General features: G+C 38.0%; 51 protein-coding genes (2 of these 51 only partly in view). 41 read left to right on the top strand and 10 right to left on the bottom strand.

Features of this window, described 5'->3' with window-relative positions; translation table 11 throughout:
• From pyc to BHF68_RS10690, 9 genes are all read left to right on the top strand, one after another.
• Window positions 1–3,097 carry the 3' portion of a pyruvate carboxylase gene (gene pyc / locus BHF68_RS10730; protein WP_069643643.1) on the top strand. 353 nt of this gene lie to the left of the window's left edge, so the window shows 3,097 of its 3,450 coding nt (coding positions 354–3,450); its start codon lies beyond the left edge, outside the window; the stop codon is at window positions 3,095–3,097.
• A 209-nt stretch (window positions 3,098–3,306) separates the two neighbouring features.
• The gene (locus tag BHF68_RS10725; RefSeq protein WP_069643642.1) at window positions 3,307–4,176 is read left to right on the top strand and encodes a DegV family protein; all 870 of its coding nucleotides are present in this window, start codon (window positions 3,307–3,309) and stop codon (window positions 4,174–4,176) included.
• A gap of 48 nt (window positions 4,177–4,224) precedes the next feature.
• Window positions 4,225–4,797, top strand: coding sequence for a TetR/AcrR family transcriptional regulator (locus tag BHF68_RS10720; protein ID WP_069643641.1), 573 nt, complete (start codon window positions 4,225–4,227; stop codon window positions 4,795–4,797).
• Between the two features lie 169 nt (window positions 4,798–4,966).
• Window positions 4,967–6,886, top strand: coding sequence for a molecular chaperone HtpG (gene htpG, locus BHF68_RS10715; RefSeq protein WP_069643640.1), 1,920 nt, complete (start codon window positions 4,967–4,969; stop codon window positions 6,884–6,886).
• 227 nt (window positions 6,887–7,113) lie between these two features.
• Complete coding sequence (locus BHF68_RS10710; protein WP_069643639.1) at window positions 7,114–9,999, top strand: FAD-binding and (Fe-S)-binding domain-containing protein; 2,886 nt, start codon at window positions 7,114–7,116, stop codon at window positions 9,997–9,999.
• Window positions 10,000–10,100: 101 nt separating this feature from the next.
• Complete coding sequence (locus tag BHF68_RS10705; RefSeq protein ID WP_069643638.1) at window positions 10,101–10,658, top strand: nitroreductase family protein; 558 nt, start codon at window positions 10,101–10,103, stop codon at window positions 10,656–10,658.
• Entirely contained in the window at window positions 10,648–11,262 is a 615-nt protein-coding gene (locus tag BHF68_RS10700) for a class I SAM-dependent methyltransferase (protein WP_069643637.1), read from the top strand. The genes BHF68_RS10705 and BHF68_RS10700 overlap by 11 nt, the downstream gene beginning before the upstream one ends.
• Window positions 11,263–11,428: 166 nt before the next feature.
• Window positions 11,429–12,706, top strand: coding sequence for a copper amine oxidase N-terminal domain-containing protein (locus BHF68_RS10695; RefSeq protein WP_069643636.1), 1,278 nt, complete (start codon window positions 11,429–11,431; stop codon window positions 12,704–12,706).
• Between the two features lie 98 nt (window positions 12,707–12,804).
• The gene (locus tag BHF68_RS10690; RefSeq protein WP_069643635.1) at window positions 12,805–13,020 is read left to right on the top strand and encodes a spore germination YkwD domain-containing protein; all 216 of its coding nucleotides are present in this window, start codon (window positions 12,805–12,807) and stop codon (window positions 13,018–13,020) included.
• A gap of 289 nt (window positions 13,021–13,309) precedes the next feature.
• Here the strand turns inward: BHF68_RS10690 and BHF68_RS10685 are convergent, their stop codons facing one another.
• The 3 genes from BHF68_RS10685 to BHF68_RS10675 all read right to left on the bottom strand — a co-directional run bounded on the left by BHF68_RS10685 (window position 13,310) and on the right by BHF68_RS10675 (window position 16,545).
• Window positions 13,310–13,864, bottom strand: a complete 555-nt coding sequence (locus BHF68_RS10685; RefSeq protein WP_069643634.1) for a LysM peptidoglycan-binding domain-containing protein — start codon at window positions 13,862–13,864, stop codon at window positions 13,310–13,312.
• Window positions 13,865–13,958: 94 nt separating this feature from the next.
• The gene (locus BHF68_RS10680; protein WP_084019376.1) at window positions 13,959–16,136 is read right to left on the bottom strand and encodes a heavy metal translocating P-type ATPase; all 2,178 of its coding nucleotides are present in this window, start codon (window positions 16,134–16,136) and stop codon (window positions 13,959–13,961) included.
• A 43-nt stretch (window positions 16,137–16,179) separates the two neighbouring features.
• The gene (locus BHF68_RS10675) at window positions 16,180–16,545 is read right to left on the bottom strand and encodes an ArsR/SmtB family transcription factor (protein ID WP_069643633.1); all 366 of its coding nucleotides are present in this window, start codon (window positions 16,543–16,545) and stop codon (window positions 16,180–16,182) included.
• 205 nt (window positions 16,546–16,750) lie between these two features.
• On the opposite strand from BHF68_RS10675, the gene BHF68_RS10670 reads away from it, so the two are divergent.
• The 3 genes from BHF68_RS10670 to BHF68_RS10660 all read left to right on the top strand — a co-directional run bounded on the left by BHF68_RS10670 (window position 16,751) and on the right by BHF68_RS10660 (window position 20,056).
• A complete protein-coding gene (locus tag BHF68_RS10670; protein WP_069643632.1) occupies window positions 16,751–17,365 on the top strand; it encodes a DUF3793 family protein in 615 nt (204 codons plus the stop codon).
• 178 nt (window positions 17,366–17,543) lie between these two features.
• Window positions 17,544–18,821 (top strand): metallophosphoesterase, encoded by a 1,278-nt coding sequence (locus tag BHF68_RS10665; protein WP_069643631.1) that lies wholly within the window; start codon window positions 17,544–17,546, stop codon window positions 18,819–18,821.
• 35 nt (window positions 18,822–18,856) lie between these two features.
• Window positions 18,857–20,056 carry an EAL and HDOD domain-containing protein gene (locus BHF68_RS10660; protein WP_069643630.1) on the top strand — a complete coding sequence of 400 codons (1,200 nt, stop codon included), beginning with the start codon at window positions 18,857–18,859 and terminating at the stop codon, window positions 20,054–20,056.
• Here the strand turns inward: BHF68_RS10660 and glpK are convergent.
• On the bottom strand, window positions 20,053–21,537 hold the full coding sequence (glpK, locus tag BHF68_RS10655) for a glycerol kinase GlpK (protein WP_069643629.1): 1,485 nt from the start codon (window positions 21,535–21,537) through the stop codon (window positions 20,053–20,055). The two genes, BHF68_RS10660 and glpK, sit on opposite strands and share 4 nt — an antisense overlap.
• A gap of 204 nt (window positions 21,538–21,741) precedes the next feature.
• Between glpK and BHF68_RS10650 the strand changes: the two genes are divergently transcribed.
• Window positions 21,742–25,113 (top strand): response regulator, encoded by a 3,372-nt coding sequence (locus tag BHF68_RS10650; RefSeq protein WP_069643628.1) that lies wholly within the window; start codon window positions 21,742–21,744, stop codon window positions 25,111–25,113.
• A 207-nt stretch (window positions 25,114–25,320) separates the two neighbouring features.
• Window positions 25,321–27,429 (top strand): glutamine synthetase III family protein, encoded by a 2,109-nt coding sequence (locus BHF68_RS10645; RefSeq protein ID WP_069643627.1) that lies wholly within the window; start codon window positions 25,321–25,323, stop codon window positions 27,427–27,429.
• 144 nt (window positions 27,430–27,573) lie between these two features.
• On the opposite strand, the gene BHF68_RS10640 is transcribed toward BHF68_RS10645, so the two are convergent.
• Window positions 27,574–27,777: a CsbD family protein gene (locus BHF68_RS10640; protein ID WP_069643626.1), complete on the bottom strand. Its 204-nt coding sequence runs from the start codon at window positions 27,775–27,777 to the stop codon at window positions 27,574–27,576.
• A 192-nt stretch (window positions 27,778–27,969) separates the two neighbouring features.
• Here BHF68_RS10640 and BHF68_RS10635 point away from each other — a divergent pair, with 192 nt between their 5' ends.
• The 5 genes from BHF68_RS10635 (at window position 27,970) to BHF68_RS10615 (ending at window position 32,449) form a co-directional block, all read left to right on the top strand.
• Window positions 27,970–28,347, top strand: a complete 378-nt coding sequence (locus tag BHF68_RS10635) for a GntR family transcriptional regulator (protein ID WP_069643625.1) — start codon at window positions 27,970–27,972, stop codon at window positions 28,345–28,347.
• A 3-nt stretch (window positions 28,348–28,350) separates the two neighbouring features.
• Window positions 28,351–29,253: an ABC transporter ATP-binding protein gene (locus tag BHF68_RS10630; protein WP_069643624.1), complete on the top strand. Its 903-nt coding sequence runs from the start codon at window positions 28,351–28,353 to the stop codon at window positions 29,251–29,253.
• Window positions 29,231–29,989: a hypothetical protein gene (locus tag BHF68_RS10625; RefSeq protein ID WP_141706269.1), complete on the top strand. Its 759-nt coding sequence runs from the start codon at window positions 29,231–29,233 to the stop codon at window positions 29,987–29,989. The genes BHF68_RS10630 and BHF68_RS10625 overlap by 23 nt, the downstream gene beginning before the upstream one ends.
• Window positions 29,989–30,705 carry a hypothetical protein gene (locus BHF68_RS10620; protein ID WP_069643622.1) on the top strand — a complete coding sequence of 239 codons (717 nt, stop codon included), beginning with the start codon at window positions 29,989–29,991 and terminating at the stop codon, window positions 30,703–30,705. The genes BHF68_RS10625 and BHF68_RS10620 overlap by 1 nt, the downstream gene beginning before the upstream one ends.
• 127 nt (window positions 30,706–30,832) lie before the next feature.
• Entirely contained in the window at window positions 30,833–32,449 is a 1,617-nt protein-coding gene (locus BHF68_RS10615) for an HD domain-containing phosphohydrolase (protein WP_069643621.1), read from the top strand.
• Between the two features lie 99 nt (window positions 32,450–32,548).
• Here the strand turns inward: BHF68_RS10615 and BHF68_RS10610 are convergent, their stop codons facing one another.
• Window positions 32,549–32,920 (bottom strand): RidA family protein, encoded by a 372-nt coding sequence (locus BHF68_RS10610; RefSeq protein ID WP_069643620.1) that lies wholly within the window; start codon window positions 32,918–32,920, stop codon window positions 32,549–32,551.
• Between the two features lie 104 nt (window positions 32,921–33,024).
• The gene (locus tag BHF68_RS10605; RefSeq protein WP_069643619.1) at window positions 33,025–34,413 is read right to left on the bottom strand and encodes a tryptophanase; all 1,389 of its coding nucleotides are present in this window, start codon (window positions 34,411–34,413) and stop codon (window positions 33,025–33,027) included.
• Window positions 34,414–34,684: 271 nt separating this feature from the next.
• On the opposite strand from BHF68_RS10605, the gene BHF68_RS10600 reads away from it, so the two are divergent.
• The 11 genes from BHF68_RS10600 to BHF68_RS10550 all read left to right on the top strand — a co-directional run bounded on the left by BHF68_RS10600 (window position 34,685) and on the right by BHF68_RS10550 (window position 46,021).
• On the top strand, window positions 34,685–35,659 hold the full coding sequence (locus BHF68_RS10600; RefSeq protein WP_069643618.1) for a D-2-hydroxyacid dehydrogenase: 975 nt from the start codon (window positions 34,685–34,687) through the stop codon (window positions 35,657–35,659).
• Between the two features lie 81 nt (window positions 35,660–35,740).
• Window positions 35,741–36,436 (top strand): response regulator transcription factor, encoded by a 696-nt coding sequence (locus BHF68_RS10595; RefSeq protein WP_069643617.1) that lies wholly within the window; start codon window positions 35,741–35,743, stop codon window positions 36,434–36,436.
• Complete coding sequence (locus BHF68_RS10590; protein WP_069643616.1) at window positions 36,436–37,842, top strand: sensor histidine kinase; 1,407 nt, start codon at window positions 36,436–36,438, stop codon at window positions 37,840–37,842. Before BHF68_RS10595 ends, BHF68_RS10590 begins: the two co-directional genes overlap by 1 nt.
• Window positions 37,843–37,901: 59 nt before the next feature.
• Window positions 37,902–38,546 carry a GerMN domain-containing protein gene (locus BHF68_RS10585; RefSeq protein ID WP_069643615.1) on the top strand — a complete coding sequence of 215 codons (645 nt, stop codon included), beginning with the start codon at window positions 37,902–37,904 and terminating at the stop codon, window positions 38,544–38,546.
• Window positions 38,547–38,867: 321 nt separating this feature from the next.
• Window positions 38,868–39,638 (top strand): ABC transporter substrate-binding protein, encoded by a 771-nt coding sequence (locus BHF68_RS10580; RefSeq protein ID WP_069643614.1) that lies wholly within the window; start codon window positions 38,868–38,870, stop codon window positions 39,636–39,638.
• A 234-nt stretch (window positions 39,639–39,872) separates the two neighbouring features.
• On the top strand, window positions 39,873–40,547 hold the full coding sequence (locus tag BHF68_RS10575; protein WP_069643667.1) for an amino acid ABC transporter permease: 675 nt from the start codon (window positions 39,873–39,875) through the stop codon (window positions 40,545–40,547).
• Between the two features lie 25 nt (window positions 40,548–40,572).
• On the top strand, window positions 40,573–41,295 hold the full coding sequence (locus BHF68_RS10570) for an amino acid ABC transporter ATP-binding protein (protein ID WP_069643666.1): 723 nt from the start codon (window positions 40,573–40,575) through the stop codon (window positions 41,293–41,295).
• A 139-nt stretch (window positions 41,296–41,434) separates the two neighbouring features.
• Window positions 41,435–42,004: a LemA family protein gene (locus BHF68_RS10565; protein WP_069643613.1), complete on the top strand. Its 570-nt coding sequence runs from the start codon at window positions 41,435–41,437 to the stop codon at window positions 42,002–42,004.
• A 20-nt stretch (window positions 42,005–42,024) separates the two neighbouring features.
• Window positions 42,025–43,908 (top strand): DUF2207 domain-containing protein, encoded by a 1,884-nt coding sequence (locus BHF68_RS15390; RefSeq protein ID WP_069643612.1) that lies wholly within the window; start codon window positions 42,025–42,027, stop codon window positions 43,906–43,908.
• A 27-nt stretch (window positions 43,909–43,935) separates the two neighbouring features.
• On the top strand, window positions 43,936–44,835 hold the full coding sequence (locus tag BHF68_RS10555; RefSeq protein ID WP_069643611.1) for a pirin family protein: 900 nt from the start codon (window positions 43,936–43,938) through the stop codon (window positions 44,833–44,835).
• The gene (locus BHF68_RS10550; protein ID WP_069643610.1) at window positions 44,813–46,021 is read left to right on the top strand and encodes a MalY/PatB family protein; all 1,209 of its coding nucleotides are present in this window, start codon (window positions 44,813–44,815) and stop codon (window positions 46,019–46,021) included. The genes BHF68_RS10555 and BHF68_RS10550 overlap by 23 nt, the downstream gene beginning before the upstream one ends.
• A 147-nt stretch (window positions 46,022–46,168) precedes the next feature.
• Here the strand turns inward: BHF68_RS10550 and cls are convergent, their stop codons facing one another.
• Together cls and BHF68_RS10540 are read right to left on the bottom strand one after the other, a co-directional pair.
• Window positions 46,169–47,605, bottom strand: a complete 1,437-nt coding sequence (gene cls, locus BHF68_RS10545; RefSeq protein ID WP_069643609.1) for a cardiolipin synthase — start codon at window positions 47,603–47,605, stop codon at window positions 46,169–46,171.
• Window positions 47,606–47,782: 177 nt separating this feature from the next.
• A complete protein-coding gene (locus tag BHF68_RS10540) occupies window positions 47,783–48,121 on the bottom strand; it encodes a YckD family protein (RefSeq protein WP_069643608.1) in 339 nt (112 codons plus the stop codon).
• 229 nt (window positions 48,122–48,350) lie between these two features.
• Here BHF68_RS10540 and speD point away from each other — a divergent pair, with 229 nt between their 5' ends.
• The 6 genes from speD (at window position 48,351) to BHF68_RS10510 (ending at window position 52,097) form a co-directional block, all read left to right on the top strand.
• Window positions 48,351–49,226 (top strand): adenosylmethionine decarboxylase, encoded by an 876-nt coding sequence (gene speD, locus BHF68_RS10535; protein ID WP_069643607.1) that lies wholly within the window; start codon window positions 48,351–48,353, stop codon window positions 49,224–49,226.
• Between the two features lie 218 nt (window positions 49,227–49,444).
• Window positions 49,445–49,876, top strand: a complete 432-nt coding sequence (locus tag BHF68_RS10530; protein ID WP_069643606.1) for a cell wall hydrolase — start codon at window positions 49,445–49,447, stop codon at window positions 49,874–49,876.
• Between the two features lie 94 nt (window positions 49,877–49,970).
• Window positions 49,971–50,399 (top strand): spore coat protein GerQ, encoded by a 429-nt coding sequence (gene gerQ, locus BHF68_RS10525; protein WP_069643665.1) that lies wholly within the window; start codon window positions 49,971–49,973, stop codon window positions 50,397–50,399.
• A 67-nt stretch (window positions 50,400–50,466) separates the two neighbouring features.
• A complete protein-coding gene (locus BHF68_RS10520) occupies window positions 50,467–51,156 on the top strand; it encodes a peptidoglycan recognition protein family protein (protein ID WP_069643605.1) in 690 nt (229 codons plus the stop codon).
• 5 nt (window positions 51,157–51,161) lie between these two features.
• Window positions 51,162–51,521: a hypothetical protein gene (locus BHF68_RS10515; RefSeq protein ID WP_069643604.1), complete on the top strand. Its 360-nt coding sequence runs from the start codon at window positions 51,162–51,164 to the stop codon at window positions 51,519–51,521.
• 144 nt (window positions 51,522–51,665) lie between these two features.
• Window positions 51,666–52,097: an NUDIX hydrolase gene (locus BHF68_RS10510; protein ID WP_069643603.1), complete on the top strand. Its 432-nt coding sequence runs from the start codon at window positions 51,666–51,668 to the stop codon at window positions 52,095–52,097.
• A gap of 72 nt (window positions 52,098–52,169) precedes the next feature.
• Here BHF68_RS10510 and ytvI read toward each other — a convergent pair whose 3' ends face one another.
• Window positions 52,170–53,231, bottom strand: coding sequence for a sporulation integral membrane protein YtvI (ytvI, locus tag BHF68_RS10505; protein WP_069643602.1), 1,062 nt, complete (start codon window positions 53,229–53,231; stop codon window positions 52,170–52,172).
• Window positions 53,232–53,354: 123 nt separating this feature from the next.
• Here ytvI and BHF68_RS10500 point away from each other — a divergent pair, with 123 nt between their 5' ends.
• From BHF68_RS10500 to BHF68_RS10480, 5 genes are all read left to right on the top strand, one after another.
• Window positions 53,355–54,041: a heparan-alpha-glucosaminide N-acetyltransferase gene (locus BHF68_RS10500; RefSeq protein ID WP_069643601.1), complete on the top strand. Its 687-nt coding sequence runs from the start codon at window positions 53,355–53,357 to the stop codon at window positions 54,039–54,041.
• Between the two features lie 121 nt (window positions 54,042–54,162).
• Window positions 54,163–54,582 carry a bacteriohemerythrin gene (locus BHF68_RS10495; RefSeq protein ID WP_069643600.1) on the top strand — a complete coding sequence of 140 codons (420 nt, stop codon included), beginning with the start codon at window positions 54,163–54,165 and terminating at the stop codon, window positions 54,580–54,582.
• Window positions 54,582–55,043, top strand: a complete 462-nt coding sequence (locus BHF68_RS10490; RefSeq protein WP_069643599.1) for a chemotaxis protein CheX — start codon at window positions 54,582–54,584, stop codon at window positions 55,041–55,043. The genes BHF68_RS10495 and BHF68_RS10490 overlap by 1 nt, the downstream gene beginning before the upstream one ends.
• Before the next feature lie 193 nt (window positions 55,044–55,236).
• A complete protein-coding gene (locus BHF68_RS10485) occupies window positions 55,237–55,842 on the top strand; it encodes a TetR/AcrR family transcriptional regulator (protein WP_084019373.1) in 606 nt (201 codons plus the stop codon).
• Between the two features lie 3 nt (window positions 55,843–55,845).
• On the top strand, window positions 55,846–57,671 hold the 5' portion of the coding sequence (locus BHF68_RS10480) for a chemotaxis protein CheA (protein WP_069643598.1). Its footprint extends 286 nt past the window's final position; only the first 1,826 of its 2,112 coding nucleotides appear in the window; it begins with the start codon at window positions 55,846–55,848; its stop codon lies off the right edge, out of view.

The following is a 57,671-nucleotide window of genomic DNA, read 5'->3' as shown; positions in this document are numbered from 1 at the left end:
GTTTGGCGACAAGGTTCGTGCCAGGGAGCAAGCAATCCTAGCAGGAATCCCAGTTATTCCAGGAAGTGATGGGCCTGTTGAATCGATTGAAGCAGTTCAGGAATTTGCCGATAAACACGGGTTTCCACTTATCATTAAAGCTTCCCTAGGTGGTGGCGGTCGTGGAATGCGGATTGTGCGTGTACAATCAGAGCTGGAAGAAGCCTATAATAGGGCGAAATCAGAGGCAAAATCAGCCTTTGGAAACGATGAAATTTATGTAGAAAAATTCGTAGAAAACCCAAAACATATTGAAGTACAAATCTTAGCAGACAAGCATGGCAACATGGTTCATCTCTATGAACGTGATTGCTCCGTGCAAAGACGTCATCAAAAGGTTGTAGAAGTTGCACCAAGTGTAGGTTTAGACAAGAAGCTACGTATAGATATATGTGATGCAGCCGTAAAGCTAAGTAAGAATGTTGGTTACGTTAACGCTGGTACGGTAGAGTTTCTCGTTACAGCAAATGGTGATTTTTTCTTTATCGAGGTTAATCCACGTATTCAGGTAGAGCACACAATTACAGAGATGATTACTGGTGTAGATATTGTTCAGTCTCAGATTATGATATCCGATGGTGAGCAGCTACATGGAGACAAGCTAGGCATTCCTAAGCAGGAGAATATTATTCTCAATGGCTATGCTATTCAGTCCCGTGTTACAACAGAGGATCCGAGTAATAATTTCCTTCCAGATACAGGAAAGATTACAGCTTACCGAACGAGTGGTGGCTTTGGCGTGCGTCTTGATGGAGGTAATGGATTCCAAGGAGCAGTAATTACTCCACACTATGACTCATTGCTTGTAAAAGTCTCAACCTGGGCTTTAACATTCGAGCAAGCATCTGCGAAAATGGTGCGTAATTTGCGTGAGTTCCGTATTAGAGGTTTAAAAACTAACATTTTATTCCTAGAAAATGTCGTAGCCCATGAGAATTTCCTATCTGGTGAATATAACACATCATTTATCGATACGACACCAGAACTATTCGATTTTCCAATTATCAGAGATAGGGGTACAAAGCTTCTTTCTTTCATAGGGGAAACGATTGTAAATGGATACCCAGGATTAGATAAAAAGAAGAAGCCAGTGTTCGACAAACCAGTTATTCCAAAAGTAAAGCTGACAGAGCCGTTTCCATCAGGGACGAAGCAAATACTAGAACAGCAAGGGGCAAAGGGTTTAACTGATTGGGTAAAGGCACAGAAGCAAGTACTTTTAACAGATACGACCTTTAGAGATGCCCATCAATCGTTATTAGCGACACGTGTTAGAACCCATGATTTATCGCTGATTGCTGAGCCAACAGCTCGCATGCTGCCGAACCTATTTTCTACGGAAATGTGGGGTGGGGCAACATATGACGTAGCCATGCGTTTTTTACATGAAGACCCATGGGAAAGGCTGATTGAGCTTAGGGAAAAGATGCCGAACCTGTTATTCCAGATGCTCCTGAGAGCATCAAATGCCGTTGGTTATACGAACTATCCAGATAACTTAATTCGCGAGTTTGTTAAAGAGTCCGCGGATGCTGGAATTGACGTATTTAGAATCTTTGACAGCTTGAACTGGATTGAAGGTATGCGCCTAGCGATTGAGGCTACCTGCGATACGGGTAAAATAGCGGAAGCGGCGATTTGCTATACAGGAGATATCTTAGACCCTACGCGAAGCAAATACGACTTGAAATACTATAAGAATATGGCGATTGAGTTAGAGAAGTCTGGGGCACATATTCTAGGTATTAAAGACATGGCTGGCTTATTAAAGCCAGAGGCTGCATACCAATTGGTATCGACATTGAAGGAAGCGGTAGATATTCCAATCCACCTGCACACCCACGATACTAGCGGCAATGGTATTTTCACATACGCGAAGGCAATAGATGCGGGTGTAGATATCGTAGATGTTGCTGTCGGGGCAATGGCTGGACTTACTTCGCAACCAAGTGGAAACAGTTTGTATTATGCCTTGGCTAATACAGAACGACAACCAGATTTAGATATCCAGGCACTTGAGAAAATAGGACTATATTGGGAAGAAGTGCGCAAATATTACAGTGGCTTTGAAAGCGGCATGATGGCTCCACATACAGAAGTCTATGAGCATGAAATGCCAGGTGGTCAATACAGTAATCTACAGCAGCAGGCCAAGGCCGTTGGCTTGTATAACCGTTGGGATGAAGTCAAGAAAATGTATCGTACTGTTAATGACATGTGCGGGGATGTTGTGAAGGTTACGCCGTCATCTAAGGTCGTTGGTGATATGGCATTATATATGGTGCAGAACAACTTAACGGAAAAGGATATCTACGAGCGTGGAGACTCTTTAGACTTCCCTGACTCTGTAATTGAATTCTTCCAAGGACAGCTAGGGCAGCCGTATCAAGGATTCCCTGAAGCGCTGCAGAAAATTATCTTAAAAGGTAAGGAACCACTATCAGTACGTCCTGGAGAATTAATGGAGCCGGTTGATTTCGATAAGATTAGAGAAAAGCTTCAAGAGATGTTCGAAAAAGAAGTTACGACTCATGATGTCTTATCGTATGCTTTATATCCGAAGGTATATGAAGAGTTCGAGCGTTTCCGTCAACGCTTTGGCGATGTAGCTGCTTTAGATACACCAACATTCTTCTACGGATTACGCTTGGGTGAAGAAATTGAAGTAGAAATCGAACGTGGAAAGACGTTAATAATCCAGCTTGTATCTGTTTCTAAACCGAGAGACGATGGTACGAGGCTTGTTTACTTTGAATTAAATGGTGTACTTCGTGAGGTAATTATTAAAGATCAGGAAGTAAAGATTGCAGACACCTGCAAACAAAAGGCAGATAAATCGAATCCTGGTCACATAGGTGCATCGATGCCTGGAACTGTCCTCAAGACCTTAGTTGAAAAGGGCGACAAAGTAAGAAAAGGCGATCACTTAATCCTCACGGAAGCCATGAAGATGGAGACTACAGTACAGGCACCGTTTGATGGAGAAGTACTAGAGGTACATGTTACGAGTGGCGAATCCATTCAAACAGGAGATCTGCTGATTGAATTAACACGGTAAGAAAGATTAATAACATTCTAAATCGAACCCTACAACAAAAAGGCAATGGTCAATTATCATTTTGGCTCAAGCCATTTGTTGTCGGGTTTTCTGTGTGAAAAATAGTTATTTACTAAATTAGGGGTTATATGATAGCATAAATTTGGACGAACGTCCGAATTAAAAAGGTGTTAAAAATATAATAAAACATAATTATTAGGAGGACAACAATGGCGACAACTATTCTGATTGATTCTTGCTGTGATTTACCACATACATATATTACTGAAAATGAGCTGACAGTAGCTAAATTCCCTTTTGTCTTTAAAGGAAAAACCTACGAAGATGATTTTGGTAATACCATTTCTTACAAAGATTTTTATGACGGTGTACGTAATGGTGAGATGCCTACAACGGCGCAGATAAACATTTATCAGTATGAAGAAACCTTTAGGAGTATCCTTGAGAAAGGGCACGATATCATTTACATCAGCTTCTCATTTGCTCTTAGTGGTAGTTACAAGAACGCGCATACAGCAAAAAATAATTTACTAGAAGAATTTTCAGATGCATCAATAGATATAATCGATAGTCGATGTGCTTCGATTGGGGAAGGTCTTTTATGTTATCATGCAATAGAGCTTCTTAAAAGTGGAGCATCGAAGGATGAACTAATTAATTGGCTAGAAAACAATAGAAATAGACTAAATCACTTTTTTACTGTAAGTGATCTGAATCATCTAAAACGCGGGGGCAGAATATCAGGAGCCGCCGCAGCGATTGGAACTGTTTTAAATATAAATCCAATGCTTACAGTCGATAAAGAAGGTAAACTAAAGGTCGTTTCTAAAATAAGAGGAAGGAAGAAGTCCCTTAAAGCTTTAGTAGAAATGTTCGAGGAAAGGGTCGAAAATCCTGAAAACCAGACGATTGCTATTTGCCATGGAGATTGCGAAGAAGATGCACGTAAAGTGGAAGAACTTATCCGCTCCTCTTATAATATTAAGGATGTAATAATCAATAATGTAGGACCTGTAATTGGCGCTCATACTGGCCCCAATATAGTTGGTTTATGTTTTCTAGGTAAAGAGCGGGCTTAGATTTACCGTTAGACGGCAATATTCCAGGCTATTCAGGAGGATGAAATCATGGGTAATGAATTAGACAATATAAAACAAGCTGAGAAGATATTAAATGCTGCCTTTAAATGCATAGAAGAAAGAGGATATGCCAATGTGTCGTTAAGAAATATTGCTGATGAAGCGGGAGTCGTGTTAAGTCAATTAAACTATTACTATAAGAATAAAGAAGGTTTATTTACGGAAGTAATCAATACATTGGCTAAACAATTTGTTGGTGAAATAGAAGCAAACTTAAAAAAAGGTGCTTCCAAGAAAGAGAGAATAATGTATTTAACTGAATACTTTCAAGAAATGTTACGAAAAAAACCTGAGTTTTTTAAAATGTTTTATGATATTACCAGCATGTCACTATGGTCAACATCCCTTAAGGATATCATCAATGACTTATTTAGCAACTTAGCTAATTTAATAGAAAAATACATTCTTACCGATTCTAACAATAATCCATCGTCTATCGCCATAGCAAGAATTATGCTAGGCACTATATTAGGAACTTCAATACAAGTTTTGCTAGCCCATGAACAGGAAGAGATAATCAATACATTACCAGCGTTAGAGCTTTTGTTTGACCGCATCTAAACCTGCTTATGTGCAAATATTGACAGAGAAAAATTGATATGATATAAAATTAATAGAAATTAGCACTCGCGGGGCTAGAGTGCTAACGAAAGCTAACTGCAATCTGCCCCGCCCGTGTGCGTTCCTACATATATAATATAAACATAAATCAAAGTATAGGAGAGATACAATGGCAAAGAGACAATTTAAGGCAGAATCTAAGCGGCTCCTAGAGCTAATGATCAACTCCATTTACACACACAAGGAAATATTCCTTCGTGAGCTTATTTCTAACGCAAGTGATGCAATCGATAAAATCTATTATCGTGCACTAACAGATGAAAATATTAGCTTCAACAAAGATGACTACTACATTAAAATAACCCCTGACAAAGAATCTAGAACCTTAACAATATCCGATACGGGAATCGGTATGACTAAGGAAGAGCTTGAGAAAAACCTTGGCGTCATCGCTAAAAGCGGCTCATTGGCCTTTAAGAAGGAAAACGAATTAAAAGACGGACATGATATCATTGGTCAATTTGGAGTCGGTTTTTATTCGGCGTTTATGGTGGCAGATGTCGTAACTGTAATAACAAAGTCAATAGACAGTGACGAAGCTTTTAAATGGGAATCTAAGGGTGCAGACGGCTATACCATCAAAGCAGTAGAAAAGGACACTGTCGGCACAGATATCATCTTAAAGATTAAAGATAATACTGAAGACGAAAACTATGATGAATTTGTCGATGAATACCGTCTGCAAAATATCATTAAAAAATACTCTGACTTTATCCGTTACCCAATTAAAATGGATATTGCAGAGCGCAAGCTAAAAGAACAACCTGAGACACCTGCTGCAGAAGACAACAAGGACGAACAGCAGGACAAGCAGCCAGAATACGAGTATGTTGTAGAAGAGAAGACAATCAATAGTATGGTGCCAATCTGGCGTAAGAACAAGAACGAATTAACTGATGAAGATTATCATAATTTCTATGCTGAAAAGCATTACGGCTTTGATAAACCGATTAAGCATATCCACATAAGCGTTGATGGAGCTGTGCGTTATAATGCGATTTTATTCATTCCAGAAACGATTCCATTCGATTATTATACGAAGGAATATGAAAAGGGTCTAGAGCTTTACTCAAGTGGTGTGCTTATTATGGAGAAATGCTCCGACCTACTACCTGATTATTTCAGCTTTGTAAAAGGTATGGTTGACTCCGAGGACTTATCTCTTAATATTTCCAGGGAAATGCTACAGCATGACCGTCAGCTTAAACTAATTGCTAAGAACATTAAAAATAAAATTAAAAAAGAGCTTCAAACTATCATGAAGGACGATCGTGAAAAATATGAGGAGTTCTTTAAGTCCTTTGGTAGACAGTTAAAGTTTGGTGTTTATAACGAATTCGGTAGACATAAAGAAGACTTGCAAGACCTAGTAATGTTCTATTCCTCAACTGAGAAAAAACTTGTATCACTGGATGAGTATATTGAGCGCATGCCAGAAGAACAAAAGTATATCTATTATGCTACAGGTGAAAGTAACGAGCGTATTGAGAAGTCTCCGCAAACTGAGCTAGTAGCAGATAAAGGCTTTGAAATCCTGTACTTCACTGAGGACATTGATGAGTTTGCAATCAAGGTATTAAGAACATATAAAGACAAGGAATTTAAGTCTGTTACGGCAGGCGACTTAGGAATTGAACAGGAGCAGGATAAGGACGACAAGGCTAAAGAAGAGTATAAAGAGTTATTTGAGCAAATGAACTCCATATTATCTGACAAGGTAAAAGAAGTTCGTGCTTCTAAGCGTCTAAAAACACACCCAGTATGCTTCTCAACAGACGGCGAAGTTACAATTGAAATGGAAAAAATTCTGAACCAAATGCCAGACAATCAAAAAGTAAAAGCGGCTAAGGTGTTGGAAATCAATACTAACCATGAAGTCTTTAAATCCTTGCAGAACGCTTTTGAAAATGATAAAGATAAGCTAGAGCTTTACACAAATATCCTTTATAACCAGGCTCTTTTAATTGAAGGATTACCTGTTGAAGACCCAGTCGAATTCACTAATAACATGTGTAAGGTTATGGTGTAAATAGCAAATAAACGAGAGTATTGTTACCTATAGATATTATATAGGGAAGCGATACTCTTTTTTTAATACGTTTAAAGTGAGTAGTCCACAGCGTGCATACAATGCTAATGACTTCGAATACTAACAATATTAGTGTAAATTTAGCACATGGATAATTGCCTAAATACTTGTGTATTCTCTAATATAAAGATAACTACAAAATTAATATGATTGGAGGCTTATATTAAATGAAGAAACTACAGTTGCGAATCGAAGACATTAAAGCATTACCTTCCGTATATCAGCAATTTTACAATGAAATATCCCATGACATTCCAGACGACAGAATTATCGCAGACCCATTAAGAAGAATAGCCTATGGAACAGACGGGAGTTTTTATCGATTAATTCCTAAGCTAGTTATTAAAGCAAAGACATGCAAGGAAATTACGAAGCTGATGGAAGTAGCTGCAAAATTAAAGGTACCTGTAACATTCAGAGCAGCAGGAACGAGTTTATCAGGTCAGGCAATATCCGATTCTATTCTCATCTATTTGTATGGGAATTGGTCGAACTGTGCTGTGCAAGAAGATGGCGATATAATTAAGCTTGAACCTGGTGTAATAGGTGCTGAAGCAAATCGTAAGTTAATTAAGTATAGTAAGAAAATTGGGCCAGATCCAGCATCTATAAACCATGCCATGATAGGTGGTATTGCTGCTAACAATGCCAGTGGTATGTGCTGTGGTATTGCCGATAATAGTTATAAAACAGTCGTACATATGAAGATTATATTCTGGGATGGTACTATCTTAGACACTTCAAGTCAGGAATCTATTCAAGCGTTCCAATCGAAACATGCTGATTTAATAAAAGAAATAGAAAGAATCCGTGACGAGATACTAGCAGACATAGCATTGAAGGAACAGATTACTCACAAATTCAAAATCAAAAATACAACGGGCTATAGCATAAACGCATTTGTCGATTTCTACGATCCAATAGATATCATAAAGCACCTAATGATTGGCTCTGAAGGAACACTTGGTTTTATTGCGGAAATCTCCTACCGTACGGTTAGGGAGTTTGAGCATCGGGCATCTGCCTTAGTTGTGTTTCCTGACATTGAGCAAGCCTGCAAAGGTGTTATGCGCTTAGAGCGCGACTTCGTATCAGCGGCTGAACTTATGGATAGAAGCTCCTTGCGCTCTGTTGAAAACGTTGAAGGTATGCCGCCTTATCTTAAGGACTTGAATCCTAAAGCCAGTGCACTGCTAATTGAAGTAACAGGCGACAGTCACCAAGAGCTACAACAGCGAATTGACCAAGTCAAACAAGCGCTATCAGAAATAAAAACAGAACTGCCAATCGAATTCACAGATAAAAAACCTGAATACCAAAAACTCTGGAATATTCGTAAAGGACTATTTCCTGCCGTAGGTGCGATGAGGAAAATCGGCACAACGGTCATAATTGAAGATGTAGCTTTCCCTATGGAAAATTTAGCGGAATCGATTCTAGCCCTACAGGATTTATTTGAGAAACATGGTTATCATGAAGCAATAATATTCGGTCATGCCTTAGATAGTAACGTGCACTTTGTGTTTACACAGGATTTTGGAATCGACGCTGAAGTAGAGCGATATGATCTTTTCATGCAGGAAGTCTGTGACCTAGTAGCAGACAAATATGGTGGATCATTAAAGGCGGAACACGGAACAGGTAGAAATATGGCACCATTCGTTGAAAAAGAGTGGGGTAAGAAAGCCTATGAGATGATGGTTAGAATTAAAAGCGCATTCGACCCGCTGGCAATCATCAATCCAGGTGTTATCATCAACGACAATCCTAATGCCCATCTTGAACATCTAAAGCCATTACCAGCGGTCCATGAAATCATAGATAAGTGTATAGAATGTGGATTCTGTGAAGTCAACTGTCCATCACAAAACCTTACAACAACGCCACGACAGCGCATTACCACACGACGGATGATTGCTCGACTAAAGTCTAGGGAAGGCAAATTATCGGATAGTGACAAACAAATGCTTGAGCGTTTACAAGCCGATTATACATACATGGGAAATCAGACGTGTGCTGTTGATGGTTTATGCTCAACAACCTGCCCAGTAGGAATCAATACAGGTAGCCATACGAAGGTGCTACGCTCCTATACCGTGGGTCGACTTGGAAATCGCACCTCGAAGCTTACCGCCAACAATTTCAAGAAGACGACATCTATGATTGGGGTAGGGCTTGCGACAGTTAATCGTATACACTCATTAGTAGGAACAACAACCATGGGTGGTATCACGCGGGCGACTCGCAGGGTTTCTGGAGATCGCATCCCGTTATGGAGTCCGTGGATGCCTCAGAAAGCTAAAAGCATAGACTCATCAATACAAAAATTAGATATCAAGCAAAGTAGCAAGAAGGTCGTATATTACCCGTCCTGTATAAGTAGAACAATGGGTCCAGCAAAGGGAGACATTGATCAACGCTCTATCCCTGAAGTCACATTATCTGTACTAAATAAAGCTGGCTTTGAAGTGATTATACCTGAAGACAGAGACAATCTTTGCTGTGGAGTTCCGTATGAGAGTAAAGGATTCTTTGAAGAAGCAGATGCGAAAAGCTCGGAACTAGAGAAACATTTACTTAAATACTCTAATAATGGAGAAATACCAGTACTTTGCGATACGAGTCCATGCACCTTTAGGATGCAGCGCGTGATGGGCGATAATTTAAAAATATATGAGCCAGTTGAGTTTATCCATGATCATTTACTGGAGCATCTTGACATCGAACCAGTTGATGAAACAATCGCCGTTCATGTTACCTGTAGCTCGATTAAAATGAATTTGGGTCCTAAATTTTCTGCAATAGCTAAAGCTTGCGCTAAAGAAGCGATTTTCCCTGAGAAAGTAAGATGCTGTGGATTCTCGGGTGACAAAGGGTTTACGACACCAGAACTTAACGCATCAGCCTTAGCGACGCTAAAAGACTCGCTAGAAGGTCGCTGTACATCAGGCTACTCTAACAGTAGAACCTGTGAAATCGGCTTATCACACCACGGAGAAATTAGCTATCAATCAATACTGTATCTAATAGATCGCTGCGCTAAAGCAAAATAGAACACAAGGGGACGGTTCTGCTGTGTTGCACCGTCCCTGTGTTTTGGGATACTAAGTTTGTTAATGTTCTATCTGAAATTTAGAGAAATGGGAGGATATAAATGAACGAATGTAGTACAAGTGATGCAAATCAAATTGTGGAATTGTTAAAAAGAAGGCGAAGTATTAGGAAATTCAAGCAGCAACCAGTGGATGAAGAAAAAAAATATCAATTACTCAAAGCGGCGCTCTACTCACCAACGTCTCGGAATCGCCGCCCTTGGGAATTTGTTGTTATCACTGATGCGGCCATTCTCGAAGAGTTATCCCAAGCAAGACCACACGGCTCGGCTTTCTTAAAAGGTGCACCATTAGGGATTGTCGTACTAGGCGACGAGGAGAAGTGTGACGTATGGACAGAAGACACCTCTATAGCAGCAATTAATATTCAACTAGCTGCTGAAGCGATGGGTTTAGGCTCATGTTGGATTCAGATACGTAAACGTGACCACAATGAGCTACTAACGGCAGAGAAATATGTGCAAAAGCTGCTGGCCATCCCTGATACATTACGGGTGCTATCTATCATAGCTATTGGACATCCAGAGGAACAGAGACCTCCTTATGATGAAGATGTATTGCAATTTGAGAAGGTGCACAGAAATCAATATGGAAAGTAATCAAGTAAAAGAAAAATATAATAAGAAAGCCAAAAGCTTTGACACTATGATGGCACCGATGGAATTGATGGGTATGAAAAAATGGAGAAAAGCACTTGTTGCTAAAGCGCAGGGATTAGTGCTGGAAGCTGGAGTAGGTACAGGTGCTAATTTACCTTATTACCCAGCGGGGATAAAAGTAGTAGCCGTCGATTTCAGTTCGAAAATGCTAGATATAGCTGAAGTTAAAGTAGCAAGTAGTAAAGCAGAAATTGAACTTAAGCTTGCAGATATTCAGGAATTACCCTTTGAAGATGATACTTTTGATACCGTTATTACAGCTTGTGTATTTTGCTCTGTGCCAGATGCATTACAGGGATTTAAAGAGCTACGTCGAGTAACCAAAGCAACAGGAAACCTGTATCTATTAGAACATGTACGTAGTGAAAACGCTGCTTTGGGTAAGATGATGGATTGGCTTAATCCACTTACGGTTAAACATAGTGGGGTAAATATCAATAGGCGCACAGAAGCTACAATGGAAACTGCAGGCTTAGAAATTAAGCAGATTGATAAGTTATTTGGCGATATAGTAAAGCTGATTCATGCAACACCAGGAAAATAAGTACTCATACGTTAATGTGTATAATATTGTTGAACATATTCTCGGAAGTAATTCTGTATATTGCAGATTTACTTCGGAGATTTTTGCTTTTTTATGGTAAGCTATAATTATGAAGCATGTTTTCATTTATAAGAGAGTAATTATAAAAAGTGAGGGGAGAAATATAATGTCAAAAGTCAAAATGCGAATAGCAATATACATATTATGCATTAGTCTAGTATTTTCATTGACGGTTACTTCGGTTAGCGCAACTACTGGAGCTGTTGAAATGGAAATAACAATTAACGGCGAGCTAGTAGTTTTTGAAGATGCTCACCCGTACATTAATGAAGATGATCGAACAATGGTGCCGATTCGCTTTATTTCAGAAAACCTAGGTGCTGAAGTTTGTTGGGATGGAGCAACACAGACAGTTACAGTGCAGAAAGGTGAAAACACTATCACACTACAGGTCGATAGCGATATTATTACCGTCAACGGCGAATCTCAGCAGATGGATACGCGCATGACTTTTAATGAAGAGCAGGGCCGTAATTATGTTCCACTCTTTTTTGTATCAGAGAATTTAGACTCAAATCTTTATTGGGACATGATTGATGGCGTACACTTTATTGACATAGAAGAACATAGTTGGATCGAAGAGTTCTTTGATTGGGAAGAGAATTTTGATTTGGGCTCACTGTTAGAACCTTTAGACGAAGAAATAGCAGAGCAAATTGCAAATAATATATTAGTAGATTTCCAGGAAGCATTACGCAATCAGGATTTCACTGCCTTAGACAGTATGCACTCTTTCTATCTAGAATTTATTGACGAATATGGTGCTATGTTCTTCCCAGACAGCGCATTCGATATTACATTCCATGATGTTGTTATTTTAGAGAGCTATGGGAATTATATTGTTGCTGAAGTAGAGTTTGATTACTTGAATTACTATCGCCTAAATTTACGTGCCCTTAATATATATTTTGCGATGCTAGGGGATGGTATAGATCCAGATGAAGTTAGTAGTCAGGAAATTAGAGACTATGTAATAGCCAACAAATATATGAAACAGTTAGAAGAGGTTGAACAACAGCGGTATGTGCGAAATTTAGAAATAGAAAAAATAAATGAACAATGGAAAATAAATGATTTCCGCATTCAGACAGGCTATGAATGGCATGATGACTTAGACATTATGGCTGAACAATTGACCCTTGAAGAAATTTTTGAGTTTGCTTTTCTTGAAATGCGTGCTGCGTTTTTATTCTTTGGTGAGTTTGCTGGAGAGTTCGGTGCTGACTCTGGAATTAGCGTACAAGAAGCAATGGAAACTTTTGAAGCAAAGTTAGAAGAGATTAAAGCCGAAATAGCAGAGCATTTAGGTTATGATTCCTTTGAAGAGTTAATTAAAGTAGAACAAAGTACAGAAGAGTTCTACAGAATTATTGAGCAGTTATAAAGCTAGAAGTTTTTCGATTCGATATTCATGATAACAACAGAATTACGGCTATACGCATAAGTAAACCATATCTTATATTAAAGCAAGGCAACTATACTATGAGATGGTCCTTCCCTGCTGGCCAACCACCAGATTTTCAAGCTCAGTCGCTATCTAGATTAGAACAAGCTTCTGTAGATTGTGCTCGAGCAGCAAATATTCCGTTCGCCTATTTACTAGAGAATATTGCATACGGTCAAAGCGACGCGATTGAAGCTCATGAGGGGTTAATGATAGTCATGGGCATCGTGTCAACATTCTTAACGATAGAGTGACAGCCCTCGGAACAGGTCCCTATTACATGCATTACACGCAAAAATTCATAGAACCAAGGTGATATACTACAAAAAAACTATTCCCGCCACTACTAAACCACTACTAGTAAGATAATCGCCAAAAATTAAAGGGAGGTATTGGTTATGGTGGCAGAGAAAAAAACAAAGTGTGAGACATGTGGTTATAAAGGTGAGCCGTTTGAGGTTTGTCCTAATTGTGGAACATAAGGGCTAAAAGAAGCTGTTTTCACTGAACTAAGGTGTTCAATGAAAACAGCTTCAATTATTATTAAAAGCTAGCAGATAGGATTATTGAACCAGAGATACCCGTTATCGAATTAGCAGGACGGATAACAGCAAGTGATTCAGGTAAAATCTCTGCAACTAAAGGGATTTCTACTCTTCCAGACCAAGTAGGTGGATCTTCAGGTGTTGCAAATATTTCGGTGCCAAATCCATTGATGCTAGGTATATATATTTCCCCAATATAGATGTCGTAATTGCCAAATGTTTGCGGTTCAGGTAACGTTGCCATAAAACTTACAGACTGCCCACCTCTTGGTGCTAGGCCGATGAAAGCGATACCAGTAGTTCTAAAAGGTAGACCTACACGGGGTCTCAATATTTTACAGGCGGGGTAAGGAACGCGACCAGGTACACATAAAACGTCACCTGGGTATATTAGATTCGGGTCTGTTATGTGCGGATTATTTGCCACGAGGGCTTCCAAGCGCACTCTAAACATTTGTGAAATAATATACATTGATTCACCAGCACTAACTGTATATCGTCCGAGAAAACCAGGCGGACATTGCGTTGGGATACGAGGTTGCAGTGTAGACATGATAATACCTCCAAGTGTGCCTAATGTTAGGCTTATATAGTTGTTATCTATAATATGCCTTAGAGGATAAAATGGTTAAAAGCACAAGACCTCATTACTTAGAACGTATAAGCCTTAGACTGTTAAGTGTAACAAGAAGTGTTGCCCCCATATCTGCAAAGATTGCAATCCAAAGAGTTAACCAACCAGGGATAACTAATAGTAAAGCGATGACTTTAAGCCCAAGCGCTAGTGTGATATTTTGTTTTATAATAGATAATGCTCTCTTACTTAAGGATATAGTATATGCTAGCTTATCTAAGTCATCTGACATGAGCGCAATATCTGCTGTCTCCAAAGCCGTATCTGTTCCTGCTCCGCCCATGGCAAAACCTACACTAGCAGCCGCTAGGGCAGGGGCATCATTGACCCCGTCTCCAATCATGCCAACTCGGTTATTTTCTTTAGTTAATGATTTTATAAATTGCAACTTATTTTCAGGAAGAAGCTCAGCTTTATAGTCAGCGATACCAGCCTTCTTAGCAATTGCTGCCGCTGTTTGCTGGTTATCTCCAGTTAGCATAATAAGTTTATTGATGCCTATTTGTTTAAGCTTCTGAATTGCGGATATAGTTGTTTCTCTTATTTCATCCGCAAGGGCAATAATTAATAAAGGGCTCTGTTCGGTCCCTAGGATTATGACAGTTTTACCTTGATTCTGTAGGCTAGTAATTCTATTATCTAGTTTTTCTAGATGTTTGTGATTTAGATTCATTAAATACTCTTTGTAGTAAGCAGGGCTACCGATGTGATAGACTACTCCAGCTATTTTAGCCTTTAAGCCCTTGCCAGTAATAGATTGAAAATCTTCTATGTTATGTTTATTGTAAGGCAGGTTTAATTGTTTAGCTTTGGTAACTATAGCAACTGCTAATGGGTGCTGTGAACCCTTTTCGATTGAGGCTGCGATGGTTAACAAGTGCTCTTGAGTTTGTGTAATATCTAAGGCTCCTGTAACTCCTGTAGATTCTATAGCTCCATCGGAGATAATCAAATCTGTTACTATAGGCTTTCCCTTAGTAAGTGTCCCAGTCTTATCAAAAGCGATGGTATCTAACGTGCCAGCCGCTTCGAGGTGTACTCCGCCCTTAATCAAAACACCATGCTTTGCAGCATTACCAATTGCTGTAACAATCGCTACGGGTGTTGATATGACTAAAGCACAAGGGCACCCTACAACTAAGACAGCAAGGCCCTGGTAAATCCACTTCGCCCACTCACCTCCAAAGAATAAAGGTGGAATAATTATAATTAAAAATGCCACTAGTATAATAGCGGGCGTATAGAATTTAGCAAAGCGATCAACGAATTGCTGGGCAGGAGCACGTTCTGCCTGCGCTTCTTCCACTAAGTGAATAATTCTAGCAAGTGTTGTATCCTCTACACGCTTTGATACTATAACCTCTAGAAGACCTTCTTCGTTAAGGGTTCCAGCATAGACTTCATCTCCAGGCGTTTTAGTTACTGGCACAGATTCGCCTGTAATTGCAGCCTGATTGAGACTCGATGTGCCTTTCATGACGACTCCATCCATTGCTAGCTTTTGCCCAGGCTTAATAACCATAATATCGCCTATTTGTATTTTATCAACGGGTAGTAGCACTTCTTGGTTTTTTCTAAGGATGTAAGCTTCCTTTGGCGCGATTTCCATTAACGAGGCAATGGAATTACGAGCTTTATCCATGGAATAACGTTCTAAAGCTTCACTTATAGCAAACAAGATAACTACAAGAGCTCCTTCGGCCCACTCTCCAATAGCAGCAGCACCAAGGATGGCGACTGTCATTAAAGTTGACATATCAAAATTGAGGTTAGATAAATTTCGAAAACCTTTAATAAATAGCGAATATCCACCTATTAGAATGGCGGCTGCATATCCAAGTGTAGGTAAGGTATGGTCTTCTCCATAGTATAAACGCATAAGAAAACTGCCTATCAATATAAGGGTAGCAATGTAAACCTTGTAGTTAGAACGTTGCTTCCAAAAAGGTGCTGGTTGTTGTTTTTGCTGTGTTAACCATGCATTTTCATCATGGAAAACAAGATTTTCAAAGTCGGCTTTTTTTATTTGTTCAAGAGAAACATCTCCGTATACGGTGATTTTTGAAGCAGCAAAGTTTACCTTCGCATCTACCACGCCATCCAGGCGCTTTACGTTCGCTTCGAACTTTTCTGCACAGCTAGCTCAACTGAAGCCTTCAACCCTATATGTTGTAACTGATGATTCGAGCATGTTAATACCTTCCTTCTATCTATTAAATTCAATAGATTCCTTTTTATTTACAGTTTTCATGTTCGCTATGCTCCATCGCCACAAGCATTAATTGCTTGATATGTTCATCATCAAGGGAGTAGAAAGCTAGCTTTCCATCCTTGCGAAATTTTACAAGTCTTTGTTTATATAGAGTGCGTAAATGGTGTGATGTTGTAGCTATAGACGCACCTATAATATTAGAAATATCACATACACAAAGCTCATTTTCTGTACATAAAGCATAGATGATTTTAGCTCTATTTTCATCGGCGAGGGCTTTGAACATGAGGGCAGTAGTTAGTAAATCTTTACTTTCGATAAGCTTTTGTAATGATTGAACTTTTTGTTCGTTATAGCAATAGATGTCGCAGTTATGTGTGTTAGTCATGTATTAGTCTCCCTTTGTTTAATATTCAAGTATTCGTTTGAGTGAAATATAACACAATCAAAACTATTATTCAAGTATTTGTTTGAATGAAAGTTTTAATAGGAGAAAATGTTGACTAGTTGATATTTTCATGCTATTATTATATGAAAGTGATAATCGTTATCATTATTGTTATCGTTATCCATAAAAAAAGGTGGCGGTTTTTATGTATATACAGGCTAATTACCAGAAGGGTACAACTGAACAGTTAGATAGAATCGTCAATGCCTTTCAAGAACAATCATACTGTACTGGATATGCTATAGATTTAGTGGAACGGATTGGTGCTACTATTATGGGTGTAAAACCAGCTGAGTTATTAAACGTACCACTAGTAAAGATTGATGATAATTTTCAATGGGAACAATGTAAACATTGCTTGCTGCTACATAAAGAGTTAAGGTATAGAGAAATTACAAGTAACAGTAAGCGAATGAAGGTATTCTTTTACCATAGGGAACAATTGGATCAAACACTAAGACAGAAGACTAGCTTAAAGTTTCTACAAAGCTTAGGTTACCCTGACGATTATTCCCTTGAAGCATATTTAGACATACTAGTAGAACGGATTAAAGGAGAAGAATTTCCAGATGAAATTGGCTTGTTTCTAGGATACCCACTTAAGGATGTATTGGGGTTTACAGGGAGATTTCCATTGAAGCTAATTAAAACACAGGGCTGGAAGTACTATGGAACAGAAAAGATTTCTAAGATGCGTTATGAGAGCTTTCATGCGGCTAGGGCTATAGTTAAACAACAAATTAAATCAATACCGAGTTAAAATAAACCTAAGTAAGACTGATTATGCATTGATGACAAATGCGCTAATCAGTCTTTTCTGTTTATCAATATTTGAAAAACAAAATACCATTGAAATTTGTATTTGTTCGATATCATAAGCTATAATCTATTTATCAATTACAAATTAATACATCAAAGAATACGAATGGGTGGTAAGGTTGTTTATAATTATACTTCTTATAGTTTTAGGAATTAATATAGCATGGTATTTGTTAAGCGATAAATGGTTACGCACAGACTTAGAGAAATTCCCAAAAGCAAGAAGGTACACACGTATAGCCTTGTCTATTTGGATCGGAATTATTTTTATTCCTTTGCTGTCAGCTAGCTTGGGTTTAGGTAATCCACTTGAAAGTGGCCCGTGGGCATGGATTTCAATTCTATATTTGTGGATTGGAACTATTTTATTTTGGATGATCGGGTTGGCTGTAGTTGGGATACCAATCTGGGGAGTAGAACAATTACTAATATATTTTAGGAATAGAGAAGCTAAAGGCACTCATGACGAAAAAGAGCATGACAAAAAGGAGCATAATGCTAGCAAGCAGGAAGATGAATCTGTAGATAGCCCACGACTGAACAGAAGACAGCTTGTGAAACTAGGATTGGTGGCGACACCGCCTTTGTTGGTCAGTGGTGGCACTGTTGCAGCAGTAATAGGTAAAAGGAACCTAAACGTACGCACCATCGACCTGCCTGTTAGAAATTTACCACAGAATCTTGAAGGATTTACGATTACTCAACTATCTGATACCCACATTGGCATGCTAACTGGCAGAGAACGTGTTGAAAATATAGTAGAAACAGCTAACAGTTTTAACAGCAATATCACAGTTGTAACAGGTGACATATTAGATAATAACTTTGATTATATGCCTGACTTAGTGGATACCATGAGCCAATTAAAAGCAGAGCAAGGAGTATATCTATGTATTGGTAACCATGATAAAATGTATGATCCTTCAAATTGGGTACGTACAGTTCGCAAATCTGGTCTAAACCTACTATTAGATGAATCTACAATTATCGATACTGGGGGAACACCGATTAAGCTTCTTGGAATCGATTTCTCAAATCAATTATCCCAAGACATTAGGAATATTAGAACAGCTGATGAGGATACAAGAACACCTGAAAACAGTATGAAAATTCTTTTAGCGCATCATCCCCATGCCTTCGATGCAGCTGTGCAGGCTGATATTCCAACAACTTTAGCAGGACACACCCATGGCGGACAGATTGTACTTAAAATAGGGGAAAAGTACGAGTTATTCAACCCAGGCAACTATTTGTTCCGTTATGTAGATGGTATATATAGAAAAGAAGATGGTAGTAGTCTTTTTGTACACCGAGGGTCAGGTGATTGGTTCCCGCTGCGTACTGGTGTGCCAGCGGAAGTAGTTCAGCTTAGGCTTGTGACTGAAAATATAGGCTAACGATTAGGAATATTCAAGGTGACGGGGGAATTTTGGTGGAAGTTTATCTTGCACGACAACCAATTTTTAATCGCAATATGTCTGTTTACGGCTATGAATTACTTTATCGGCGCAGTATGAACAATTTCTATGAAGGTATTAATGGCAATATGGCGACTGCAGAAGTTATCAATAACGCTTTCTTAACGATGAAAATAAAAGAAATATCCAACGGCACTAAAGCATTTATTAACTTTTCGGCAGATCTTTTGATCAATGAAATACCTTTTTTGATGCCTAAAGAACAAGTCGTAATAGAAATATTAGAGCAGGTGGAACCAACACAAATAATCATCGATGTATGCAAAAGGCTTAAAGAGCATGGTTATTTAATCGCCTTAGATGATTTCGCATTCAAACCTAATTATCAGGCACTCGTTGAACTTGCAGATATAATTAAAGTGGAATTCAAAGTAGATTCTCTCTCACAGCAAAAAATCTTTATTAATCAACACCGTAATAAAATCAAATTTTTAGCAGAAAAAGTGGAAACTCGGACAGATTATGAAATTGCACATAAACTAGGATACGATTATTTCCAAGGCTATTTCTTTAGCAAACCAATAATTATGAAAGCGACTCAAACACCATCTATCAATCAGACGCTTGTACAGGTTGCTAAAGAGATAATGGACGATGAATTTGACTATCAAAAACTAGCAATATTAATAGAAAAAGATGTTGGTTTATCATATAAACTATTAAAGCTTGTTAATACAGTAGGATTTGGTAGCCGCTATCAAATCTATTCTATCAAACAGGCACTTGCGAGATTAGGAATAAAAGAAATTAGAAAATGGATATACATCATGATGTTACAAGGCATGCATTCTGTAGAAATATCTGAACTAGTCAATCTCTGTGTAATACGTGCTAAATTCATGGAGTCGCTTGCGAAAAGTCTAGGTCTTGCTGGTCGTCATTTGGAATTATTTCTAGTAGGTTTATTCTCTTGCATAGATATCATCATGAACAGACCTATGCAAGAGATGGTTGATGATTTAGCATTAACTGAAGAAGTTAGAGACGCATTACTGGGAAAACCTAATGAATTACATAAAATATTAGTACAAGTTATTAGCTTTGAACGTGGCCAACAAGTTAACAATGGTTCAGAATCAGTAAATATCAAAGTGTCAGAATGGACGGAATTGTATGTTGACGCCATTGGATGGGCTGGCAATTTAATTGACTAAAAGTGTTGAGTGAAGCTGACAGCCTTCTTCCAGCCTTTATACAACCTATTACGTGTCTGTTCATCCATAGAAGGTCTGAATTGGGAATCTATTAGTCGATTATCTGAAATTTGCTCTTTAGTCCAAAAATCTACGGCAATCCCAGCTAAATATGCAGCCCCGAGCGCCGTAATTTCAGTGACAACAGGTCGCTCTATAGGCACATTAAGCATGTCGGCTTGAAATTGCATAAGAAAATTATTATTAGCAGCACCACCATCAACTCGAAGTGATTGGAGCGTAATTCCAGAATCAGCTTCCATTGAATCAAGTATGTCCTTAGTTTGATAAGCGATTGACTCTAGAGTGGCACGAATGATATGCTCTCTTTTTGAACCTCGGGTTATGCCAACGATAGTTCCGCGTGCATCCATTTTCCAGTAAGGTGCACCAAGGCCAGTGAATGCTGGAACGACATAAACTCCTCCGCTATCTTCAACTTTATTAGCATAGTATTCAGAATCCACTGCTTTCTCCAGTAATTTCATCTCATCACGTAGCCACTGAATAGCAGCACCCGCTACAAAAATACTGCCTTCAAGTGCGTATGTAACTGTATCGTCTATGCCCCAAGCAATCGTAGTCAAAAGTCCATGCTCAGATATTACAGCTTTATCCCCTGTATTCATCAGCATAAAACAGCCCGTTCCATAGGTGTTCTTAACCATCCCTTCTTGGAAACAAGCTTGCCCGAATAGAGCTGCTTGTTGATCGCCAGCAATTCCTGCTATTGGGATAGCGGCACCGCCAAATGTTTGCTTATCAGTATAACCGTAGATTGTGCTAGAGGATTTGACCTCGGGTAACATACATCTAGGTATCTCTAGCTTATCGAGTAAGGGTTGCTCCCATGTAAGTGTGTGTATGTTAAAGAGCATAGTTCTTGATGCGTTGGAATAGTCAGTAGCATGGACCTGCCCCCTAGTTAAATTCCATACTAGCCAAGTATCGATGGTGCCAAATAAAAGCTCTCCGTTCTTGGCTCGCTCCTTTGCGCCTGGAACATTATCAAGAATCCACTTAACCTTCGTAGCTGAAAAGTAGGCGTCGATTACAAGTCCAGTTGTTTCTCTTACATATGGTTCTATCCCGTCAGCTTTTAATTGATTACAAATATCAGAGGTTCTTCTGCATTGCCACACAATGGCATTATGTATAGGTTTGCCTGTTTGTCTGTCCCAAATCACAGTGGTTTCCCTTTGATTGGTAATGCCGAAAGCGGCAATCTCTTGTGGGCGCACACCAGCTTTTTCTAGAACTTCTCGTGCAACACCGCTTTGCGTACCCCATATCTCCATCGGGTCATGCTCGACCCACCCAGGCTTAGGATAAATCTGTCTGAATTCCTTTTGAGCCTGCGCAACAATATTTCCCTGCTGGTCAAACAAAATGGCACGGGAGCTTGTAGTGCTTTGATCTAATGAAATTATATATTTTTTCAATTTTTTTCACCTCGCTAGAAATGGTTCTTCGATAATGATATATATATCCATAGTATTTGTTTCTATAAAAAAAAGCTAGCCATGAACAAAAGGCGACTGATAAAAAATAAAAATTTAGGATAGGAAAAAGAAGGGAATCAACTATTCGTATAGAATAATTTAAAAAAGAAAAAGGTTAAAAGAGTAAATTACGGGGTGAAAGCTATGATTAAATCCTCTGATCAAACATTGCACTCTAATGAACTTTCAGAGCTAAAAGAAGAAAACAAGATACTTCGGGAAGAACTGCAAAAAAAAGATATGATATTAAGAGAAGCTCACTCTATAGCGCGGATGGGCCGCTGGGAGCTAAATCTTAGTGATAATAAGCTGTATTGGTCAGAAGGTATATATGAAATATTTGACGTAGATCCAGAAAATTTTGGTGCGTCTTATGAAGCGTTTTTGGACTTTGTTCATCCAGAAGATCGAGATTTGTTGAATGACGCCTATGTGCAATCAGTAAAGAATAAAGTACCATATGAGCTAGTACATCGCCTACTTATGAAAGATCAATCTATTAAATGGGTATATGAGGTCGGACGCACTTATTATGATGAGGAAGGAAAAGCAACTAGATCTGTGGGAACGGTACAAGATATTACAAAACTAAAGCAGGCTGAAATGGACTTAGCCCAAGAAAAGGAACAATATAAAGTCGCGGAAGAACTGCTAAGGAATACATTTGATGCTATTCAAGACGGTGTAATGATCTTAAATGCAGAAATGGTAATTATTAGGACAAACGAGACGATACAAAAATGGTTTGGGCGGGAGGGTTCAGTCGGAACTAAGTGTTACATCTATTTAAGGGGATATAGGAAGGTATGTCCAACATGCCCTGCCGTAAAAGCCAAAGAAATGCAATCGATGAATGCGGAAGTAATTCAATTAGAAACAACCGATGGAGCACTAGGCACATTCGAGTCTTACTCATACCCTATGTATGATGAACATGGCGAGTTGACAGGATTTGTAATTCATCTTCGTGATATATCAAAACAAAAACTGGCAGAGGATTGGTTACATAAACAGCTTGAGTTTGAAAAAGTAATAAGCGAAATTTCCACTAGCTTTATAAATGCTACTAGACATGATTTGGATGAAAAGATAGAAAGTATGCTGGAGTTATGTGGGAATTACTTTGAAGTGGATCGGATGTATCTATTCCAGTTCTCTTGTAATCAACAATTAATGAGTAATACCCATGAATGGATAGTGGAAAATATAGTAGCGGAAACAAGGCAATTAACGAATTTTCCTTCTGAGAACCTTCCGTGGTTGAAAGAGCAAATTTGTAAGCTACAGCACTTAGCTATAGATGATATCGAAAAGTTGCCACCTGCAGCCTGTGCAGAGAAGCTAGAACTACAGAGAAAGGGTGTTCAGTCTGCTTTATACATTCCTGTAGTTAGAAATAAAAATGTTTACGGATTCCTTGGATTTAATTATATTAAAACAAAAAAACCATGGACATCAGAACAAATAGCGCTAATGAAGCTTGTTGCTAATATTATCTCGGAGGCGCTAGCGAAGCATTATATGGAGCTTGAAATGGAGAAGGCGAAGGAGGCTGCTGAAGCAGCAAGTGTGGCAAAAAGTCAGTTTTTAGCAAATATGTCCCACGAGATTCGCACACCGATGAATGGAGTTGTAGGTTTTTTAGATTTGTTACAAAATACAAAACTTACAAAAGAGCAAACAGAGTTTGTCAATAACATAAAGACCTCAACAGAAACATTGATGACCGTAATCAATGATATATTAGATATTTCAAAAATTGAAGCTGGTAAGTTTGAGGTAGAAGAAATACCGTTTGATTTATGTTCAGTTGTGGAGTCAACAGTTATTCAATTCTCTTTGAAGGCAAAGGAGAAGGATTTAGAACTCAATTTACTTGTGAACTCTGACGTGCCTAACAATGTGAAGGGTGATCCAATTCGTCTGCGCCAGGTGATTAATAATCTTGTGAGCAACGCTGTGAAATTTACAGACCAAGGTCAGGTTTATCTGGAAGTCAATCTGTTGGTGGAGGACCAGGAGCATGCGACCATAGAATTTAAAATACACGATACGGGTATTGGCATGACGAAGGAGACGATAGCTAAATTATTTAGTCCCTTTATGCAAGGAGATACGTCTTCTACGCGGAAATACGGAGGTACTGGACTTGGACTAGCCATATCTAAACGAATTGTAGAAATGATGAACGGCGAAATCCAAATAACTAGCCAAATAGGAAAAGGCTCTACGGTAAGCTTTACTATAGATGTTATAAAATCTAACGATGAAGACGTTACTGTTGTAACAGACTACAAAGCATTAGTCGGAAAAAGAATTTTAGTTGTAGACGATCATGCTATGAACAGAGATATAGCTAAAGTTTATCTAGAAGAAGCTGGTGCGGTTGTAGAACTAGTAGAAAGCGCCGCTGAGGCCCTAAATCACATAGTTAAGGGGAACTTTACCAATCCCCAATATGATGCTTTACTAATCGACTTTCATATGCCAGGGATGAATGGACTGGATTTAGCAGCTGCTCTTAAAGCTATTCCTAATACCAGCAGTATACCATTAGTGTTGCTGACCTCTGTGGCGGGTTATGAAGAAGCAAAGCTTGCAAAAAAACAAGGATTTTCAGGGTATTTGACTAAGCCGTATAAGCGGAATGATTTATTAAAAACTGTAGTTGCAAATATTATCGGTAGCCATGGTGGCGAGTCTTACGGCGAAATGTTAGATTTGGATAACGCTACTGACAAATCACTATTACTTAGCAACAGTGAGGAGGGTGAAGCAATTGCAAAAGCAATTGACTTAGACCTTCGCATACTAGTGGTTGATGATAATGATATAAACAGCAAGCTACTTGTTAAACTACTCGCAAGCAAAGGATTAGGTTGCGACGTCGTAGAAAATGGTGAACGGGCTGTAAAGGCTTGTCGCGTCAGAGAATATGACATAATATTCATGGATTGCCAGATGCCTGTTATGGATGGTTACGAAGCTACAAGAAAAATTCGTGAATTAGAAATAGATAAGCAACCAATTATTGTTGCGATGACCGCTTATGCAATGTCGGGTGATTCTGACAAGTGTTATGACGCTGGTATGGATGATTATATAAGTAAACCTATAAATACAAAAAAAGTTGTTAGTATTTTAGTGAAACATGCATGTAAATTAGCTAGTGCAAAAGCTTCTATAAGTCTGCAAACATTAGTTAAGCGCTTTGTTGTAGAAGTAGGTTTTACTAAAACAGAAGCTGAAGAATTCCTTAAAGAATGGTTGCCTTCCCTGGATGATTTATTATCAGATATTAAGGAAAACATAGAGTTGAAAAACCATAAACAAGTTAAAGGGCTATTACATCAACTTAAGGGAGAAGCAGGTAATATGCGTTTGCGTGAGGTTACTGAGTTAGTAACTATTGCTGAAAAAGCCCATGATGGTAATGACGAAAAAGCAGTTAAGCAGCTAATCGATGAGATGACTATTATAATGCGAGAATCGCTACGAGAATGTAAGGATAAATAATAACAAAATGTCATATATTAAATAGGCAAAACGCAGGTATATTAAATATACTTGCGTTTTTTCAAAAAAAATATATTTATTTTTGAAAAAGTTATTTACATTTCGCGTCACATAAGCTAACATATAAAGAAAGAAACACACAATAATTATACTTACAAGCTAATGAAATATGAACATTGCGAAACAAAATATAAGGAGAGATGAAAAATGAGTGTAAACCCTATTGAGTTGTATGGTACAAACGTGTTTAATGAAGCGGAAATGAAGAAAAGACTACCAAAGGCAGTTTTTAAGGAAGTTAAGAAAACGATGGAAAGCGGTCAAGCATTAAGTGATTCAATTGCTGACATCGTTGCAAATGCTATGAAAGAATGGGCAGTGGAAAGAGGTGCTACGCACTTTACGCACTGGTTCCAACCAATGACTGGTTTTACTGCAGAAAAACATGATTCATTTATTTCTCCTACAGGTGACGGCAAAGCAATTATGGAGTTCTCAGGTAAAGAACTCATAAAAGGAGAACCGGATGCATCGTCTTTCCCATCAGGTGGTTTACGTGTTACCTTTGAAGCTCGAGGTTATACTGCTTGGGATAGTACATCACCTGCATTTTTAAAAGAAGATTCTACAGGCTTGACACTATGTATCCCGACTGCGTTCGTTTCTTATAATGGAGAAGCTTTAGATAAAAAGACTCCACTGCTTCGTTCTATGGAGGCGTTAAATAAACAAGCATTAAGGGTTTTAAAAACTTTTGGAAGCTCAGCTAAGCGAGTAAACAGCACAGTCGGAGCAGAGCAGGAATATTTCTTAATTGATAAAGGGTTATTTAAAAACCGTAAAGACCTAGTATTGTCAGGGCGAACACTATTTGGTGCTAAGCCAGCAAAGGGTCAGGATTTAGATGATCATTACTTTGGGGCAATTAAAGAGCGTATTGCAGCATATATGAATGAATTGGATAGAGAATTATGGAAGTTAGGCGTAACCTCTAAGACGAAACATAACGAGGTAGCACCTGCTCAGCATGAGATGGCACCTTTGTTCACAACAACAAATGTGGCTACTGATCACAATCAATTAGTAATGGAGATATTACAAAAGGTAGCAAATCGTCATGGTTTAGCGTGCTTGCTCCATGAAAAACCGTTTGCTGGAGTGAATGGTTCTGGTAAACACAATAACTGGTCAATGGCAACTGATGAAGGTCAAAACCTATTAGAACCAGGCACTAACCCACATGAGAACATGCAATTCTTAGTATTCTTGTGTGCAGTAGTTAGAGCAGTTGATAAATACCAAGATTTATTACGCGTGTCTGCTGCTAATGCAGGAAACGATCACCGCTTGGGTGCAAATGAAGCACCACCAGCTATTATATCGATATTCTTAGGCGATCAGCTTACTGATATTTTAGAGCAAATTAAAGACGGTGGGTTAACTAACTCAAAGCAGGGCGGAGAATTAAAAGTTGGAGTTTCTACACTGCCGCCATTACCACGTGATAACACAGACCGTAATAGAACATCACCTTTTGCCTTTACTGGAAACAAATTTGAATTCCGTATGGTTGGGTCATCTGCATCAATCGCAGGACCGAATATTGTACTAAATACAATAGTTGCTGAAGTGTTAGCTGAAATTGCTGATGAATTAGAGTCTGCAATAGATTTAACAGCTAAGGTGGAGGAAATTCTTAAGAAAATTGTTGCTGATCACGAGCGTATTATCTTTAATGGTGATGGATACTCGGATGAGTGGGTTGTGGAAGCTGAGAAGCGTGGATTATCTAATCTTCGTACAACTCCAGATGCACTTCCGAAGTTAATCTCGGAACAAGCTTTAGAGGTGTTTGAGAAGCATGGGGTATTTAGTAAGACTGAGCTTATATCTCGTTTTGAAATCATGATGGAGCAATACTGTAAAGTGATTAACATTGAAGCAAATGCAATGCTTGAAATAGCAAAGAGACAGATTATTCCTGCGGGAATCAAGTTTACTACAGAGGTTGCGACCTCTATAAATGCTATAAAAGCTACTGGCATAGATGCTAATACAACTGCTCAAGGTGCGTTGTTAGCTGCAGCTTCTGGACTTGTAGCAACAATTTCAGAGAATGTAGTTACGTTAGAAGAAGCAGTAGCTAAAGCGGAAGATTTAGAAGGTGACTCGAAGGCCCATGGTAGTTTCTATGGAGATAAAGTAGTTGCTGCTATGAGTGCGCTACGTGAGTCTGCTGACGAACTAGAAAAGATTGTAGATTCTTCAATCTGGCCATTCCCGACATACACAGAATTACTTTATAACATTCAGTAAAAGTATAGAAAAAGCCACATAGCACATAAAACGTGCTAAAAAAACAGACTAAATATATAGACTAAACAGATAGACTAAGAGGTAGCAGTCGGATTAAACCGATTTGCTACCTCTTTTAGTATCTCTAATTAGCTATAATCGCCCTTAGAGCTTTAACTTTTCCTGCCACTTAGATACTTCCTTTTCGACTTCTTCCTTGGTTTTACCGTACATTTCTTGAATTTTCCCTACAAGCTGATCGCGCTTTCCGTCAATTTGATCAAGTTGGTCATTCGTTAATTTACCCCATTGTTCCTTAGCTTTGCCTCGTAGCTGTTTCCATTTACCTTTGAATTGGTCTTTATTCATAGTAAGTGCACCTCTCTTTTTATAGTAATCTATCTACTTATATTATATCGGAAAACAATTATTTTTGTCTTTTTAAGCTGCAAAATTACAAATTAAGTTAGCTGCCTATTGACAATATACGCAAAGCAATATATAGTACATTACATCAGTAGTGCACTATAGCTCGAAGTTGCTAATAGGGAGGTGCAAGTAGTGATACTAAATACCGAAGGGTTGGAGCCAATTTATGTGCAAATAGCGAATTGGCTAGAGACAGAAATATTACGGGGAAACCTTAAAGATGATGAAAAGGTTTACTCACAATATCAGCTGGCGGATATGTTCAATATTAATCCAGCTACGGCCGCAAAGGGATTAACAATGCTAGCAGAGGAAGAAATACTATATAAAAAGCGAGGACTAGGTATGTTCGTATCACCCAATGCTAAGAAACAGATTCGCAACAAACGGATTGAAAAAACACTCAAACAGCTGGTTTCAGACATCGTAGTTGAAGCAAAGCGTTTAGAAGTCTCAGAAGAAGAATTGATTAGCATGATAAAAAACATTAACAACAATGGGGGTGCATAAAACATGAAAATTGTACAATGTAATCAGCTTACAAAGATATTTGGAAAACATAAGGCACTTGATAATTTATCTTTTTCTATCAGTGAACAAAAAATTACTGGACTTATAGGTAGAAATGGTGCAGGCAAAACAACGCTACTGAAAATTCTTGCTGGATTTCATCATAAAAGCGCAGGTGATATTAAGGTGCTTGGTGAACAACCATTTAACAATCTAAAGGTAGCAGCTAATATGATTTTTGTTGATGATAAAATGACTTTTCCTGCAGCTTTGCGCCTTGGAGATATCATAGAATCAGCTAGTAAGTTTTATCCAAACTGGGATGATGGTTTAGCAATTGGATTGTTCGACTATTTTGGATTGAATGCAGATCAAAGCCATCAAAACCTATCTAAGGGCATGAAAAGCACCTTTAATTTAATTATCGGCATTGCTTCCCGGTGTCCTCTAACGATACTAGATGAACCAACAACAGGAATGGACGCTGCAGTAAGAAAGGATTTTTATCGTGCGATGCTTAAGGATTACCTAGCTCATCCGCGAACTATGATTCTCTCAAGTCATTTATTAAATGAGATAGAAGATTTAATAGAGGATGTTTTACTAATCCGTGAAGGCCAGTTATGCTTGCATATGCCTGTTGACGAGCTAAAGGAATATGCTGTTGGTTTAACGGGAAGCAGTCAACAATTAGAGGTGTATCTTGGAGGTAGAGATACATTCTATCGTGAGACCATTGGAACGGATACAACATATGTAGTAGTGTATAACAATCTGACTGAAGCAGAGCTAGCTAAACTTAAATCCGAAGGAATTAAGATATCTGCCGTTTCTACAAATGACATCTGCGTCTATCTGACACAAAAGAACAAGGGAGGTATTGATGATGTCTTTAATCGCAGCTAATGCTCAAGAGCTTACAAAAAAACAATACCTTTATAAGTTGAAGGCATATATGGGACTTTTGTTTTCAATGATTCTTGTACAATTAGTAGGTTTGTTGTTTTCCTTCGGTGGTGTAGGCGATATGCGAACCCATTCCGATGGCATAGTGATGGGCGTTAAAACTTACTCTGGGGATATTATTATCATCTTTACGTTTATATGGGCTTTTGTTATAGCGATTCTATTTACTACAACAACGTATAGAGATATCGACTTTACCCTAGTATCAAATCGTTTAACGAGCAATTTATCGAATATTGGATATTTATTAACGATTTCTCTAGCTGGTGGAATTGGGGCTATGCTATTAACCTTTGTGCTAAAAATAATAGTATTCTTCATGCGCGGGGCTGAAAACTTAACGATTCAGAACTTCTTCCTAACGCCATATGAACTTGTAATTGGTATCCTAGCTGTAACTTTTTATATGATTTTAGTTATGAGTATAGGATATTTCTTTGGTATGATTGCTCAAATCAATAGAATTTTTGTCGTATTAATACCAACCTTTATATTTGGTGGGATGCTTTACGAGGCACGCTTGAAATCACCAGATAACAGTATTGTAGTAAGCGTTGTACAGTTTTTTGTTCAAGAAAGTTCATTTGCAGTTTTTGTTCTGAAGGTATTAATGACAGCTGCGGTGTTTTTTGCTTGTGCTACTCTACTGTCTGACCGTCTGGAGGTGCGAAAATAATGGCTTTAATCATGCCAATCTTTTTGATTGTTATATTTATCGCTGCATTATTTCTAATTCGATTTTCTGTTAATAATATGGGAGGGTTTAACTTCGAACGGGTACGTTGGCTGTTGGCTGGATATACAGTACTGTTACTAATTGCTATAGCTATATTCTATATGCTACCTAAAGATCAATTTATACAACAGGATATTATCAGTGGGTCCGAACTCGCAAGTGAAGAATATTATTCACATAACTTTTACGAAATTGCTAAGCAAGGAAAGCTTGAGGAATCTGAAGGTATAATTCGTAATGGTCAATGGAGTTTTGATTATAATGATGACTTGCTAAGAATTACTGACTCCCAAGGTATGCCTGCAAATGTATGGATTATGGCAGAGAGGAGTGAAGATTTAGAAGGTGAGATTCAGATCTATAGCTATACAACAAGAACAATATTACGCGGTATAGATTTAACTGAGGACATTAAGGCGCCAAATGTAAGGATTGAAGGTAATCGTTTAATAATTCAAGAAGCATTGCCGTATGAATTATATTTTGCAAACTTTAAGCAGGAATATGTGATTGGACAATTCCTTACATCATCACCATTGGTAGATACTAATTATAATGCTAACAGGGCAATTTTTGGATCTAGGATGTTGTTGGTGAAAGTACCAGCAAATTTAGAAGTGGAGCACGGTGAATATGGAATAGAATTTATTAACTAGTTCAGCTATTAATAGACTACTATCTAGTTAATCTCTCGAAGACTACTATAATTTTGCAAAATACTAATAGAGTATTGTCTTACTTTGTACTATAATGGTGGCAGATAGGTTGTAATAGGGACGGGAAGTGAAGGCTATCAGCTACAAAGTAAAATTGATTGTGATTGTATATATTGTTATCACTATTGTATTTGCAGTTTGGTATGCATCTGAGTTAAATCCAGCATTAAAGAATCAAATAACTGAAGCGGAAAAACAACACATGGATGCCCGTAGTCAAGAGCTCCTATTTATTGGCGACGAGGCATATCCCCCTTTTTCCTATGTTGGAAATAGGGGGTATTCGGGTTATGAAGCGGACCTGCTTTACTACCTTAAGCAGATATTAGATATTGAAGTTCGTTATCAACAGATGAATTGGACGGAAGCACTTAGCTTGTTAGAAGCAGGGGAGTCAGTTGTAATCACTGGAATGAAAATCACTGACGATAGGCAAGAGAGATTCCTTTACACTAACCCATACTTAATTACGACTCAAGCACTTGTTTATCGGCACGATTTAGGTGAAATATCCTTAGAGGATTTACAAGATTTAGAGGTCATAGTTCAAGAAAATTCCGTAACCCATACTTTGGCAAAAAGCTGGAATGCTGGAGTTATACACACAGTTAAAGATCCCATTGAAGGCCTAGAATTATTGGTGAATGGAGTTGGAGACGTATGGATAGAGAATCAAATGACTGCCTTATATTTTTTGCGGCTACATACGCAGGATCAATACTATTCGGTAAGTGCGATAGAGGAGTCTACAGGATATTATGCGATGGCTTTACCAAAAGGCCAAAAAAACACGCGAGATATTCTCAATAAAGCGCTTTATCAGCTTGAACAAAATGGCACAATAGCAGTTTTAGATAATAAATGGTTTGGTATTGTAGGTTACAGAACATATTCAGAGAAATCGTTTTGGTATTATGCTGCTGTGGTGGGGCATATTCTATTAACAGCAACATTCATCTTTTATCTGTGGAACAAATCACTACACCATCAACTAGCGAAGCGTACAGATGATCTCAAAGAAACGAATAAACTACTAGATCAAGAAAGAAAAAATATTCAGAGCTTACTTGAAGGCATTACTAGAGCATTCTCAGCAACAATAGATTATAGGGATTATTATACAGGAGACCACAGTCGTCGTGTTACCAGTATAAGTGTGCTAATTGCAAATGAATTAGGGTTGTCTGAGGAGGAAATATTTGAAACGTATATTGGTGCTTTACTTCACGATATTGGTAAAGTAGGGATTCCAGATCATATATTAAACAAAGCAGGTGCTTTGACGGATGAGGAATATTATGAGATAAAACAGCACCCAGTTATAGGGGCAAATATATTAGCAGAAATTCAGTCCTACAAAACTATTAAAGCTGCTGTTCTATACCACCACGAGCGATGGGATGGAAACATTATGCCGCCATATGCTGCATATCCAGGTTTGCTTAAGGGTGAAGAAATACCGTTAGTTGCAAGAATAATTGCTGTCGCAGATGCCTTTGATGCAATGACGACTGATCGCCCATATAGAAAGGCAATGAGTGTAGAAGTGGCTACAAATCGAATCAAAGCGGAATCTGGGAAACAGTTTGATCCTAAGGTTGTAGAGTGTTTTATGAGAATCCTTTCTTACATTGACATTAATGACATATTAAATAGTTATAAGTCTATAACTAAGCAAGATTAAGATAGCTTAAGGAGAATTAAGGAAAATGAGGGGGTGTCGCAAAACTAATTAACTAGCTTTGCGACACCCCCTATGGTTAATGGCAATCGTCAGGTGTAGTTATACTAATGCGATAGCTTCAATTTCTACCAATACATCCTTAGGTAAGCGCGCAACTTCTACGCAGCTTCGTGCTGGAAACGGTTCGTTGAAAAACGAGCCGTAAATCTCATTTATTTTAGGAAAATCGTTCATGTCCTTTATGAATATTGTACATTTAACTACCTTTTCCATGCTTGTGCCAGCTTGCTCAAGAATCGCTTTTACATTATTTAAGCATTGCTTAGTTTGCTCCTGCACGTCATCACTTATAAGCTGACCTTCAGATGTGAACGGTATCTGGCCACTTGTGAACACCATTCCATTAACTTTTACAGCCTGGGAGTAAGGTCCAATTGCTGGTGCTGCCTGTTTCGTATTAATAATTTCCATAATAAATTCTCTCCTTAATAATTATTGTGTTATTCAACATTATATATCTTTTACTGCAGCTTAACTATTGATAGTATGCATACTAGCTATTGATAGGCTGTAGTTTAATTATTGATTGGCTGCAGTCTGGCTGTGAAGTGCCTTAATATCTCTGGCTCGTATGAGAATTCTAGACCTTTAAGCTGGTTAGCATAATTGCTTACGGCAATCAATCCATCAGCGATAACATCCATATGAGAGGCTGTATATGTTCTGCGTGGGATTGTTAATCGCAACAATTCAAAGGGCGACTCTAAATTTTCACCTGTATCAGGGTCGCGGCCGAGCAGTAGCGAGCCAATCTCGACGGAACGAACTCCTGACTCTAGGTACAGGGCGTTGGCTAATACCTGTCCAGGGAATTGATAATAAGGAATATGTGGTAGCATTTTCTTCGCATCGACGAACACCGCATGTCCACCAGTTGGCTTCTGATAAGGGACTCCTCCCTCATCCAGTCTATCACCTAAGTATTTCACTTGGCTGATACGATAATCTAGGTAATCTTCGTCAATGCTTTCAACTAAACCCCTAGCTAGTGCTTCGATATCTCTACCAGCTAACCCTCCGTATGTAGGGAAGCCCTCATAAGGTACAGTCCGTGACTGACAGATTCTGAATAACTCTTCATTATCTTTGAAAGCTAGAATACCACCAATATTCACTAATGGATCTTTCTTTGCACTCATGGTAAAGCAATCAGCGTAGCTAAACATTTCTTTAACAATTTCCTTAATCGACTTTTGTCCATAACCTTGCTCGCGCTGTTTAATAAAATAGGCATTTTCTGCGTATCTAGCGGCATCCATAACTACAGGAATGTTGTGTTTCTTTGCTAATTGACTGGTCTTACGGATGTTTTCCATGGAAACTGGTTGTCCGCCTGCACTATTACATGTAACTGTGATAACAACCATGCCTATTTTATCTGCACCATTTTCAGTGATAAATGCTTCCACTTCATCTAAATCAAAGTTGCCCTTGAATGGGGATTCAATATGGGTTTCAAAGGCTTCACTTGTTAAAATATTGATAACTCTACCTCCAGCCAATTCTACATGAGCTTTTGTCGTGTCGAAATGGAAATTACTAATGGAGTATGGCTTGTCCTCTGTTAATAATACAGGGAATAATACCTGTTCTGCGCCCCTACCCTGGTGAGTTGGAATTGTATAATTGTAACCAAAAAGATCTTTTACGTTGTCAACTAGATGGTAATAGTTCTTACTACCTGCGTATGCTTCATCCCCTAACATCAAGCCTGCCCACTGGTAATCACTCATTGCACCAGTCCCACTATCCGTTAGTAAATCAATATAAACCTCTTCAGAGCGCAAGCTAAACAGATTATAGCCTGCCCGCTTTAATGCAATTTCCCTTTCTTCTCTAGAAATCATTTTTATAGGCTCGACCATTTTAATGCGAAATGGTTCTGGTTTCGGTCTTTGTACCATAGACAACCTCCTTATTGATAGTTGGAAATTTCTTTACTTAGCTTCTTAATTAGAAGTGTACTAATACGTATAGAATTAGCTTATAACTGGCAAATAATGCATAGATATCTATGATTATATAGTATTATAATAATGCGAATAAGCAAGTTTAAATCTTAACAACTATAGAGAAAATTATAATACGGAAAAAAATTAAAACAGATAAAAGGAAGAACTAATTTCATCAAGAAGATATAATTAAGCTAAACAAATTTGGAAGGGGCAAATGCATATGAAAATTGTTGTATTAGATGGCTATACATTAAATCCAGGCGATTTATCCTGGGGAGGATTTGAAAAATTAGGAGAATTAACTGTACATGACCGAATTAGCTACAATCCAGCAGATACTGAAAAAATAGTTGATCAAGCCAAAGATGCCGAAGCAATTTTAACAAATAAGACACCGATTACGAAGGAAATGCTAAATCTATTACCAAATCTCAAGTATATAGGTGTACTGGCTACTGGCTACAATGTAATAGATATAGAAGCAGCCAAAGATCGTGGCATTGTTGTTTCAAATATACCTGGTTATGGAACTGACGCTGTGGCACAGATGGTATTTGCTTTATTACTTGAGGTTTGTAATCATGTTGGTGCTCACGGTGAAGCGGTACGAAATGGTGAATGGACTAATCATAAAGACTGGTGTTTTTGGCATCATCCATTAATCGAGCTAGCAAATAAAACATTAGGGTTAATTGGCTATGGAAGCATCGGTCAAGCCACGGCAAAAATTGCCCAAGCTTTTGGTATGAACGTAGTCGTACATACACGCACACCTAAACCAGAGCTAGAAAATGAGCGGTTGAAATTCGTGGGACTTGATGAATTGTTCGCTCAATCCGATGTTATTAGCCTTCACTGTCCACTTACAGAAAACAATAAAGGGATGATTAATAAAAGCTCGATTGCTAAGATGAAAGACGGAGTAATTATTATAAACACAGCTCGTGGCCCACTAATCAATGAAGCAAACTTAGCTGAAGCCCTTAACAGCGGAAAGGTATTAGGAGCTGCAGTAGACGTTGTGTCGGTCGAACCAATGCAAGCAGATAACCCGTTATTAACGGCAAAGAATAGCATTATTACACCACATATCGCCTGGGCACCTAAGGAAGCTAGGGAGCGCCTCATGAATATGGCTGTCGATAACTTGCATGCATTTATCTCAGGTAAGCCTGTTAATATAGTGAATCCATAGCTTAAATCAGTAGAAATAAGTTTGCAAATCTAATATAGTCAATTTATATTTGTGAATCATGCTTGGTGGAGGGGAGTTCTAATGATTCCTGAGCGAATTCTCATTATAGAGGATGAAAAAATATTAGTAAAAGGATTGACAAGAAGCCTCGAACAAGAGGGCTTCTTTGTTGATGCTGCCCATGACGGTGAAGAAGGTTTTCAGAAATGGAAGTCTGGAAAGCATGATTTAATCATACTTGATTTGATGCTACCTAAGCTGGACGGAGTTTCATTATTTCGAGAAATTCGTAAGTTTTCTGATATACCAGTAATTATGCTCACGGCTAAGGATGAAGAAATCGACAAGATTGTTGGCCTCGAGCTAGGGGCTGATGACTATATGACTAAACCATTCAATACAAGGGAACTGATTGCCCGAATGAGGGGAATACTGCGCCGAGCGAGAAAGAATATAGAGGCAGAAAGTACCCGGACAAACCAGCAGCTGACTAGACATAATATCACAATTGACTATATCGGTCGTCGTGTTTTAAGAGACAATAAAGAAATTAATGTGACACCTAAAGAGTTTGATATTTTGCAATTACTAAGTAAAAATCCGGGTCGCGTCTATTCAAGAGAAACAATCTTTGAACTGGTATGGGGTGAACCATGCTATGATACGCGAACTGTTGATGTTCATGTGAAAAATATCAGAGAAAAATTAAAGGATAAAAATCAACTTATTCTAACCAAATGGGGCGTTGGGTATTATATCAGTAAGGATGAGGCATAATGCGGATATCCATTAAATTAAAACTGTTAATAACCTATATCATTCTATTAGGACTGCCGTTATGGTTTATTTACTATTTATCAGTTGAACAAACAGAGCAGGCGATTTTTCAAGAAGTAGAAATGAATGTCTTGAAAGCTTCTAATGTACTAGCAAACATCAGTATAGAACAAGAAACTGATGTATTAAATATAAGGCAGCTTGCTACACAATATAGCAACTCAGTAGACGCTCGCTTTCTTATCTTGAATCATAATAGGGAAGTAATAGTAGATAGTGCTTTCCTGCTAGAAGGTAATATTATTAATAACAATGAAATTCGAAGCGCATTAGAACGACGTGAGGGTATAGGTTATTACTCACAAGTAGATAAGCAAATTTTGCAAATCGCTGTACCTGTTATACAGGAAGTTAGTGGTGCTAGGCAGGTTAATGGAGTAGTATTTGCGTCGAAGGACGTTACACCGTTATTTACCCAGCTAGCGGAGTACAAAGGCTCATTATTCAGAATTGTAATGGCGGCCAGTGTAATCGGTTTTCTAATAGCAATAGTAGGCAGTATTACCTTAGCAAGGCCGATTGAAAAGCTATCAAAAAGCGCGCAAGCACTTGGAAAAGGAAAGCTCGGTGTTACCGTAGATATACGACGTAATGACGAGATAGGGCAGCTAGCTAATAATTTTAATAAAATGAGCAAAGAACTAGAACGTATCGATAAAGGTCGAACACAATTTATTGGTGATGTTTCCCATGAGCTTAAAACTCCACTGGCTTCTATAAAAAGCTTAATTGATGCCATCAGCCATGGAGAAAGGGATATGTCTCTTGTTGATGAGTATTTGCGAGATATCGATGGCCAAATTGACCGCATGAACCACTTAATCAAAGAAATTCTTACATTGACTAAGCTAGAAGAGCGCGGACTTCAGAAATCAACGGTATCTCTAGAAGAGTCCCTTGATGAGGCAATACAAATTGTCAAACCAATCGCTGAGCAGCAAAACATCACAATTATAAAAGAATTGGAAACTGACTTTCAAATTGATTGCGATCCATTAAGAATTATCGATGTCTGGGTCAATGTTATAGATAATGCGATTAAATACTCGGATACTCAAAAGCTGGACAGATGGATACGCATTTACGCAGAAAACACGCAAAAAGGATTGCGTATAAATATATCTGATAATGGTATCGGTATAAAGCCAGAGCACCTTGAACAAATATTTGAAAAGTTCTATCGCGTAGAAACCTCTAGATCGAGGGAGTTAGGCGGCGCAGGTATAGGATTGTCAATCGTAAAGAGGATTATAGAGCTGCACAATTGGGATATTGATGTGAAAAGCCAGTATGGGAAAGGTACAACATTCATCATAACAATTAGAGATTCTTACTTTTTTCTTTAGAATTTCTTTACAAATATTGTTTATAGTATGTAATAACAATACGAAAGGAGTGTAACAAAATGAAATTAAATATTAGCAAACAAATACGTACAACTATGTATCTTATATTCATCACTATGATAAGTTTAATGATTCTAGTAGCATGTGGAGATAACGGTGCTGAACCAGCACCAAACGGAGGGGAAACTCCAGGAGTTGAAAATGGCACAGTAGACAATGGTGGCGTTGGAGATGAAATCAATGGAGAGAATGGAACAAATGGCGATACTATCGTAGATCCAACACCTGACGTGGAAACAAAGACAGTAACAATCTACTTTATCAATAATGAATATGTAGTAACTGGAAACCCAGAGCTTGAAGCTGTAATTCCAGTTGAGGTGCAGGTCAACATTGGAGCAAAATCACTAGTTGAGCGAGTTGTTGAAAAACTTCAGCAAGAGCCAGAGGATACTAACCTAATGACAGAACTAGACAGGCTCACAATCCTTAGTGTTGAGAGTGCAAATGATACAGCGTTTGTAAACTTCTCTAGAGAAGGGTTAAATGGTGGATCTATGCAGGAAGGCCTTGTGTTAACTCAATTAGTAAATACATTAACAGATTTAGAAGGTATCAATAAAGTTCAAATCCTGGTTGAAGGTAGTAAAGCGGAGACTCTAATGGGTCACTACATGATTGACGAGCCACTTATTAGAGAATAGAGGTCTAAATAAATACAATAGTGCAACACACATTGAATTAAAAGAGGTGTATGGCAACGATATTGATTTTTGATATCGAGCCATCACTTCTTTTAATATGGCAACCAAACCCAAATTGGGAGCATAAGAGAGCATATGAAGGTATCTTTATGGATTCTAAATTGCATCTAAACTCAGCTTGACTGAGGCCGTAATAGACTAAATAAGCCTAGCTTAACCCATTTGAGATGGACAACTTACCTATAATACACTTATATATATCTATTGTTTATAGCAATGCAGATAGATATATAGATTAAACAAAGGGGAGAATCAAGAATTATGCTAAAAACTAAAAAAGGCTTTCTCGTACTCACTGCAATATTAGCGTTATCGTTCGTAGTGATGGTTGGTTGCGGAGCACAGGATGATGCAGAGCAATTAACGGTAGTTGGAAGTGGGGGATATCCACCATTTAACTTCTATGAAGGTGACGATGTGGTAGGATTTGATGTTGATACTGGCGCTGCGATTGCAGAGCGTATGGGAGTAGAGCTAAATTATGTTACCTCTGATTGGGATGGTCTGATTGAAGGACTACGTGCGGGACGATATGACGGCATTCTTGGGAGTATGGCAATTACAGACGATCGTCTAGAAGTGGTTAATTTCACAATTCCGTATTACTATTCTGGGGCGCAGTTAGTTGTGCGTGAAGACTCTGGGATTACGAATCCAGCTGATATGGACGGGAAAGTAATTGGAGTTGTTACTGGAACTACATTTGAAGATGACGCCCTTGAACTAGGCGCTGAGGTTAGACTTTATCAGGATGATAACCAAACACTTATGGAGTTAATCAATGGACGTATTGATGGAGTAATTACAGACAGATTGGTTGCCTTAGGTGGAATGGAGCAAATTTCTGGTGGAGAACAACTGACATTAGCTGGAGAGTTATTACGCCTAGAGGAAATGGCTATTGCTGTTAATAAAAACGATGAAGAGTTATTAGAAGAACTCAACCAAATACTTCAAGAGATGCACCAAGATGGAACCTTAACGTCTATTAGCCAAAAATGGCACAACGGTGAGGATATTACAGTAAAATAACGGCTCAATAAACTGGCACAGCTCTTGTAGGTTTATCTATGAAGGGCTGTGTTTTTCTTTCTTAATGTATGTTCAAAGGTAGTGAACTTTTTTAATAATATAACGGACGGTGAAATTATGGAAACACCACGAAAGACAAGATTGCAAACAATATTATCTAATATTAAAGCAAACAGAAAATCTATTATCGGGGTTATTTTATTTAATATATTGCTTGTATTTATTTGGAGAAAAATGAATGTGCAAGTACCATGGGACTTTACAGTGGTTCCAGAATTCCTACCACTTTTTAGAATGGCAGCGATAGCTACTCTACAGATTACGACATTTGGTATTTTATTTGGCTTGGTTCTAGGATTAATCGTAGGTTTAATGCGGACTTCGAAAATATGGTTTTTAGACTGGCCAGCGCGCTTTTATATCTTTATCATACGCGGAACTCCATTATTACTACAGATTTTCATTATTTACTATGGACTAGCGTCCGTTGTTGATATTCCGAGCTATCCTGCAGCTATTATTGCCCTAGGTGTACACAACGCGGCCTACATTGCTGAAATTTTCCGTGGTTCTATCACTTCGGTAGACCGTGGACAGCGGGAAGCTGCCCTTTCCCTTGGTATGACATCCTGGCAGTCAATGAAACGGATTATTCTACCACAGGCTGTAAAACGCTCTGTACCTCCACTTGGCAACCAGTTTATTATTGCCTTAAAGGATTCATCCCTAGCAAGTACAATTGCCGTTGCTGAGCTGTTATTACGTGCAAGACAACTAGCGTCGTCAAACTTTATGATGATGGAGATGCTTGTAGTAGCAGCCGTCTACTATTTAATTATGACGAGCGTGTTTACGTATATAGTAGGTAAGGTTGAGCATCGCATGAGTATCAGTGACCATAGACAGTAATGGGAGGCAGAATAATATGAAAAACATGATAGAAATAAAAGATTTATATAAATGGTATGGTGATGTCAAAGTTTTAAAGGGTGTCGACCTTACAGTTAAAGAGAGTGAAGTTGTCGTTATTATAGGAGCCAGTGGATCAGGGAAAAGCACATTGCTACGTTGCGTCAACTTTCTAGAGCGTCCGCAAAAAGGCACAATAACTATAGATGGCAAAACAATTAATCCTAAGGGCAAAGATTTACACCTGCTTCGGCAGGAAGTCGGGATGGTATTCCAGCACTTTAATCTCTTTCCTCATATGACCGTGCTAGGTAATGTCATGGAGGGCCTGACCCAAGTAAAGAAAATACCGCGGTCTGAGGCAGAACAAGAAGCGAGAGCAATGCTAGATAAGGTAGGCCTCTTAGATAAAGCAGATGTGTATCCTTCTGTTATCTCAGGTGGACAGAAACAGCGTGTCGCGATTGCTAGGGCACTAGCCATGCACCCAAAGGTAATGCTGTTTGATGAGCCTACGTCAGCATTAGATCCGGAGCTTGTTGGCGGTGTACTGCAGGTTATGAAAGACTTAGCCATCGAAGGAATGACGATGATGGTCGTAACCCATGAAATGGGTTTTGCTAGGGAGGTTGCTGATCGGGTAGTCTATGTTGATGAAGGAATTATAGTAGAGGAAGGTACACCTGAGCAAATATTTAACAATCCACAGCACGAACGTACAAAAGAGTTCTTGAGCCAAATATTCTAACTAATGTTATAAGTAGAAGTCAGTTATCAAAATTACATGGTAATTGGCTTCTTTTTTGCGGTATTATTATATAATAAAGAAAACTTAGTTCAGTATAACTGAGATAGAGTTATGTTTTTTATTTGGGGAGGTACTATCTATGTCAAGTACAGCAACAATAGCACTAATTATTATCATTGTTTTTATTGGTACAGTAATAGCATTTTTATATAACCAGTTTGTAGCCTTAAGGCAACGTGTACACAATGCTTGGGCTCAAATAGACGTAGAGCTGAAGCGGAGGTACAATCTAGTCCCTAACTTAGTTGAGACAGTTAAGGCCTACGCTAGCCATGAACGAGAAACACTAGAAAATGTCACAAAAGCTAGAACCAACGCTTTAGCGGCAGATGACATAAATGAGCAAGCAGGTGCAGAGAATATGTTAGCAAGCACATTGAAGACTCTGTTTGCTGTTGCAGAGAACTACCCTGATTTAAAGGCTGACGAGAACTTTCGCAAGCTACAGCAGGAGTTAATTAACACAGAAAGTAAAATTAGCTTTGCTCGTCAGTTCTATAACGATACAGTTCAAAAATACAATACAAAGATTGAGATGTTTCCCCATAATCTATTAGCGGGTTTGTTCCAGTTTCAATCGGCACAATACTTTAACATAAGCGAAGATAGCGGCGCCCGTCAGGTAGTAAACGTAAATCTTGATAGATAGATGATTTTGGAGGGTCGAGTATGTATAGATATAAATGGTTACTACAGTTAACAATTATAGTTGCGATAGCTATGTTTACTTTGCTAAGTTTTGCTGAGCATGCTGAGGCTCGCTCATATAGCTTTCCTGAGTTAAATATAGAAGCAGAGATATTAGAAGATGGATCTATGCTCGTGACAGAAGAGCGGACTGCTAACTTTAATGGGAGTTTCTATGGTCTTTATCAATGGATATACACGCAGCCTGGTGAAGAAATTGTAGATATCATTGTGTTAGAAAACGGCCAGCCCTATGAATTTAATCCAGGAACCGAATTTGGGCCTCCAGGTACATATTTAGTTGACAGTCAACCTGAGTCCGTCTATATTGATTGGAGTTTTGAGGCGACGGATGAACAACGCACATTCACATTACAATATAGAGTGCTTAATGTTGTTAGGGTTCATGAGGATGTGGCTGAGCTCTACTACCAGTTTATTGGAGATGACTGGGAGGTTGGTGTTGAGCAGGTAGAGATTAACCTGAAATTGCCTGAAGGCGCGCAGGAAAACGATATCCGTGCATGGGGACACGGTCCACTTCACGGCAATGTGACAATCAATAATACACAGCTTGTAACGTGGGATATAGATAGATTATCAGCTAGAGCATCTTTAACGGGGAGAGTTACATTCCCAGTTGAACTTGTTCCAGCAGCAACCAACAAGACAGGCGAACTGGCATTACCATTAATTTTAGAGCAGGAGCAAAAATGGGCCGACGAAGCCAATAAGCGAAGAGAGCAAGCTAGGGTGAATTGGATTCTCGTACCAATCATTTTTATAACAGGATTGGTGTACAGCATAATAATGTGGTCTCGTCATGGGAAAGCCTATAAAGCGTCATTTGAGGGAGATTATTACCGTGAGCTTCCTGGTGCATACACACCTGCTGAGCTAGGCTGCTTATGGCGCTTTGATAACGTAAGGGCAGAGGATTTTACAGCTACTATTATGGATTTGGCTCGACGAGGCTACTTTAGTATTGAAGAAACGACTAGGGATGTTAAGGGGCTATTCCGTACAACAGAGGCAATTGATTACAAGCTAACATTACACCCCTCTAAATCAATAAAAGATACTGATTTACTTGACCATGAACAGAGGGTGCTACAGCTATTATTCGAAGATGTAGCAACGGATAATAAAACAGTCACCTTTCATGAGCTAGAAACCTATTCGGAAAAGCATGATAAAGCGTTCATGAAGTTTTGGGATGCATGGAAAAAGAAAGTTCAAAAACAGGCGAGAAGCCACCGTTTTTTCGAAGCGCCTTCTTCAGGTAATGTAGGAAAGCACGCAATTGCTGGAGTGGTTGGCTTTATATTAGGTATTATAATAATGATTTGGCAGATAGCTATAGACGGTCAGTTCATTGCTGCTTCTATAGCACTAATAATCGCAAGTGTTATTTATATTATAAGCTTAATCTTTCACCAACGCAGGTCGCGTGAAGGGCAGGAGCAGTATGTGAAATGGCAAGCCTTTAGACGATTTTTGCAGCATTTTTCAAATATGGATCGTCATGACATTCCATCATTGGTGGTTTGGGAGCATTATTTAGTGTATGCGATTCCACTCGGTGTCGCTAAGAAGGTTATTGAGCAACTACAGCTTGTTTACCCGAATTTACAGCAAGACAACTACCGCTTCGGGCATGGCTGGTACTACTACAACGTACATGCAATGAATCAGGCAAGTCTAGGTAACAACATCGACAATATGACTACCACCATAAGTCAAAGTGTCCAGAAATCCATCAGCACAGCTACGAGTCAAACGTCTTCGGGCTCCGGAGGCGGCGGCGGATTCTCTGGCGGTGGAGGCGGAGGCTTTAGTGGTGGAGGCGGCGGCGGAGCTCGCTAGAAACATTATAGTTGGAGGCGATTAGATATGGAAATTCAGAAATACAGGAGAGTTAAAAGCATAGTTACGGGCGATACTCAACATGATGGCGCTGGAGTTAAATTGGTACGTGTACTTGGTCGACCGACTGTATATGATTTTGATCCATTTTTAATGCTAGACGCATTTGATTCCTTGAACCCTGATGATTATACTAAAGGTTTTCCGTGGCACCCACACAGAGGCATTGAAACTGTAACTTATCTAATCTCTGGTAAGATTGAGCACGGCGACAGTCTGGGTAATAAAGGGGTAATAACAGACGGTGATTGCCAATGGATGACAGCTGGCAACGGTATAATACATCAAGAAATGCCAAAACCTTCAGAGCGAATGCTCGGAGTGCAGCTTTGGCTGAACTTACCGAAAAAAGATAAAATGACAGAGCCAAAATATAACGATATTACTTCTGAAATAATACCTACGGTAGAAGAGGAAAATAGCATTATTAAGGTCTTGTCAGGTAACTACAAAGGCATCAACGGTGCTATGAAAGCAGACTATGTGGATATGCAATTTCTTGATGTTAAGTTAGCTGCAGATAGTACTTGGTCGATGGAAACGGATAACGATAAAACGCTATTTATCTATATTGTCGAAGGGTCAGCGTTTTTCGAAGAGGAGAAGATTGATAGCAAACGTGCAGTTCTTTTTGAAGCTGGTGAAAAATTTGTTGTCCGAAGTTCTAACCAGGGAATTCGCTTATTACTATTTGCTGCTAAGCCCTTGAAAGAGCCAATTGCCTGGGGTGGGCCAATTGTTATGAATACAGACGATGAATTAAAGCAAGCTTTTGCAGAGATTGATCAAGGAACGTTTATAAATCATGCAAAGACTGAACAGCAGAAAAAGGGGAATGACGTACATGAGGAATATTATAAAGGATAATGAAAAGAATGAGTTTGTATCAGGTCATAATTTTTGTGAAGTTATTGATCGCGCAAACACAAATACGATGAAATGGAATTGTAAAAGTATTTTTGGGGAGGATGATGTGCTGCCTTTTTGGGTAGCTGATATGGATTTTAAAAGTCCTCAGCCTGTCATAGATTCATTAGCAAATCGCGCAGAGCATGGAATATATGGCTATACACTACCTGGACGGTCTTATAAAGAGTCGATTACAAACTGGATTACCAATCGTCATAACTGGGAGGTAAATCAAGACTGGATTTTAACATTACCGACATTGATTTATGGGATTACACTTATAATGCGTACATTCTCTAATGTAGGTGACCAGATTGTAATTCAACAGCCAGTTTATCATCCCTTTGCCAGGATTGTGAATTCTAATCAACGAGAGCTATCGGTCAATGAATTAGTATACGAGAATGGAAGCTATAAAATTGATTTTGATGATTTAGAACAAAGGCTAGCAAATCCGAAGACAAAAATATTCTTGTTATGCAGTCCTCATAATCCAGTTGGACGGGTATGGACTAAAGATGAACTTAAACAAATGGGTGAGCTATGTCTAAAGCACGATGTATTCATTATCTCAGATGAAATTCATTGGGATTTAGTGTTTGCTGATTACAAACATATACCAACGGCTTCAATTAGTGAAGAGATTGCTAACATCACCTTTACATGCACAGCTCCTACGAAAACCTTTAATCTGGCAGGACTACATATATCTAACCTAATAATTTCATGTAAACAAAAGCGTAAACAAATAATTACTGAAATTAATAACGCTGGACTCAATGACAATAACATTTTTGGCTTAATTGCATTAGAGGCAGCGTACACACACGGTGAACGATGGCTAGTTGATTTAATGGTATATCTGCATAGGAATTTACAGTTAATTGAGCAGCACGTACAAGCAAATTGGCCTGCAGTTAAGCTTGTACAGCTAGAAGGAACGTACCTAGCGTGGTTAGATATAAAATCAACGGGTGCAAGTGACGAAGAGATTCAAAAACGCTTAGTAAAGGAAGCTAAGGTAGCGTTACATATGGGAAGCACCTTCGGGCAGGGTGGAGAAGGTTTTCTGCGCATGAACTTCGCTTGCCCACACAGTATGCTAAAGATAGGGCTACAAAGAATGGATAAAGTGCTAAAGTAATATACAGTATACTAAGGCAATATATAATATACGCCAAGCAAACTAAATTGCTTGGCGTAGTTTTTAATTAGGGAATTAAAGAATTAAAGAATTAAAGAATTAAAGAATTAAAGAATTAAAGAATTAGAGAATTAGAGAATTAGAGAATTAGAGAATAGGTGATAATAAGCGTGAGATAGACTCTTTAAAGCGTATATAGAGTGAGCGCTGCGAGTATAATTCTAAGGTTAGTTCTGTAGATTGTATTATATCCTTTTCAAATATAATACGTAAGCGCGATAAGCTATCAGAATGATAAAGAAAGGCGTTAACCTCGAAGTTTAAACGGAAACTTCTGACATCGATATTAGCAGTTCCTACGGATGCTATCTTGTCATCGACAACAATCGTTTTCGCATGCATAAAACCGTTTTCATAGATATATACCTTAGCACCAATATTTAATAATTCTCCCACGTTAGAATATGTTGCCCAGTATATAAACGGGTGATCAGGTTTGTTAGGAATCATTATGCGAATATCTACACCAGACAGCGCAGCAATTTTTAAAGCATCTAATAAACTTTCATCAGGTATGAAATAGGGTGTCTGAATGTATATATATTTCTTAGCACTTAAAATCATTTTAATATAGCCCAATTTTATTTGCTCTACGTCAGAGTCAGGGCCACTTGAAACAATCTGAATACCCATTTTTCCAAACTGGTGCAGAGGCTTAGGGGTTACATCAAGGGAAATCTCAGCTTTAGTCGCATGCCGCCAATCTAACAGAAAGCGTTGTTCAAGGTGGGCGACGGCTTCACCAACTATTTTTAAATGGGTATCACGCCAGTACCCGAAGGATTTGTTAAGCCCTAAGTACTCGTTACCAACATTGAATCCACCAATGTAGCCAATTTTTCTATCGATAATAACAAGCTTACGATGATTACGGTTGTTCACCTCGAAATTAAGAATCGGGTATCTTGATGTGGAGAAGGATGCCACCTTGCCACCAGCCTTACGGATATCAGCTAGCAATTTCCGTGGTAAATTCCTCGAGCCCAAAAAATCGTATAGTAAGCGAACCTCAACACCCATCCTCGCTTTTTTTGCCAGCCTAACAAGTAGTTCGTTGCCAATTGTATCGTTGCGAACTATATAATATAACATGTGTATATGTTCTTTAGCTTGATCGATGTCACTTAATAAAGTCTCAAATTTCCAGCGTCCATCGGTAATTATTTCAATATCGTTATGTAACGTAAGTGGGGAGTGGTGATTTAGATTCATGTGGATTAATTCTCTATATTCTTGGATGAATTCTGGATATTCAGTGGAGCGTTTCTCAAGTAATTGCTGCTGCTTTTTTATGTTTTTTTCTAAATAGTTATAATGCTCCTTATCAATTTTAAACATGTTTTTTTTAGTGAGCTTTCTGCCAAAAAACAAATATAGAATAAACCCTAGCACAGGCACAAATGTTAAAACCAAAACCCATGCCCAGGTCGAGGTTACATTTCGTCTTTCGATAAAGATAATAATAATTGTAAAGATGATGTTAATTAATAAAATAACACTTAAAAAGCCTGGCCATACAATCATTGAATCACCACTCTTTTAACGGTTCTAATTTACCCTTAAACTATTCCTAACTGGTTCTTATTTAAAAGATAGCTTTAGTACAATGTATTGTCAATTTTGCAGAAAATGATTAGTTACTATTTAAAAAGCAACAAGGCCCTATCTAATGATAGGTGCCCTGTTGCGTGAACGCTGTTATTAATGACATTTACAGCCAGGCTTATGCTTTTTAGATCCATCCCATTTAGGTACAAATCCGTTTTTCTCTAGCTTGTCATAGCGTTCATCAAACCGAGAAGTTATTTTATCACCTTGTTCCTTAGTCACTACACCATATTCGACATATTTGGAGATTAGTTGCTTTTTGTTTTGCAATAAGTCTTTATGGATCTTGGCTAACTCATTTTTCTGTTCTACAGACAGATTAACTTCTGCTTTTGTATTCTCAGCCGTATGCATTTCTGCAAGGACTGGAGAACCACCTATAAAAACTGTCAGTAAAAGTGTAGTTAAAACTGTTAACCATAAACGACGCATGAACAACACTCCTTTTCTCGATTTACAAATAGTATTTGTGTTAGAATTAGAATTATCAGAAATGTTATTTGCAATAGAGTTAGAAAATGTTATTACATAAGTACTCCGTATCTCGCGCACGGAAATAAATAATGATTGTAATAATGGGCGCTGTTTTGTATAATCGTCAATGTGTATAGGAGAGTGCTACTTAACAAACAATATGGATAGGAATCTGGAGGGGTATCAAATGAAAATCAAACCAGTTGAGAAATTAAAGCTATATGGATTTAATAACTTAACAAAAACACTAAGCTTCAATTTTTATGATATATGCTATGCTAAAGACCATGAGCAAAAACAGAAGTATATTGAATATATCGATGAGGAATATAACGCTAAGCGTCTAGTTACAATTCTGTCAGAGGTATCGAATATTATAGGTGCTAATATCTTAAATATTGCAAATCAAGATTACGATCCACAGGGTGCGAGTGTAACTATGCTTGTTGCTGAAAATGAGATTATTAATGAAGATGATCAACCTGTAAATATGTCTCAAACGGAAGCACCAGGACCTGATGCAGAATCGTTTGAAAGCGGTGAAACCTCACAGTCACAACAAAAAACACCAGGATCTAAAGAAAGTGTTGTTGGTCACTTAGACAAGAGTCACATAACTGTACATACCTATCCTGAGAACCATCCTGATCGCGGTATTAGTACATTCAGAGCAGATATTGATGTTTCGACCTGTGGTGAAATTTCGCCTCTGAAAGCATTGAATTATTTAATTACCAGCTTTGAGCCAGATATAGCATATATAGATTATCGCGTGCGTGGCTTTACAAGGGACGTTAATGGCGACAAGTTCTATATAGACCATAAAATTAATTCAATTCAAAATTTTATGAGTGGTAAAACCCGCGAAGCATACGACATGATTGATGTTAATGTTTATCAGGAAAACATCTTCCACACGAAAATGTTGCTGCGTGAATTCGACTTAAACCACTATTTATTTGGTACAGATAAAAAAGAGCTGACACCTAGGGAACGTGGCAAAATCAAGCAGCGTATTAAAAAAGAAATGCTTGAGATTTTCTACGGACGGAATATGAATTAAATAAATAATGTTTTTCAGTTAAAAATATTCAGTTATAAATATCAGTAATAAAGACCTGCTACTTGCTTGTTAACTAGGCGAGTGCAAGGTCTTTTTATTTTTTATAACGACTTACTTCCCTAAAAGCCCATTTATTTGCATTTTAATAATATTATAGGCACAAATCGTGACAAAAGTTTATATTCTATTAGTGTATTGAACCTAAAGAGGTGAAATCTATGGCAGTAATTAAAACGACCGAAGAAGATGTCAAGATGCTTGCACGCTTAATGCGTGCAGAGGCTGAAGGTGAAGGGCAGCTAGGTATGTTAATGGCTGGGAATGTAATGGTCAATAGAGTCCGCTCTGAGTGTTTGGATTTTGTAAACATCAGGACAGTGCCACAAATGACATATCAATCACCAGGCGGCTTTGAAGCTATACAGCATGGTTACTTTTATCAACGAGCTAGGGAAGTAGATATACGCTTAGCTCGTAAATTAATAGCTGGCGAAAGGCACAATCCAGCTGAGTTTGCTCTCTGGTTTTTCCGACCAGATGGCCCTTGTCCAGCGCAGTGGTGGAGTCAGTGGAATTCAGGTAGATATAAAGCGCACTGCTTTTACACACCTTTACCAGCAGAATGTCCACAAGTTTATAGCGTTTTTTAACACACATAATTTAAGAAATTTAAATATAGGAGGAAGATATATTATGCAAAACCCATATAATATGCCTTGTATGAGTGGACCTCAGTATGGTCAGATGGCACCACAAAGACGATCAGGTACAATGCCGCCAGGTATGCCAGGTATGCAGCCAGGAATGCCAGGCTGGCCAATGCCAGGAATGCCTGCACCTGGATTTCCACCAGTTGGGGGTATGCTTCCGCAACCGCCTGCTCCAGGACAGCTACCATTGGAGATGTCTTATATTGAAAACATTTTACGCTTAAATCGCGGCAAGCTAGCACGTGTTTATATGACCTTTGAGGGTAGAAGAGAGAACAATACTAAGGTATTTGAAGGGATTATTGAAGCTGCTGGACGTGATCATATTATATTAAGTGATCCAGAAACAGGACAACGATATCTATTGCTGATGGTTTACTTAGACTATGTAGAGTTTGATGAAGAGATTGATTATGACTATCCATTTAACGACATACCAGCTGTACCATTTGCTAGAAGTTAAACTTTTTTTATTATAAATAACAAGTTGAAAGGTCAAATATATTATATAGGGGAGTGGAGGGTAATATATGTATGAATATATTGTAAAGCATATACCGAAATCACAAAGTAAACGTCCTGGTATAGAAACAACAATGGAGTCAATCACCGTCCATAATACAGCCAATCCAAGAAGCACGGCAATGGATGAGCGTAATTGGTTAACTAATCAATATAATGACAGGTCAGCAAGCTGGCATATTGCTATTGATGAATCACAAGCAGTAGAAGCAATACCACTTAGTGAGGTAGCTTGGCATGCAGGAACGAGACAAGGCAACTATTCTAGTATAGGTATTGAGGTTTGCGAAAGTGGAGACCAAGTACATGTATGGGAAAATGCCGTGCACTTAATAGCAGAATTGCTTTATAAAAGAAACTGGGATGTTGATAGAGTTAAAACCCATAAATATTGGAGTGGTAAAAACTGTCCGCGCCTACTTCTTGATAGATGGAGCATATTTATCAAAGACATCGAAGCTAAGCTAGAAGAAATAGAGTCACTAAACAATCAAACTAACAACACTGACAGCAATTCAGAAAATAATCAAGGTAATAATAACCCACCACAGTGGAAAAAAGATGGTATTGAGTATTTGGCAGATAATGGGCTTTTGAATAATAAAGAGCTGTGGTTGAATAAGATTGATGAACCAATGCCAGTCTGGGCAACAATGCTACTGTTAAAAAGAATCCATGAAGATGCTAATAGAGGGTGATAATTATGGAAATAGTATTGAAGCTAATAAGCAGTAACTTTATCGATTTGATGTTTATCATTGTAGCAGCAATTGGTTCATTAATTGCCTATAAAACAGGTAACAAAAAGCTAGTAAAAAAGATGATATTAACTTTTGTTGTAGAAGCGGAAAAACAACTAGGAAGTGGCACAGGGGAACTAAAATATGCTAAGGTAGTCGAGAGATTTTATGAAGTAATGCCTACAGTACTAAGAATGCTGTATACAGAAAAACAAATTGATAGCTTAATAGAAGACGCCGTTATTTACTTAAAGCGCTACTTAGATAATGGTAAGAATTTAATGGGCTATGATTTTGAGAACGGTCATCAGAAGTTTGTTTGATTTTTGACGATATAGAGCAAGGGTGTAAAAGTCCTTGCTCTTTTATTATAGAAAAAACCGATAATCTATATGTCTTAGCCTTCTCACTCTGTTAAGATACTAGTATAATCTAGAGGATTGAGATAGAGGAACGGAGGAAGCGTAATGCTAAAAGAAAACAATCAGATTCACCTAGCCATCAAGGGTTTAATCAAACATAACGGACGTTTTTTGATATTACAAAGACCTAAAAAACCTGGGCAAGATGCTGCCTATTGGGAGCTTCCGGGCGGAGGGCTAGCCTTTGGGGAATTACCAGAGCTTGGATTGCAACGGGAAATTTATGAAGAAGTTCATTTGGATGTAGACGTATTACGACCTATATGGGTATGGAGTTTTATGAAAAATCCTTTAGTGCAAGTAGTTGGCATTACATATTTATGTAATAGTCCATCAGTAGCAATCAAACTTTCTGAGGAACACCAAGATTTTGCATGGGTCACTCCAATGGAACGTCATAACTTTAACATCCTTCCTGAATTAAAATCGGATATGGATGCGTGGGACGCTAATCGCGTATTTGAATCCTTAAAATAAAAAACCCAACAATTGATAATTTACGTCAGTCGTTGGGTTAAGCTGTATAATTGGTTTAATTAAAGTGTCGGTTTATAACTTATAATTAATAGTAAATATCTTAGCTTCATAAGCTGACTTAACAGCGATAAATATTATTGGTCCTAACACAAGCCCAACGATACCTAGGAAATAAATACCAAAGTACATAGACAATAGTGTTGGCAATGCTGCTAAACCAATATGTCTTCCCATGATTTTAGGCTCAAGAGTTCTGCGTAGGGCTAAAAGTACGATTTGTAGTATAATCAGCTTTACAGCTAGGGAAGTATTTCCTAGTAATAGTGAGTATAAAATCCACGGCGCTAAGACTAAGATAGAACCGATGAATGGAATCACATCAATAATCCAGATAATAATTGCCATAATAAATGCTCGCTCAGGTGCGATAATTAATAGTCCGATATAAGATGCGATAAATATAACGATACTTACTAAAAATTGAGCCTTGAAGAAACCGACGACTACATTTCCTAATCTATCAAACACATAAGCAATTTTCTCTGCTGTTTCTTCTTTAAAGAGGCCATAGAATTTTTTGATAATAAGTGGCAAATCCAAGCTGAATAAAAACACGGTAATAAGATAAACGATAAAAATTACTAATAATGCTGGTAATGCTTGTACAGAGGAAGCAATAATAGGAATCAAGTTCTGCGTAAATACTGATACTTTAGTCAACAGAACCTCGCCTTGCTTTTCTATTTCATTTATGATTAAGTGCTTTTGTGGGATATCGGCAATTAACCGATTAATTTCTGTGGCTAAGTATTCATTTAATATCAAAACATCGGATATGTAATTTGGTAATTGATTCAGTAAACGTATAAGCTGCTGAAAAATCTTCGTTACAGTTAAATAAATAATACTTGCTAAAAGCAACACATAAACTACAAAAGAAATAGCAACAGCTGGCAAGCGACCTTCGAATTTTCCCCTTTTTTGAATAAATTTCACTAACGGCTCAAGCATCAATGCTGTTAGAAAAGCAAGAATAATTGGAACGAAGCCAGATGCATATTGATAAATAAATACAATAGCAGCTACAGCAAGGATGAAAATAAGTACTTTAATGAGTGTTGATTTCTGGAACATATGCATCTCCTCTAATGTCACAAGATAAGCAGCTATCTTTAAAGTAATACTCGAATATAATATTACTACATTTTATTGTTTAATACTAGTAAAACCGATTAGGGTTTAGTTTGGAGAGATAGAATGAATCGAATTTGGGAAATAGATGTCCTTAGGGCATTGGCGATTACACTTATGGTAATCTTTCATATGGTATATGACTTAAACTATTTTGCTGATTATGAGATTAATTATAGATCTGGTTTTTGGTATTGGGAAGGGCAACTTGCTGCTATGATATTTATGTTTGTATCTGGCATAAGTAGCGGGCTAACAAGCAAAAATGTTGCAAGGACAGGCTTGAAGGTGTTTGGTTTCGGTATGGCTATAACTGTTGTGACACTTGTGTTTTTTGGAGATACATATGTGCGGTTTGGGATACTACACTTTCTTGGGACAAGTATGATGTTATACCCGCTGTTAAAAAGGTTTGACAGCTGGACATTGTTTACACTTGCTGCGGTAAATGCATTGATGGGCTTTTATTTTAAAACGATAATGTTAAATACAAGCTTATTACTGCCAGTAGGGATTATGTATCCTGGATTTCGTTCCGTTGATTATTATCCACTGGCACCATACTTATCAGTTTTTATTTTAGGGATTATAGCGTATAGGGTTTACTATTATCAGCGTAAAAGCCTATTTTCATTTCAGATTCAAAGCAAACCAATCTTATTTTTAAGTAGGAACTCTTTAAAAATATATTTGCTTCATCAACCAGTGATTATAGCGATTATACTAGCTCTTGTTGAAACAGGCATTTTATAAATCGGTAATAATTTACCAAAAGATTAGAACGCTACTATTTTCAGACAATTAGCAGGAATCTAAAGAAAAACCTAGAATAAGATATATTATAAAGATTAACTAATAAAGGAAGGGTTCGCTTATGATGTGGAAGGAAAAGTACAAGATTGGTGTATCTGTAATTGACCAACAGCATGAAGAATTGTTTGGCAGGGTTTCATCTTTTATACAGACTGTACAGCATAAAGGTAATTGGGATGATAAGTTAGATAAAGTAAAAGAAACAATGGAGTTTATGCAGGAATATGTTATTTTCCACTTTGATGATGAGGAAGCATATCAGGAGAAAATCGGATACCCAGATATGGAAAAACATAAACAAGAGCACGTGAAGTTTAAAGAGGCTGTAGGTAAGTATGCAGTTCGTTTAGAGGAAGAGGGCTATACAGAGGAGCTTGTGCAGGAGTTTAGTGGTAAGCTCATGACATGGTTAATTTTGCACGTTGCTGCTACTGATCAAAAACTTGGTGAATATGCACAGAAACAAGGAGGGGAACAATAATGAAGGTAGAATATATCAACCCCTTCTATATGGCTACTAAAGATGTATTTCAGCTTATGCTAGATTTACCTGTGGAAAAAGGTGAAATGAGCGTTGTTGAAGAAATGATTTCTAGTAAAGAAGCAAACGTTACATTAGGGGTCACTGGCGATTTGCGAGGCAGTATTCTATTTAGCTTTCCAAAGCAAATGACCTTAGATATGGTAGAAATAATGTGTGGTATGAAAATGGATGATATTGATAGTTTTGTTTCTTCGGCACTTGGTGAAATAGCTAATATAGTGGGAGGTAACGCAGTCACAAATTTAACCTCTAGTAATTACGTTTGTGATATTGTACCGCCACAAATTTTTGTAGGAGAATATAAATCCCTATCTATGGCTTCTCAAAAAGCCCTTAAAGTGACAATGAAGACTTCCATAGGAGCATTTGATGTACATATAGTATTGAAAGAAAAATAGTTAGTTTATACCAAATAAATAGTTTATGCCAAACAAAACATAGTAAAACCTTCTCGTATTGAGAAGGTTTTTTTATGGGAAATATGGACATAAGTCCTATTGTATGTGAGGCATTAGTAGTATTATATTGAACTTATATTAAAGGTAAGTAAACACTCACTTATATAGCTGATTCGGAAGATGGGGTGGAAATGTGAAGTTAAACATATTACATAGAAGAGAGACAATCACATTAACGGCAATTGATATTATGAACGAAAAGGGCATCCAGTCACTTACAACAAAAGAAATTGCTAATAGGGAAGGAATTACAGAAGGGGCAATTTATAAACACTTTACTCGTAAAAATGACATTATATTATCTGTGCTAGATCATTTTGCTAAATATGATCAAGATATTAACAAAACAATTGAATTGAAAAAATTAGATTCTATGGAGTCAATCAGATTTTATTTTGAAGCGTACACCACTTATTACCAAAACTACCCAGCTATTACTGTGGTTTTACTAGGGTACGATCAATTTAGATATGATAAAGAACTAGAGCAAAAGATTAAGGAGATTATATACAGCCGTTCAAATTACGTTAGTAAATTGATTAAACAAGCTCAGGATTCTAAGCTAATAAATCAAGATATAGATCACATTTTGTTGGCAGATGTATTTATAGGTAGTTTTAATCGTCTGTGTTTGAAGTGGCGTTTACAAAATTATAATTTTTCCTTGAAAGATAAAGGCTTAGAGGCTATCACTATGTTATTATGTGCTTTTGCAGAGAAGACATGGAGGGAGGATTGAAAAATGTCTGAACAATATTCCAATGCGCCTATGTTAGAAATGTATATATATGAAACGACGCAAATGCTTGAACAACTAGAAACCACAATAATGCAATGTGAGAGAGAAGGTAGTTTTTCTGAGTCTGCTATAGCTGAGATATTCCGATGCATGCACACGATTAAAGGCTCTTCGGCAATGATGTTATTTAATGATGTAGCTAACTTGGCGCACTCAATGGAGGATGTTTTTTACTTTCTACGGGAAAACAAACTTGATCATGTAGACTGCTCTCTATTATCAGATTTAATCTTTGAGGGTATAGATTTTATTAAAGCAGAGCTAGAAAAGATTAATAGTGCAGAGCCAGTAGATGGTGACGCCACTATAATTATCGAAAAGAACAAAGAATATCTTTTATTCTTAAAAGCAGATGCACCTAATGCAGTTGAAACTACAAAAACAGACACAAACATACGACAACAATACTACATTGCTCCAGACGTGTCACAAAAGAAAAAACAAAGTGAAATGAGTAATCGTTACAAAGCTATAATTGTTTTTGATGACGGTTGTGGAATGGAGAATATTAGAGCATTTTCAGTTGTCCATAGCCTAAAAGACTTTGCACAAGAATTGTATTATATTCCAGAAGACATTATTGAGAATGAACAATCTGCAGATGTAATTAAAGAAAAAGGTTTTTATATTTATGTTGAAACAGAAGCAGAACAAAAAGAGCTAGAAAAAATATTGAACGAAACCTTATTTATGAAAGAATTATCAATAGAAAGAATAGAGGACGAAGGGGAATGGTATCACTTCTCAACACCTAAGCAAACAAATGAAGGTACGGCCGTAAAAATTCCAGAACAGGCTGCAACACCTACATCACAACAAATGGCAGTTACACAAAATAGTAAAGTACAGGTTTCGGGCAAAGGCCAAGGCATGATAAGTGTCAGTGTAGAAAAACTTGATTCATTAATGGATATCGTAGGTGAAATGGTCATAGCAGAAGCAATGGTCACCCAGAATCCAGAGCTTAAAAACTTAGACTTAGATCAATTTCATACCGCAGCTCGCCAGCTACATAAGATAACGATTGAACTGCAGGACATGGTCATGTCTATTCGCATGGTACCACTATCGGCAACATTTATGAAAATGCAACGAATTCTCCGTGATATGAGCAAAAAATTACAAAAAGAAGTGGAATTGAAAGTTATTGGTGAAGAAACAGAGGTGGATAAGAACATCATAGAGCAAATAGGGGATCCACTAATGCATCTGATTCGAAATGCCATTGATCATGGGATTGAAGGGAACGATGAGCGTGAAGCTCTAGGAAAACCAAGGGTTGGTACTATTACCATAGAAGCTAAGAATTCTGGAAGCGATGTATTAATAATTATTAAAGATGACGGTAAAGGGCTTAACAAACAGAAAATCTACGAGAAAGCACGTAAAAACGGAATTGCAGATAAAGACATGGAAGAAATGACAGACAGAGAAGTATTTAGCCTAATCCTTAAAGCAGGTTTCTCCATGAAAGAAAACGTAACAGAGTTTTCTGGTAGAGGTGTAGGTATGGATGTCGTCACGAAAAACCTTGAATCCGTTGGGGGCTCAATTCATATAGAAAGCGTAGAAGGCCAGGGTAGCTCATTTATAATGAAGATACCATTGACACTAGCAATCATAGACGGTATGAACTGCAAGGTGGGTAATGCAAGTTACACTATCCCTATTATGAATATCAAGGAGTCGTTTAGACCAAAAGTAGATGATTATATAAAAGATCCTGACGGACGAGAAATTATAATGGTACGGGGATACTGCTACCCTAT

Source organism: Desulfuribacillus alkaliarsenatis (assembly GCF_001730225.1).
Lineage (GTDB): Bacteria > Bacillota > Bacilli > Desulfuribacillales > Desulfuribacillaceae > Desulfuribacillus > Desulfuribacillus alkaliarsenatis.
This window is presented reverse-complemented; position numbering and strand designations above follow the sequence as displayed.

Bases quoted from the DNA above. Each gene is read 5' to 3' on its own strand.
- BHF68_RS10550 (WP_069643610.1), top strand. From the start codon at position 44,813: ATGAGGAATATTATAAAGGATAATGAAAAGAATGAGTTTGTATCAGGT.
- BHF68_RS10540 (WP_069643608.1), bottom strand. From the start codon at position 48,121: ATGCGTCGTTTATGGTTAACAGTTTTAACTACACTTTTACTGACAGTT.
- cls (WP_069643609.1), bottom strand. From the start codon at position 47,605: ATGATTGTATGGCCAGGCTTTTTAAGTGTTATTTTATTAATTAACATC.
- BHF68_RS10520 (WP_069643605.1), top strand. From the start codon at position 50,467: ATGTATGAATATATTGTAAAGCATATACCGAAATCACAAAGTAAACGT.
- ytvI (WP_069643602.1), bottom strand. From the start codon at position 53,231: ATGTTCCAGAAATCAACACTCATTAAAGTACTTATTTTCATCCTTGCT.
- BHF68_RS10695 (WP_069643636.1), top strand. From the start codon at position 11,429: ATGTCAAAAGTCAAAATGCGAATAGCAATATACATATTATGCATTAGT.
- speD (WP_069643607.1), top strand. From the start codon at position 48,351: ATGAAAATCAAACCAGTTGAGAAATTAAAGCTATATGGATTTAATAAC.
- BHF68_RS15390 (WP_069643612.1), top strand. From the start codon at position 42,025: ATGTATAGATATAAATGGTTACTACAGTTAACAATTATAGTTGCGATA.
- BHF68_RS10585 (WP_069643615.1), top strand. From the start codon at position 37,902: ATGAAATTAAATATTAGCAAACAAATACGTACAACTATGTATCTTATA.
- BHF68_RS10725 (WP_069643642.1), top strand. From the start codon at position 3,307: ATGGCGACAACTATTCTGATTGATTCTTGCTGTGATTTACCACATACA.
- BHF68_RS10500 (WP_069643601.1), top strand. From the start codon at position 53,355: ATGAATCGAATTTGGGAAATAGATGTCCTTAGGGCATTGGCGATTACA.
- BHF68_RS10620 (WP_069643622.1), top strand. From the start codon at position 29,989: ATGGCTTTAATCATGCCAATCTTTTTGATTGTTATATTTATCGCTGCA.
- BHF68_RS10595 (WP_069643617.1), top strand. From the start codon at position 35,741: ATGATTCCTGAGCGAATTCTCATTATAGAGGATGAAAAAATATTAGTA.
- BHF68_RS10590 (WP_069643616.1), top strand. From the start codon at position 36,436: ATGCGGATATCCATTAAATTAAAACTGTTAATAACCTATATCATTCTA.
- BHF68_RS10700 (WP_069643637.1), top strand. From the start codon at position 10,648: ATGGAAAGTAATCAAGTAAAAGAAAAATATAATAAGAAAGCCAAAAGC.
- BHF68_RS10510 (WP_069643603.1), top strand. From the start codon at position 51,666: ATGCTAAAAGAAAACAATCAGATTCACCTAGCCATCAAGGGTTTAATC.
- BHF68_RS10495 (WP_069643600.1), top strand. From the start codon at position 54,163: ATGATGTGGAAGGAAAAGTACAAGATTGGTGTATCTGTAATTGACCAA.
- BHF68_RS10570 (WP_069643666.1), top strand. From the start codon at position 40,573: ATGATAGAAATAAAAGATTTATATAAATGGTATGGTGATGTCAAAGTT.
- BHF68_RS10575 (WP_069643667.1), top strand. From the start codon at position 39,873: ATGAATGTGCAAGTACCATGGGACTTTACAGTGGTTCCAGAATTCCTA.
- BHF68_RS10625 (WP_141706269.1), top strand. From the start codon at position 29,231: ATGATGTCTTTAATCGCAGCTAATGCTCAAGAGCTTACAAAAAAACAA.
- BHF68_RS10610 (WP_069643620.1), bottom strand. From the start codon at position 32,920: ATGGAAATTATTAATACGAAACAGGCAGCACCAGCAATTGGACCTTAC.
- BHF68_RS10600 (WP_069643618.1), top strand. From the start codon at position 34,685: ATGAAAATTGTTGTATTAGATGGCTATACATTAAATCCAGGCGATTTA.
- BHF68_RS10640 (WP_069643626.1), bottom strand. From the start codon at position 27,777: ATGAATAAAGACCAATTCAAAGGTAAATGGAAACAGCTACGAGGCAAA.
- BHF68_RS10530 (WP_069643606.1), top strand. From the start codon at position 49,445: ATGGCAGTAATTAAAACGACCGAAGAAGATGTCAAGATGCTTGCACGC.
- BHF68_RS10565 (WP_069643613.1), top strand. From the start codon at position 41,435: ATGTCAAGTACAGCAACAATAGCACTAATTATTATCATTGTTTTTATT.
- BHF68_RS10685 (WP_069643634.1), bottom strand. From the start codon at position 13,864: ATGTCTACACTGCAACCTCGTATCCCAACGCAATGTCCGCCTGGTTTT.
- htpG (WP_069643640.1), top strand. From the start codon at position 4,967: ATGGCAAAGAGACAATTTAAGGCAGAATCTAAGCGGCTCCTAGAGCTA.
- BHF68_RS10555 (WP_069643611.1), top strand. From the start codon at position 43,936: ATGGAAATTCAGAAATACAGGAGAGTTAAAAGCATAGTTACGGGCGAT.
- BHF68_RS10710 (WP_069643639.1), top strand. From the start codon at position 7,114: ATGAAGAAACTACAGTTGCGAATCGAAGACATTAAAGCATTACCTTCC.
- BHF68_RS10690 (WP_069643635.1), top strand. From the start codon at position 12,805: ATGAGATGGTCCTTCCCTGCTGGCCAACCACCAGATTTTCAAGCTCAG.
- BHF68_RS10720 (WP_069643641.1), top strand. From the start codon at position 4,225: ATGGGTAATGAATTAGACAATATAAAACAAGCTGAGAAGATATTAAAT.
- BHF68_RS10675 (WP_069643633.1), bottom strand. From the start codon at position 16,545: ATGACTAACACACATAACTGCGACATCTATTGCTATAACGAACAAAAA.
- BHF68_RS10605 (WP_069643619.1), bottom strand. From the start codon at position 34,413: ATGGTACAAAGACCGAAACCAGAACCATTTCGCATTAAAATGGTCGAG.
- BHF68_RS10630 (WP_069643624.1), top strand. From the start codon at position 28,351: ATGAAAATTGTACAATGTAATCAGCTTACAAAGATATTTGGAAAACAT.
- BHF68_RS10515 (WP_069643604.1), top strand. From the start codon at position 51,162: ATGGAAATAGTATTGAAGCTAATAAGCAGTAACTTTATCGATTTGATG.
- BHF68_RS10670 (WP_069643632.1), top strand. From the start codon at position 16,751: ATGTATATACAGGCTAATTACCAGAAGGGTACAACTGAACAGTTAGAT.
- BHF68_RS10650 (WP_069643628.1), top strand. From the start codon at position 21,742: ATGATTAAATCCTCTGATCAAACATTGCACTCTAATGAACTTTCAGAG.
- BHF68_RS10490 (WP_069643599.1), top strand. From the start codon at position 54,582: ATGAAGGTAGAATATATCAACCCCTTCTATATGGCTACTAAAGATGTA.
- gerQ (WP_069643665.1), top strand. From the start codon at position 49,971: ATGGCACCACAAAGACGATCAGGTACAATGCCGCCAGGTATGCCAGGT.
- BHF68_RS10580 (WP_069643614.1), top strand. From the start codon at position 38,868: ATGCTAAAAACTAAAAAAGGCTTTCTCGTACTCACTGCAATATTAGCG.
- BHF68_RS10705 (WP_069643638.1), top strand. From the start codon at position 10,101: ATGAACGAATGTAGTACAAGTGATGCAAATCAAATTGTGGAATTGTTA.
- BHF68_RS10645 (WP_069643627.1), top strand. From the start codon at position 25,321: ATGAGTGTAAACCCTATTGAGTTGTATGGTACAAACGTGTTTAATGAA.